Here is a 57,671-nt window from a genome sequence, read left to right as displayed (position 1 = left end):
CGAAAATTGATGCTGAAGACCTTGTTCTCGTCGTCGTTGATGACCGAGAGCATCCGCGCTCCGGTGCGTTTGTGTTCGAATAGTTGAACTAGCGAGTTGATCTCGGGGATTTGCTGTTCTTTGATCAGGGTGAAAGATTTGGGCATGGGGGAGTCCTTGGATTGAAGTGTCATAAGTTTACCCCTTTCAAGAAATTACGAACCCTTCTTGTGAGGGATGTTGGAATTACATTGCGACTTGCGCGTAGCCAAACAAGCTCACATATAAGGATTATTACATGTTCACCAACCGTACTTCAGATTCTATCAGCTTTATGGCAGCAGAATAATCCCGCTCGCTTCCGCCATATCGATCACCGTCATATTCTGGAGCAAAATTTCAGGCGTAATGCCTTCGGGATAATAATCCTCCAGCCCGCGCACGAAGTAGGGCGGCAGGTGGCGGAAGTGGAAGACGGCATTGACGACGATCTGCTCGCCGGGGAATTCTGCCGCGTCGAAGACGTAATCGAACGAAGCCGAATCCCGTACCTGACCGTTTACAAGCGTGGTCGGGTTGATTGCGTCCATCGCCTGCCCGTCACTGACGCGCACGCGGGTCTTGACGATGTCCGCGGCGGGGGTCTGGTATGGTCTTTCGAAGAAGGTCTCGCCGATGGGTTCGGTCAAAACTTTTTGGAAATTCGCCAGCCACGGGTCGCAGTCCTCGATGGGCGCAGTTGCATCCTTGTTCAGGACGATCAGTTCGCCGTTCTTGCTCGGCTTGATTCCGAACTTCGCTACCGAAAGCGGATTGCATGTCAGCAGGTCCGCTTGCGGCGTTTCGATCACGCCCGAGGCGCATTGCGCGCCGATCGTGCCGAATTCGGTTTCGATGTCGGTCAGGCAGACCGGTTCGCCGTCAACTGTGACCGCTGAGACTTCGAGCCACATCTGCCGCGCAAAGGCAAAGCCGGTCGGCAGGCTGTGACCGACGAGATTGCTCTGCACCGTCACAGTGGCTGTGATCGTGCCATCTTCGGCGTTGTGTACCAAATCAATGGTCAGACTGGCGGCGGACCTCAACAACGCCTCGCGTTCTTCCTGGACGTGAGCGAACTGCTCGGGCGTGTATCTATCCGGTGCAAGATCGTAATCCACGCCTGCAAAAGTATGCGATTGGCGCTCGCGTTCCTGCGCGATGGGGAAGGGGTAGCCGGACTCCGGCGAGACGACGGGTCCATTTGGCAGTTGCGGCATGTGACAGTCCACACAGCCAAGCGCGGGCTGTCCGCGCGATTCTTGCAGCGCGACGTAATCCTCCCACTCGTCGAAGGTCGTTTGCAAAACCAGGTCTTCCAATTTGCCTTCATCGTCGAATTCCAGTTCATTCTCGTCAAGTTGGTTATCTTCATCCAAATCGCTGAAACTGCCGTCGCTTCCGGGGAACGCGGTGATCTCGCCGTCGCCGTCGATATCCACTTTGACGTTATGGCATGAGCCGCATAAACGGGATGAAGAAATGTTGTCGGTCATGAATCCGGTCTTGGATTCGTGCCAGACGTTCGGCAGTGCCGGAATCTCACCCAAAGAGGGACCGAACATATCCGTGAAGGATTTTGCGCCTCCTACCCCAACCGGGAAGTGGTCCGCCATCCCGCGCCTTTCCTCGGGTGCGGCTTCGAGCGTGTGACAGACGATGCAGGTGACACCATCATCCATCACTGCGCCGTTCGGCTCCGGGCGGAAGACGTTCTCCGCATCCAATGGCAGGATGACCTCCTGCGTGATGGATGTGCCGATGGGCGCATGACAGTTGTTACAGGCGCGCCCGAATTCGGGATGTTTTTCGAGTGCCATGATGGTCTGCGCGACCACCACCGGTCCGCTTTGAGCCTGCGAGTGCATGCTCACGCTCCATTCTTCATAGATATCGGCGTGACAGCGTTTGCATTCCGTGGCGGGCGGCAGGCCGGTCAATGCCCCGTGGACCGGTTTGCTGATGTTGGTAAAGACTTCGAGCACGTGGAACGAGACGATGAATAAAAACAGGATGGCTAGCGGGATGTGCAGCCATTTCCATCCCTGCATGAAGGCGGCGTAGAATTTCTGCGCGCGCTCGCGGCGGGCGTAACGGATAACCCGGTCGGCGAGGCGCTTCCAGTTTTCCCATTCACCGGTTTCCTCCGGCGGCAGTCGCAGGCTGGATTCGATCCGTTTCCACTTGCCGAACTTTACCCCTTCCATTGCTCCACGCCGAAACTCGGAAGATTTCCCCGCCAATAGTTTGTCCATCTCGACCTGCACGAGGTGCGCTTTGGCGTTCGTATCCTTGACCGCAAGGTTGCCGACTGAATCAGCGACCACTGGCGGGAAGGCGACATAGACGATGCGCCAGAAGATCCCGCTAACGACCAGGATCAGGAAGACCGTCAGCGAAAGACTGCCCCCTGAAGGCTCCGCTTTGACGATGGCGATGAACGCATGCACGAGCGCCAGACCGAAGGCAAGCAGGCCGAGATAGATGTGCGACTTGAGCCAGGACATCATCGTACCGGGCAGTTTTTCCTGGAGCAGGCGTTTGCGCGCGCTGTAGAAACCCACGATCAATGAAAGCAGGACGACGGACGCCCCCAAAGCCGAGATAAGGATGAGCATCGAAACGCGCGTTGTTTCGAGCAGATCGCGGATGAAATTCATCGAGAGGAACATGCCGAAAGAACAGAGGCACAGGAACACCAGGCTGATCCCAATCCAGGGAAGAGCCCGCTCGAATATGCCGTATTTGCGTTTTAGTTGAATCCGCTTTTTCATTACCGCCCGCCCTGCTTCTTTATTTCAAGACCGATGTTCAAGTCTTCGCGTTTGAACTGCTCCACCGGGTCGATGCGCATTGCCGCGCCGACAGGGCAGGCGCGCACGCAGGCGTAATCGTCGTAGCCTTCGCACAGGTTGCATTTCACCGCGATGCGGTCGCGCGAGTGGGATTCGTCTTTTTTCAATCCCAGTGATTTCAACATCGGCAGCAGGAATCCGCTTTCCTTGTGCCGGTCGTGCATTTGAATGTTTCCATACGGGCAGCGCTCCGAACATGCGCCGCAGCCGATGCAGTTTTCCGTCACGATGCTTATCTCGCCGTCCGGTTTGCGGACGATGCCGTTGACCGAGCAGAGCAGGCAGACCGGGTCTTCGCAGTGGCGGCAGGCGGTCGGGAAGAGCAGGTTGCCCATCTGCAAGCCGCGCCGTTCGAGCCGTGAATTGCCATGCCGCCGCCCGCAGGCGTCCACGCAGTTGTTGCAGTTCGTGCATGTGGCGGTATCGATCACGAGGATCTCGTGCGCCTGCATCACGCCCTGGTCCATCAGCGCCTTGAGCGAGATGTTCTCCTGGATGGTCTGAATGCCCGCCATGCCCGTCGTCGTCGATTCCTTCGCCTGCGGCTTGGCAAGCCTGAGCAGTTGATCGCTTTTGTACGCCTCTTCCACAAGGCGCGAACGCAGGTCGGGGTATTTCTCCAATAAGGCGAGCACGCTCGCGGCGGGGATGAAGACCACTTCGGCGCGGGTATTGGCGGTCACCGTTGTGGACTGCGGTTGTTTGAAAAGGATCGAGGATGCGCCGAAGATATCCCCCTCGCGGTAGTACTGCATCACAAGTTCCGAGTCGAAGTGTTTGCGCGATACCCGCAGATACCCGGCTTGGACGAGGCACAGGTCGCCGCCCGATTCGCCTTCGCGGTAAATGACCTCGCCCGCACGGAAGATCCGCAATGTGGCGTCGTTCAACAATCCTTCGACGGCTGACTCCGGCACGGACTTGAACAGCGGCGAACGGATCGCGTAGGTCCACAAGGCGCGGCGGCGGTAGAGTTCGTCCATCGTCGCCTTGAACGCCGTCAGTTCCTTCATCATGCGGTGGACGGTGGCTTTGGGCATCTCCAGCGCGATGGATTTTTGCATCGCCACTAGGTTGTAGCCTTCGGCAAGGTTGCTCAGCACGCCCATCTCCCCGTGGAAGGTCCCGGCGGTCAGCACAAGGATGCGCATATTGCTGCCGGTCGCGGTCGAGACCGATTGTTCGATCTCGCCTTCCAAGACGATATACAACCGTTCGTGGAATTCGCCTTCCCGGCATAACGTCTCTCCTTCGGCAAGTTGCCTCAAAGTGCAGCTCAACAACATGCGCCGCAAATGTTCGACCGGGACGCCGTTGAACAATTGATAATTGATCAGTTGACGCGCGAGGCTGTCGAGCGTCCAGTTGGATTGCACGACTTGCGAACCCACCTGCAAAGGCATCGGGCGGTCCGGCGCCACATGCTCCACCTTCATCTTGTTCCACAAGACCATGTCGGCGCGGTGAAGGTTCGCCGGGCAGACCGGTATGCATTGCTGGCATTGCGTGCAGGCGGTAACGAAATTGATCACGTTCACCGAAGTGATTCGGTCCGCCAACACGCCTGCGTTTAATTCCGCGATGGTCACGCGCGCCTTTTCCGGCAGCGGGCAGGCGAGCATGCAGTCGTTGCATCCGATGCACGCCATTACCTCGCGTTCGACTTCGTTCCGCAGTTCTTCGATGTAATCTAAAGTCATGCTACTCTGCCTTTAAAACAGTGCTGCCCAAACGTAATTCGTCGCCTTTATTCAGGACGACAGCCTGGTTGACTTCAAGTTTTATACCGTTATAAAACGTCCCGTTCACGCTGCCGATGTCGCTGACCCCGATCGTCCCGTCCGGGTTCAAAACGATTCGCAGATGCCTGCGCGAGATCAGCGGATCGTCGAGTCCCTGCACATCTTCCGTGGTTGTGCGGCCCACCGTCAGCGGGAGTTTTACCAACAGGATGCTGCGACCAATCCCGGGCCCGGCGAGAACCGTGAGGCGGGTGGGGAAGGAAGTCTGGATGAAATTTGTCGCCTCGCCTCCGACTCTGCCCGGGGCGGAATCTCGAACCGGAACCTGGGATTTCTCTGATTCCTTTGGCGCGGAATCCTGGACTGGGGATTGCGGTTTCGCTGGCGCCTCCGGTGCGGAATCCCGGATTGGAGGTTTCGGCTTTTCCATGATCTGCGCCGCTTCGATTCGTGCTTCTTTCTTTTCTTCCGCTTTGACCGGCGGCGGTTCTTGCACATGCTCTTCGGGTTCCATCACGAAAGTCATCGGCAAGCCGCTAGTCTTCCCGGCGGATGCGGCAGAGGGAACGAAGACTAATTTGACGTCGCCGAATTGAAGTTCGTCGGCGGGAGCGATCGGGCTTTCCTTGTTCGGCGCGAGTTGGGTCCCGTTGATGCGTGTGCCGTTCGCGCTCTGCAAATCTGTGACGAACCATTTCTCGTCGCGCCAGTCGAATCGCGCATGCTCACGGCTGATGGTCTGGTGCTGCAATGTGATGGCGTTCGACCCGGGGTCGCGCCCGAGCGTGACGGACGGCGGCTTGAGCGCGAAACTCAAACCGATGGTCGAGCCGGAGTAGGCGATCAATTGCCCCCAGGATTTTTCGACCTTTACGCTTTGCAGGAATTCGGTCTTTGCATGTTTCGGCGCAGGCGCGGGGCTGGTCATGCCGGAATGGAATGTCAGTTTGACCTTGCCGATGCGGATGATGTCGCCGTCGTTCAATACGCAAGGCGTGACGACGAGCGTATCGTTGACGAAGGTGCCGTTGCGGCTTCCGAGGTCGCGCAGGTAATGATGCTCGCCGTGGTGCGCGATCTGCGCGTGCATGAAGGATACGGTCGGGTCTTCGATGCGGATCGTCGCCTCGGGGTCGCGCCCCAAAGTGATGGTGTCATGCTTGAGTTCGATGCGCTTGCCGTTGTATTCGATCGCGCCCGGTGTGAAGAGTTCCTGCGGCGGCGCTTCGAGCGGAATCTCCTCCGGCAGGACGCTGGTCTTTTGCGCTTCAGCTTCGACTGCAAATTTCAGCGTGGTATGGCCGATCTCGATTACGTCGCCGTCTTTTAGCGCAAGAGGTTCTCCGATCCGGTTCTCGTTGACGAATGTGCCGTTCGTGCTTTTATTATCGACAATGAAGTAGGCGACCCCGCGTTTTTCGATGCGTGCGTGGCGGCTCGAAACGAGCGGCTCCTTGATGACGACGTTGTTTTCCGCGTTGCGCCCGATGGTGAGAATGTCGTCGATGGAATGGGTGGAGCCGTTCATTTTCAAAACAGCATGCGGCGTCTTCAGCGGTTTGACTGCAAAGGTATTGCCCGTGCTGGTCATTTCGCTCTTGCGCAGGCTGGCGGGCGAGGGTAGTGCCGATGTTGCGATCATGCTGCGGACAGCGATGACTTGGCTGCTCATGTTGAGCGAGTCGATCCAGCCAGGCAGGTCGAACTCCGGGTCGAGCATGCGTTCCGCCACCGACGAGACGTTGGTCTTCCTTTCAATCAATTTCTTGAAGAACAATCCGTTCCTGCGCACGTTCTCCTTGCGCTGACCAAGCATGAGCGCGCCGACAAGTATCCCATCGCGGATCACTACTTTCCGATAAGCGATGCGCCCGCTCCCGCGCGGGAAATCCACAAGCACCTGGTCGTCCGGCTTTTCGTTGATGCTGCCCACGCTGGCAAAGTCGAGGTCGTACAGGCGGGTGGCGAAATAATGTTCGCCGGGTTCATAGGTTTCTGTGCCGCCCGCCATGTTGCGCCCGGCGATGCGCCCCTGCAATCGCGCCGGTTCCCACAAACCGAGCGTTCGGTGAATTACATCGCCGCCCGCATAGACGTTCGGGACGTTCGTGCGCATGTGTTTATCCACGGTCACACCGAGGAGCGTTCCGCGCTTTTCGTCTTTTGCCATTTCGATGCCGGAGTCCTGCAGGAATTCGAGGTTCGGGCGGATGCCGATGGCGGTTCCTGCGAGTTGACAGTCGATGGTCTGGTTGGCATTCTTGAGCCGGATGGCTTTCAATTTCCCGTTCCAATCGCCGATGGCGGTGTCGATCTCTTCGTTCAAGCGCACATCCACCCCCTCGGCGCGCAATCGGCTGATGACAAGGTCTGAGCCGGTCCGGTCCAAAGCGCGGTCGAAGAACATGTCGCCGCGTAAAAGATACGTGACGTGGACTTTGTAGCGCATCAAGCCCTGCACCCATTCGATGCCGAGCGGACCGCCCCCGACAACCACCGCACGTTTGACCTTGCCCGAACGGATTCCGTCCAACACGGTTCGGACGTCTTGAAGCGTGCGCATGGTCATCACGCCGGAAAGTTCCGCGCCGGGGAAGGTCGGCGTGTTCGGACGTGAACCGCTGGCTATTAACAGCTGGTCATATTCGATCTCACGGTCATCGGCGAGGGTCACCTTGTTGTTTTTCGTATCCACAGCGCTGACACGGGCAAGGATGCGGTCGATTTCGTTTGTTATGTAAAAATCGGGTGGGACGGCAAATAGTTGAGACTCTTGTAATTCCCCCAGCAGGTAATTCGTGAGCGCCGCGCGGTAATAGGCAGGATTCGGGTCGTCCGAGACGATGGTAATGGACGCATCTTGATCCGCCGCGCGGATGTAATACGCCGCGGTTGTGCCGGTCGCGCCATCGCCGATGATGATATATCTCATCAGGACGGGGATTTTATTGGCTGGGGGGAATTAAGTCAATATGGATGGGATTGGGGATGTTTGAGATTGGGAAATACGGCGCAAACAAGTGAAATTATTTCACCTTCAACACAACCTTCCCAAACTGCTCTCCCTTTTCATACCGTTCGTACGCCTCCCTTGCCTTCTCCAGCGGATAAACCGAATCGACGATGGGCGTCAACTTGCCGTTGAAGACGTGTTCCATCATCTCCTTGAAGTCCTGCAAACTACCCATCGTCGTGCCGATGTGGGTTTGCTCGTTCCAGAACAGGAGCGAGAGGTTGGTGGTGGCTTCGCGCCCTGTGGTTCGCCCGTAGGTAACGATGCGCCCGCCTTTGCGTAAAACTTTCTGGCTGTCGCCCCAGGTCAACGCGCCGACGTTCTCGATCACCGCATCCACACCGCGCCCGCCTGTGAAGTTGAGCGCTTCCTCGAAGGGCTTGCCTTCACTGCGGTCCACGGCAAAGTCCGCGCCTGCAAGTTTCGCCTTCTCCATCTTTTCGGATGAACTGGTGATCGCGATGACTCTCGCCCCGAGCATGTGACAGATCTGGATCGCGGCTACCGCCACGCCGCCGCTTGCTCCGAGCACCAGAACGGTCTCTCCGCTGATGATTTTTCCGCGCGTAACGATCGCTCGCCAGGCGGTCTGGTACGCAAGGGGAGCGGCCGCAGCTGTGACGAAATCGAATCCCGGCGGGAGTTTCATCAGTTTGTCCGCATTCGCTGCAATGTATTCGGCATTGCCGCCGCCCCCGTTCGAGCCGAGAATATCGTAATCATCACATAAAGTGACGCCTCCTCTCTGGCAATGCTCGCATTGTCCACATGAAAGCGACGGGTTGACCACGACCGCATCGCCCGCTTTCCAATCCTTCACATCCGGCGCGACCTTTGAGATCACGCCAGAGATGTCCGATCCCGTCCACATCGGGAAGTGATAACTCTCGTCGGCGGGTCCGTGCAGCGACCACAACTCAAGGTGATTGAACGCGCTGGCATGGACTTGAATCAAGACCTGTCCCGGCTTGATCTCCGGCATCGGGACTTCGGCGATCTGGATCTTCGAAGCATCGCCGCATTCGTAAAAGACAGCGGCTCTCATCGGTAGATATCCTCCTCATCTTCCACCACGGGCGGCGGTGAGCCGAGGTCGTAATTCCAAACCCCGCTCTCCTTCATCGCCGAGGCTACGTCGTAGGGTGTGGGTTTGAATCCGTAGTTCTGTCCCTGCACGAATTCGAGGATGAGTTTATGCGGCGGACGTTCGACCTTGAAACTTTTCTGCACGTGGTTGAGGAAATACTTCGCGCTTTCGTTCGAGATGTCGAAGAGTCGCGCGATCTCTTCGAAGGCTTTGATTTTATTTGTGGGGGTCATTGGAAATTCCCGACCCCGAAGGGGTCAAATGGTTTTAGATTTGCGCTCCGGAAAAGACAACTCCGAAGGGGTGTCATGCCTGTGCGATCTTACGCGATGGACTCCAAACAACGCTTCGCCAGCACAGAAGCGGTGTCCATGCGGTATTCGGCGGATGCCCATTCATCGCTCGCTTCGTGGTAGGCGTTCATGGCGGCTTCTTCGATTCCATTCGCTTCGGTGCCGTCCATGGCAAGCAGTGGGGTTTTGCCATATCCGCCCAGGGTCAGCCGCGTGCGGCCCGAGTTCCATTTCGCCAACGCAGCGCAGACGACAGGTTTATCGGCGGGGGTTTTCGATACGAATTGGAAGGCATTTTTGGTGTTGAGTGGGATGATGATGGAGGTGACAAGCCCGCGCGGGCGGGTAAGGAGATATTCGCCCAGACCGAGGACGGTGGAATTTGGATTGCCTGCGGTCAATGGGCTATAGTCCATTTTTGCATCCATCGCGAGGAGCATGGTAACGAACGGGGAGCGGCCGTCGCTTGCAACGATGGTTCCTGCAACGGTGGCGGCATTCCGAATGTTGAGCGGCGCTTCGAGCTTGAGCGCTGTTTTCAGCGGTTCGGGGGAGTTGCTGTCTTCGTACAGAGATTGAAGCGTGCATGTCGCGCCGATGACGAATTCACTGCCGTTGGCGCGGAGCGAATCCAGCCCAAGGCGTTGGAGGTCGACGACGGAAACAGAATCCGTTGCGGAACGGGAGAGAAGCGTCCCGCCGCCGAGGGGCATGGTGTTCGGTTGATTCAGAAGCGCGAGGGCTTCATCGAGTGTCTGGGGTCTGTGATAGGTTGTGATCATGGTATTGTGTCTCCAGGCTTTGATTATACCCAGCGAGGTGATAAAATGCGTTCCTTATGGAGGCGGGAGAGTCACTTTGAAGCCGACGGCGAAAAGCCGCAGGATGAATACAATTACCGCGCCGGTGAGCGATGCAAATAAGGCATTTATCTCAAATGCGTCAAGAACGATGAAAAGGCTGGTCCCGATGAACGAACAGGTTGCATAGAGTTCAGTGCTTTGGCGGAACACGTTGGGAATGCGGTTGCTGAGAACATCGCGCAGCACGCCGCCAAAGATACCCGTGACTACGCCCATTAGGATCGCCACGATAGGGGAGATATTCAATTGCAGGGCGTAGGTCGCGCCGAGGATGCTGAAAATACTGAGACCGATGGCGTCTGCCACAATGAGCAGTCGTTTCGATAAGGTATCGAGCCGATAGAACGTAATGATCGCGAAGACAAAGGTGGTGACAGTCAGCCAGGGGTCGTCGATCCAGAAGACCGGAGTGCGGCCGAGCATCATATCTCGCAGGGTTCCACCGCCGAAGGCGTTTACATAAGCGATGGTCGTTGCGCCGACAATGTCCATCTGGTGTTTGCGGGCTTCAAGCGCGCCTGATACGGATGAGGCTGTGACAGCAATGTAGGTCAGGATAAAAAGAATCTGGTCCATTTAAAAAATTTTACCGCCATCGGAAAGATGGCGGTAAGGATTTTAACGTCCGGATCGTTATGGCGAAGCAAAGGGCGAGAGGAATTCCCGCTTCAATGCCTGCACAAGGATGTCTGCTTCGCCGCCGTTAGTGTAACGGCCGTGCAGGTGCCATACAGGTTGAACGTATTGCGGGCTGCTCGCTGGTCCCGGCGAATCATATTGCATCAACGGATCCATGGTGTAATACACCAGCTCAACAGTCTCGATAACGAGATCGGGCGGGACGTAATTGTCGTTGTTCCCGAACGGGTCCGGCAGGGGGCGGTCCATGTCAGCCATTGAAGGCAGTTCGAGCGGCTGTCCCGAGCTGGGGTCGATCGCAGGGGAGGAATAGAACACGCGCACCGTGGGGTATCCCGCAAAGGTCTCACCTGGCACGATCAAAGCCTGGATGAGGATCTCGCCGTCCGGATAATAATTCGAATCCGCAGAAGCGCCGCTCGGGACGAGTTGAACATAAGTCTCGCCTTCGTGGTTGAAGAGGACAAGCTGGGTGCCGTTGTAATCTCTCAACTCTTGGATACCTCTCAAGACCTGGAATTCCAAACCGGGGTAAAGTTCCTCGAACTTTTCAAGGCTTAGACGCGGGAATCCGGCGGTATCGTAGCGGATGCTTCCCCAGATCGCGACGGGTAGGTTTTCAACCCGCAGGAGATCGTCGAGGTTCTCACCTTCGAGATGGTAATACTGCCCGTTCTCTTTGAGTATGAAGGTGTACTCTGTTCGTTCGCGTCCGTCCGGTTTTACAAAAACCGTATGCTCGACCACACCTTCAACGCCGTCGAACCTTGCGGGAGCTGGAACGCCCGGCAGAACAAGCACCCATCCCGCGCCGATTTCATGATCGGTCAGGTAGTTGGCGCTCATGATGTCTTCGGCAGAAATGTTGAACTCGGCAGCGATGCTTTCCAATGTATCGCCATCTTTGACAGTGTATTGCAAAAAGGCGGCAAGCTCTTCGGGAGTGTACCTCTCTTCAGTTGCGGCAAGCGTGGGGAAGGGAATCGGGGTTCCGCTTAAGTTGAGCGGATAGAAGCCGTAACCGCCCCCGCCTCCGCCTCCGCCCATGCTGTTGATGTCGGCATAGAATTGGATCGACGACCAATCCAATTTTCCATCCGTGAGGATACCGCCAATGTTAAGGTAGGATTTTTCAGTGTCTGTGTTCAGCGGCAGGTCTGTGGGCGGGTCGAGAACGATGTATTCATCGCCGCCATCGCCCCGGATGATGATCTCACCGCTCTCATTGCGAAGGGAGCCCGCGATATTCATCTGCGGTATGCTGGTCTCCAATTCTTCCACGCTGAATTTGCGGACACCATTCTCGAACACGAACTGGCCCGTGACTACGACAAACATATAATTGTTCAGGGTTTCCAACTCGGCTGTCTCGCCAATGGCTTGGATGCCATCCAGGAGCAGCAGGGAGCGTCCGTCATTCTGGGTGGAGTCGTATTTTGTTAGGCTGGCTGAAATGGTGACGTGCTCGTTATCGGGATATTCCCTGTGCCAAACCAGCGGCGGCTCGGTGCTCGGTCCGTAGCCCGTCTCCAACGTGCCTGTCTGTGCGTCTCCCGAAAGCACCGCGTCGAGGGCGTCCTGGGCGTTGATGATGCCGTAGCTTCCGATCGGGGTCGGGTCGTAGTTCATAAGGTTGAATTCCGCATAGGCGACTTCGCCGTCCTTGCCGAGCGTGATGCGTGAGACCCACATGGTGAATGTGTCGAACATCATCGGCATGCCATCCGGCGAAAGCTGATGAACGGAGTACATTCCATTTCCGTCCTCTGAGACTCGATAGGCGAAGTCGAAGCCGTGCTTTGTCAGGAAGTCTCTGATGATGGATTCGGCGTTTGCATTGGACGCGCCATAGAAGCCGCGGCTCGTTGTTTGAACGTCTGCAGAGTAGGTAAAATAATTCGCGGTATAGATCGTCAGCAGGCGTTTCCCATCCGAGATCACATACCCGGTCCGATCCGGTAACTGGGGGAACGGAGTTGTATAAAGATCGCCTTGCAGCCCGAACTGATCTGCCAGCGCGCGCGCCTGCTCGGCGGTGGCTGGCGCATCTGTGATGTAAGCGTATACATTTGCACTGGTAGGTGACTCGGGCAGTGGCTGTGCAAGGAACAACTTCCCGCCGCGGAAGTCGTAGCCGCCTGCTGAGGTGTTGCTGGGTGTGGCGTTCGGGTCGATGATCACGCCAGGCGTTGCTTCAGCGACCGGGGTCGCATCGATCTGGTAGACCACCTCGGTCACAAAGGTCAGCGAAGCTTCGCCGACACGACCGGTCACCTCCCAACAGCCTGTAGTGGGGAAGATCAAGGCAAGGATTTGCAGCCCGGTGTCGCCGTAGCCGTCCGTGATGAAGGCGCGTAAAGGTTCGGCTTCGGCGTCGAGCCGCCGCCCTTCGACGGTCAACGCGCCCGAAACGTCATCCCCACGCACGAAACTCCACTTCATCGCAAACGAGCCGTCTGGCTCCACGTTGTGTGACTGCATGATGATCTTTCCATCAGGCCAGAGCGTCGTCCATAATTCGCCGTTACCGAGATAATATTGCGACTCGACCGTCTCGCCGGGAGGCAGGCTGCCGTTCGGGGGTGTGACCGGGCAAACGAAGCCTTCGCTGCTGCCGAAATTTTCATGCGGGCGCAGTTCCTGGAAGATCCACACCATGAACACGATCACCGCGGCAAGGGCGACGATTCCAGTCAGGGCCGAAAAGAGGTTTGCCGTCGTTCTTCCCATTCCTTGGGCTTGAATCCCCCTGAAAAGCGATTGAAGATTTTTCTTCGGTCTGTGCGCCGCGCGGAGTTTTTCCTCCAGTTCCGCTTTGAAGACGAGGTTTGGTCGTATCTGATCCGCGCTTTCCTCGAGGTATTTTTCGATCTCGTTATTCTTGTCGAATTCGTTCATTCTTCCACCTCCATTCTGAGGGAGGTTCTCTCGCGCAGGTCATGCAATCCGCGAGAGACAAGCATTTTGACGGCTGCTTCGTTCTTGTTCATCACGCGCGAAGCTTCCGCGTAATTCAATCCTCCGAAATAGATCAGTGTTATGGCTTCAGCCCGTTCATGCGTGATCTGGCGGAGCGCCTGGGCGATGGCTTCGAGCCGGATGCGCGCCATGGCGGCTTTGTCCGTCGGTAGGTTCGGGGTTGGATATTGCTCCGCCGCCTCCAACGGAACCTCGTGCATGTTTCCGCGAAAGAACATCGATCGCTTCTTTGAGGCGATTCCCATGATCCATGCCGCGAACGAGCCTTCGCCCCGAAACGAGCGTATCCCCTCCATTGCCGCAATAAACGTTTGTGAGGTCAGGTCTTCGGCGTCCTTGATATTGCCGATGTGCGCCATGTGATAACGATAGACCCTGGTCACGTGCTGGCGGTACAGCTCCGCGAAAGCGTCCACATCCGTGATCGCTTTGCGCGCCAGGTCGTCTTCATCACGGTCCTTGATTTTCATGTTCATTAGGGTGGTCATATACCTCCTGTAATGTGTGTACACATCTATATGTTGCAGGAGGTCGAAAAAAGTAACAGGCAGAATAGCGTAGGTCACGCTTCAGGCGTGAGCTACGCTATTTACTCTGGATAAACTCTCCAGCCCAGTTCTTCCAGCTTGCTCATATCGAATTGGTCTTTTGACACATTGATGTGCATCCCTGTGCCTTCTGCAAGCAATTCCTCTGTTTCGGCATCGTAGATTCCCGCCCACGCTTCGGCGACCCTGCCCTTGTCTTTCCCGGTCTTTCCAATGATCTTCAATAACTTTTCCACGGGAACGTTTTTGCGATACTTCACTTCGAGCTTTCCCGTGAACATAAAGCGCGGTTTTTGCGGGTCGCTCCCCAAGTAGGCCCGCCCGGTGACCTCATCGATGATGGCGGCAACGATCCCGCCGTGTAAGACGCCGGGATAACCTTGAAAATGGCTTGGCGCGACGTATTGGGTTTCCACCTCGCCGGGCCCGGTTTCGTAGAAATGCAGATGCAATCCCACCGGGTTTTCCAGCCCGCAGACGAAGCAATGTCGTGAATTGGCTTGTTTTATTTTTGGCATGAGCCGGATTATACTCTGGGTATGATTCGTCTCAATCCATCGGCGATCGGTTCAGGTATCGAAGACAACAAGGAATTGGTTGACCTGTGCAACGTGGTGAAAACGTACCGTAGTTCGGCAGGCACGTTCACAGCCTTGAAGGGGATCGATCTGAAGGTCGAGCCGGGGGCGTTCGTTTCCATTATCGGGAAATCCGGCAGCGGAAAATCCACGCTGATCAACGTCATTACCGGGATCGACAAACCCACCTCCGGCGAGGTCTTTGTGGATAACCATCCCATTCACGAATTTAGTGAAGAGGAGATCGCGCTCTGGCGCGGGCGCTCCATTGGCGTGATATTCCAGTTCTTTCAGCTCCTCCCAACCCTCACCGCAGTCGAAAATATTTTGCTGGCAATGGATTACGGTTCGCGATATCCCCGCCCTGATCGTGCCGATCAGGCCATGCGCCTGCTTGAACTGGTTGGCATGGCGGATCATGCCCATCATCTGCCGAGCGCGTTATCCGGCGGCGGACAACAATGTGTGGCGATCGCCCGCGCGCTGGCAAATGACCCCGTCCTGCTCACAGCGGACGAGCCCACTGGCAACCTTGATTCCAAATCCACCGAGATGATCTTCCGTTTGTTCGAAACCCTTGTCGAGTCGGGTAAGACGATATTGATGGTCACACACGACAGCGATCTCGCCCGGCGCGCCCGGCGAACGATACGCCTGGTGGATGGAAGGATTCAGGATGAATTCGTCAACCGATAGCCCATTAATCGAATTGCGTTCTGCGGTCAAGGTCTATGAAAGCCTTGCCGGTTCCGTTACCGCGCTCGATCACATCGATCTGGCAGTTCTCCCCGGGGAATTCTTGATCGTCACGGGAAAATCCGGCAGCGGCAAGACCACGCTGGTTAATATTATGACCGGCCTGGACCGCGCCACTTCAGGCGAGATATGGGTGAATGGAGAACCGATTCACAAGTACGGTCCTGAACGAGCCGCGAAGGTTCGCGGCAGGACGCTGGGTGTCGTTTTTCAATCTTTCGAATTGCTTCCAACCCTCACCGTTCTCCAAAACGTCATGCTGCCCATGGATTTTGCGAAACGATACCCGATCTGGGAGCAGCGCAGGCGTGCCATGTCCCTCCTTGAAGAGGTGGATATTGCCGATCATGCGAAAAAACTTCCAACCGCGCTTTCGGGCGGCCAGCAGCAAAGGCTTGCCATTGCGCGCGCCATGGCGAACGATCCCGCCATTCTCGTCGCAGATGAACCTACGGGTAGTCTCGATTCAGCCACCGCGGCGGTGATCATGGATATATTTGAACGTCTCGTACAGGAGAGGCATACTGTCTTCATGGTCACTCATGACGAAGATATCGCCAGACGCGGCTCGCGAATCATCACGTTATCCGACGGGCAGATCATTGGCATGAAGGAATCCGTCCATGCTTAAAGCGCGCTGGTTCAAGGTTATCAACGACCTGTTTGGCAACAAGACCCGCACGTTGTTGATCGTGCTTTCGATGTCCGTCGGTTTGTTCGCGCTGGGGATCATCTTGAGCGCACGGACGATCCTCGCCGATGGGCTTGCGGAAAGTTTTGCCGCCATTCATCCCTCCAGCGGCACGGTGCGGACGATCCAATTGTTCGACGAGGATTTTCTTGAATCCATTCGCAAAATGAAGGATGTGCAGGAGGCGGATGCGCGCAGGAACATCTCGGCGCGGCTCCTGACAAAATCCGGCGAGTGGAAGAACCTTACGGTGTTTGTCATTGCCGATTACGACGATATTCGCGTGAATAAGGTCACTTCGCAGAGCGGAGCCTGGCCCCCGCCCGAGCGCGAGATATTGATCGAGCGGGCGGCATTGCCTGTAATCGAGGCGGAAGTAGGCGATGTGGTCTTGATCAAATTTCCGAACGACGTCGAGCGCAGGGTCCGCATTGCCGGGGCGGCGTATGATCCCGCCCAGTTGCCCGCTCAGATCGACGGGACGCCGTACGGATACGTTACCTTCGATACGTTGGAATGGTTTGGCGAGCCGTATGGTTTCAATGAACTGCATGTGATTGCCGTCAATGCGCAGGATAAAGCATGGGCTCAAAGAGTCGTCAACCGCGTGAAAGACAAGGTCGAAAAATCCGGCTACACAATTCCGTTGAGCATGATCGCCGAACCAGGACAACTCCCCATGAACGATGTGCTGAACGGCATCCTTTTATTGATGGGACTGCTCGGTGTGTTGTCCTTGTTCCTCAGCGTTTTTCTCGTGGTCAACACGGTGTCCGCCATACTTACGCAGCAAAAACGTCAGATCGGTGTGATGAAAGCGGTGGGCGGGAGCTCGGCTCAGATCTTGGGCATGTATCTCGTCATGGTCCTGGCTTATGGCGCACTGGCTTTGTTGATAGCGCTTCCGCTTGGCGTTTATGGCGCGCAGGCATTGAGCGCCGCGCTGGCTGGATTTTTCAATTTCGACCTTTACTCGATGGAATCGCCGCCGGAAACATTTGCCGTTCAAATTGCGATCGGGCTGATCCTGCCGGTTCTGGCTTCGCTTGTTCCGTTCGTTACCAGTTTGCGCATCAGCGCCGCAGAGGCGATGAGCAATTACTCGATGGGCCGTGGTCGGTTCGGCGGGAATGTGATCGACAGGCTGCTTTCTGGCGCGAATTTATGGTTTGCGCGCGGTTTTTCGATCAGGTCGGTCTTGTTGTCCATCCGGAATACGTTTAGGAATAAGGGCCGGCTGATTCTGACATTGATCACGCTCACGCTCGGGTCCGCGACGTTCATCAGCGTGTTCAATGTGCGCGCATCCCTTTCGAGCACCGTCGAGGATATGATCAAATGGTTCAACTGCGATTCGATGCTCGCCCTTGACCGTTCCTACCGCGCGGATCGGATTCAAAGCGAGGCGGAATCCATTCCGGGAGTGGTCGGGACCGATGTGTGGATTCAGCTTCCGGCGCGTTTGATCCGGGACGATGGGAGCGAAAGCGGCTTGATCTACATGTTCGCTCCGACGGTTCATCCCGATAGTTTGATCGTTTCCCCGTCCCTTGCCGAAGGAAGATGGCTTGCCTCGGGTGATGAGAATGCAGTGGTCGTTCCCTCCGCCATGCTCCTGGATGAACCTGAGATGAAACTTGGCGGGGATATCCTCCTGAAGGTCGACGGCGAGGAACATACATTCAAGATTGTCGGAACGTTCAAGGGAATGGCGTTTCTTCCCATCATGTACGTCAATTACGAGTACATGACGAAGATCACAAACCGCATCGGTGAAACGGACGCACTGATGATCGCACTGGAACGGCATGACCCTGCCTATGTCGATTCCGTGACGCGCCTTGTCGAAGAACGGCTGGAATTTGTGGGCGTCAAGATCGGGCTTGCGACCACCATCAATACGGAACGGCGCGATGCAGAGGCATCCTTCGATGCCATTGTCTCTCTTCTTCTGACCATGGCGGTTTTGCTGGCGCTGGTCGGCGGACTCGGTTTGATGGGGACGATGAGCATCAACGTTTTAGAGCGGACGCGCGAGATCGGGGTCCTCAGGGCGATCGGCGCATCGAACCGGAGCGTGGCACTGGTCTTTATCCGCGAAGGGGTTGTCATCGGTTTGATGAGTTGGGCGATGGGTGCGGTTTTTGCTATCCCCATGACTCAAGGACTCAACCAGGCGCTCGGGCAGGCAGTGATGGGAACCGCTTTGACGTACACCTATTCCATGCCGGGGTTTTGGATGTGGCTGGGAATCGTGATATTCCTGAGCATGCTTGCCAGTTTCATTCCCGCGCGCAACGCGTCTCGTTTGACAGTCCGTGAAGTGTTGGCCTACGAATAAAAAAACTCCCGTCAGGCTTGAAGCCGGCGGGAGGGTTCGATAGATTCGGGACTTTCTACTTTTGTGCGAATGTATCGATTAGTAGTTTGAAATTGCCGCCGACGGGATAGAGAATGGGGCAGGTGCAGCCGCGCTTTTTGTACTCTTCCACCTTGGATTTGGCTTCTTCGGGTGTGCCGGAGGCAGTGATCTTATAAACCAACTCATTCGGCACCAGGTCTTTCGCCTTCATGATCTGTTCCTTGGTGGCGGGCCACCCAAGGATGGATTGAATCTCTTGCACCACGCCATCGGAGACATTCGAGGCTTTCGCAATGTGCGGCTGCTGGGCGATGTATTGGCATAGGAGCATCTTGGTGTAGTCGATGGCTTTGTCGTGATCCTCGTCCACCGAGCAGACGATCAGCTGCGGACGGTCGAAGCCCTCCATTTTCCGTCCGGATTTTTTCAATCCTTTTTCGAGAAGCTCCATGGCTTTGTCGTTGTACTCGGGGGCGACGCAATAGTTGAGCACCGCTCCGTCCGCCACTTCACCTGTCAGTTCCATCATTTGGTCGCCGGTTGCGCCGATCATGATCGGCACATTGCGCGGCTCCCGCCTGCCGTATACCACGTCAAGTTCGATGCTGTTCACACGGACAAATTCACCGTCGAAGGTAACGCGCTCCATGTTGAGGAGTTTTCTCATCACTGTCACTGTTTCTTTCATGGCGGTCAGCGGTTTCTTGCGGTCGATGCCGACATTTTTTGCCAGTGGATCCCACCATGCGCCAAGTCCGCAGATGACCCGATTCGGCGCGAGGTCGTCGAGAGTCAGAAAGGTGGCGGCGAGCAGACCGATATTCCGCGTCCAGTTGTTGATCACGCCTGAACCGACCTTGAGGTGCTCGGTCACTGCTGCATAGGCAGCCATGGGGACGATGGCATCGCGCACAAGGCGCGACTCGGCCTGCCAGACAGCTTCAAAACCGCGTTGTTCCGCGTAACGGGCGTAGTCCAATCCATCGCGCAGGTTATGGGAATCTTGCAGGTATAAAGCGACACGTTCCATGTTTTTATCCTTATGATCGAAATGGATTGAATTCTGTCACATTATAGCGCACGGCGGATGGATTCACCCCGATTTGTATAGATAAAAACACAGTGACAGTCACGCCAGCGGGACTGTCACTGTGAAAAAGGAGGATTAAGGGTTACAGCTCTTGTAATCGTTGCCACATTACAGGAGCGAGTTCGCGTGATCGTGCCGCAATTCGCTCTTCATCCATGGTGAGAATCTTCTTGTTTTGCATCAAGATCTTCCCCCGGCAGACCGTGGTGTCCACCGTTGCATCCACAAGCCCGAAGATGAGGTGACCGAGGAAATTGGCTTCGGTCAACGGCGTGGGCGGGTGATAATCCAGGATTGCCAGATCGGCGGGCCGTCCTGCGGCGATCTCTCCAACGCGGATCCCGAATTGACGCTCCACGATATCCGCGTTGTTTTGGAGGAGCAGTTGCGGTGCTTCCATGAAGGCTACGCGCGGGTCTTGGTTATCGAGTCGATGGAGCAGGTAGGCGCAGCGCATTTGTGTGAGCATGTCCGAGTTCATGCCGTCTGTGCCGAGCCCGACCAGGATTCCCCTGGCAAGCAGTTTAAGTAATTTCGTCACACCGACCGCATTGTTCATGTTCGATTCAGGATTGTGGACCACGATTGTGTTTGTAGTTGCGATGGTGTCCATTTCAGATTCGTCAATGTGGACGCAATGGACAAAGATGGACTTTTCGCCAGTCATGCCCAGCCTGTGGAGCCGCTCCACGGTTGGGATGCCGTACTTATCGAGCGAATCTTTTCGATCTGCAGCATCTTCCGCGACATGGATGTGACAGCCGACACCCGCATCCTTTGCAATACCGACGCATCGCTCGGCCGTCTCATCGTCCACTGTGAAAGAGGCATGCAGCCCCATCATGGCTGCGATCTGGCCATCGCCCTTGCCAACCTTTTTGATGAACCGTTCGTTCTCTTTGATTCCTTCTCCGTGCTGGTTGCGATCTGAAACTTCATAGCACAGCGAGGCACGCACGCCAGCCTGTCTTACAGCTGACTCGATCATGTCGAGCGAACCGTCGCCTGCCGATGGTGAGGCATGGTGGTCGATGATGGTGGTTGTCCCATTGCGGATGCACTCGATGAGCGGGATTTGCGCCGAGAGCAGGATATCATCACCGACAATGGCGCGGTCCACTTTCCACCACAATCGCTCGAGAACTTCCACAAAGTTGGACGCGGGATCGCCGGGGATGAACATGCCGCGCGCGAAGGTGGAGTAAAAGTGGTGGTGAGCACAGATGAAGGCTGGGAGGATGACCTTGTTCGTGCAGTCCACTGATTTGGCGTTTGGATATTTCTTTTTCATCTCTGACGTGGTGCCAACGGCGACGATGTTCTCGCCGTCCGTTATTACCGAGCCGTTCCAAATGACGCGGTTGTTCTTACCAAGGGTCACAACAATACCGTTTTCGAATCGAGTTTCCATGTGCCATTCCTTTCCAGATTGTTGCAAGGAATCCAGAGGTTCTGCTTCCGGGATGCGATCCTGAAATAGAACATCAGGATATCAAATACATTTTAGCCATAAACCTCACGGATACCGCGGAGTTACTTACTGTGTAAATCCGTGACAATGACCCGCAGGGTTATTCTGTGGTAAAAGGATTAATTTTCCACCAGCACAGCCAGTTCCTCTGCTGTGCGCTCCCGCATCGTGATAGCGCCCGTGAAACACTTCTGTGCGCAGATGGAACAGCCGATGCATTTGGTTGGGTCGGTCCACGGACGGAACTTTTCATCGAGCGAAATGGCAAGATACCCGCAGCGTGTGCAGTTTCCGCACGAGACACACAAATCATGATTGAATTCGGAGATCTTCTTGGTCGGCGATAGCGCCATGAAATCAGTTACCGGTTTCGGCTGCGCGATGCCGGTCAATTCCTTCACAGATTTGATGCCGCGTTCCTGCATCAGGAAGGCGGTGCCGGATTCAAGCTCGTTCACGATGCCCACACCGTATTTCATCGCGATCGTACAGAATTGGACGGTCTTGACTCCCAGCGCCAAAAAATTCATGGCGGCTTTGTAGGTCATTGGTCCGCCGTTACCTGATATCTCGATTCCCTCCGGCACTGCATTCGCCAGTGTCAGGTATGAGATGGGGGTGACGCCGTCGCCGCTCATGCCGACGATCACGCCTTCATCCCATCGCCGTGTTGCCGAAGCGCGGAAAGCCAGCGTAGGGAATGAGTTTGCCAGCGTGATACCCGCCTTCTTGTTTGGGTACTTGGCAAGCACGGCCTTGATGGCGCGCAAAATCGGAATGATCGAAGTGACTGCGGCGGTTAATTTAAACAACTTCGGCACATTCGCATCGCCGACTTTCAGTATCCAGTCGACGATTTTTGCGGTAAGCGCTGCATTTTGTGAGACGATATCGCCCTCAGTGCCGTCGCCGCCTTGGGGACAGGACAACGAATATTCGATAGCCATTGCGCCTGCGGCTTCAAGTTTCTTCGTGTTCGATTGCCAGCCTGCGCAATCACTCTCGTCATGACCAGTGACGGGTCCGCCTGTGGAGCCGACAGTTAGCCTGTCGGGCCATCGTTTGACGAGAATCTCGATCTCGCGGCAGACACGATCGAGCGGATGCCCTGACACGTTATCCGAGTTTCCATATGTTAGGGGGTTGAACGTGAACATGTACTCGTTGGGGATGTGGATGGGGACTTTGTCGAACGCGGTCTTCATAATGCCGCCCGCCCAGCCCGCTTTGTAGGCTTTTTCCATTTGAGCAAGTCCATCCGTGATTGGAGAGGCGGATAAGAGGTACGGGGAGTGAATTGTCCGCCCGAAGAAATCGGCTTCGAGTGAGATGGGTTTGGGGTTGTAGCCTGGCAGGATGAAATAGGATTTTGTCGCCTTTTGGATCACGGGTTTTTCCTCCCCCTTCAGGTATGCATCGATCTCGAGCGCGGCATTTTTGCCTGAGGCCGTTGCTTCCACAACCGTTTTCGGACCGTTGGCCATATCGCCCGCATGGAAAATGCCCTCTGCCTGCTCGCGCGGCAGGGTGGATCGCATCCCGATCGATACGATAACCGCTTCGAAATCGGAACTCAGGCAGTCAGTGCCTTCCACGTCCACAACTTTTGTGGGGTGAAATTTTTCTCCTATTGGGAGGTGTACTTTCATCACTTTGATGCCCCATAAGCCTTGCGTGTCCTTGAGGATGCGCGTAACGCGGGTCCGCCCTGTCACTTCGATATCATACGTCAGCAAATCCTGCCGTTCGCGTTTCGTCAGCGGCATCTCGGAGAGTTTCTCGAGCATGAACATTTCCACGTGGCGCGCGCCGTGTTCGCGTGCGGTTAGCGCGCAGTCCACGGCGGTCGCGCCTCCGCCGACAATGGCAACCCGTCCTTTAAAGTGATAACTAGCCGGATCGGAGAGGAAGTCCGTCATCTTGATCGCCAGGTCTTCGTTTTCGATTCCCAGTTCGATTGGCTTCCACAAACCGATGGTGACCAGGACCGCGTCGTAACCTTGTTTGAGCAGGGACTTTGGCTCCTCGATTTTCATCCCCGTTTTGACATTGATTTCGCCGAGCGTGAGCAGGAACTCGATATCTGTTTCGATCACGCGCCTGTCGATCCGGTCATCAGGAATCAGATTCATCATGCCGCCGAGTCTGTCGCGGGCTTCGAAAATATCAACAGCGTACCCCATCTGCCCGAGAGTTGCCGCCGCCCCCAATCCTGCGGGACCGCCACCGACGATAGCGATCCGTTTCCCATTGAGCGCTGGCTTATCGAGTTTCGGGATCCCGCCTAACCGCTTTGCCATCTCGACAATGGTCGCCTGCGCCTTCGGGATGTTGATCGAGCCGTCGAAATTTTTTCGCGTGCAAGCCGCCATGCAGAGTGTGTCGGGGCAAACCAGTCCACAAACGCCACCGAGCGGATTGGCGCGCATAACCTCACCCGCTGCCCGTCGCAAATCCGATGCGTTTCCGCTGCGCGCCGCCATGAGGAAATCACAGGGTGAACAATAGACGGGGCAGGCTTCGCGGCACGGTTTTTCTTCGCAATACTCACAACGCAGCGCTTCGGTTTCGAGTTGATGGTTCGTCATGAAGAGGGCGTCAAAGGTTTCTTTCGTTCGCATGGGGCACCTCGGGTTAATTGTGAAATAGAGGACAATTTCATTATAGCACCCCCGTTTTCGTATTAACCATGACAAAAGAACCTTTCAGGTGGAGCAATCTGTCACCAAATCTTGAGTCCCCATTACCAGTCGCTGAGATGCACAGACACTCAATTTCATTAATCCCTGAGACACCAGCCCTATGGCGTTCCTGCCTTATTCTTCTAATGGGATTCTCGTTTTACAGAGAAATTGATTTGCCCGATGAATCTGTCAAATGATTCACGTATTGAATGTCTATACTTTTTGCGCTTCCAATTTCCGGATGAGTTCCAAATCCTCCGGATCATCGAGATCGAGCCCAAGGGAAGGTAATTCCACCACTTCGAGTCTTGCTCCCGATTGGATCGCGCGTTCGCAGTGCCGCTGGAAGGAACCTTCTCCGAATTCGTATTCGATCTGCCCGGCGGGCACCATCAACAATGCATTCGTCCCGCGGTGATGCCTGTCCGGCGCGATGACCACCACGGGCGGCTTTGCTGCGCGGTCGATCAAGGCCAGAACATCATCTGCGGTAAGCAGGGGCAGGTCGACCGGCAGTACCAAAACTCCCTGCGTTGCATGGACTTGTGCCACGACGGAGGCGCGTGTAAGCGCGGTATTCAAATGCGGCTGTCCGTCTTCCTGCACGGTCTTCGCGCCGTGATTGCGGGCGATGGTCAGCGCATGAGTATCCCGGCTGACCACAAGGACTTCATCCAATTCTTTTAATTCCGAAAGAATGCGAAGCGTGCGCTCCAGCAGTTCCTGGTTCAACGCCGCGCGTTCCTCTTCCGTCAGGGCTCCGGCGAGGCGGGACTTGCCGCGCCTAAGGGGTTTAACAGGCAGGATCGCCCAAAGTGACATGGTTATAGACTCCCGATAAAGTGTAGCACATCCTTCGCCAGCCGCACACGGTCTTCAGCGGTTTTCATGAGCGTATCTGTGACGAGTGTTTTCATTATTATATTTTTGATCCCGGCATCCAACTCCCGGTCCATATTATCTAACACAAAGCCCGAAGCGATGTTGCGATAATGGCTTGCGACAGCCAGCGCCGAAGGTTCGATTCCCATTTCAGCGTACATTTTGGCGGCGGGTCCTTTTACCGCGGTCCCGCCGATGATGGGGGAGATGGCGACGACTGGTTTATTTATTTCCTTGACGACCTTGAGGATCGGATCGATGCTCACCCAGGGATTCGACGGGCAGATAATGACCGCGTCCGCCGAATCGAGCGCTTCTTTCGCGCCCGATGAGGGGCCCGCTCCGTAGACTCCGTCAAACCTGAAACCTTTGACCCTGGGTTCGCACCGTCTGTGGACAAAGTACTCCTGAAAAGCCAATTCGCCCTCATCGGTATTAACCATCGTCCGCACTGGCGAGTCTGACATCGGTAGAACTTTGAGTTTTATACCCCATGCGGCGCAAAAATCTTCCGTGATTTGCGAAAGAGATTCGCCTTCTTTTAGTTTGCGTGAACGCTCGAGGTGGGTCGCCATGTCCTTATCGCCCAGGCGAAACCAGGATGCTCCGCCTAGTTTTTCGAGATTCTCCATGAAATTCCAGGTTTCACCGGCGCGCCCCCATCCTGTTTCTGGGTTTGCCAGCCCTGCCAGCGTATAACAAACCGTGTCGAGATCCGGGCAGATATACAAACCCAGGTGTTCGAAATCGTCGCCGGTGTTGACGATTATGGTTAATTCCTCCGCTTTAAGGGATTGCGCCAGCCCGTGCGCGAGTTTCGCGCCGCCGACTCCGCCTGCAAGTGCGACGATATTCATGGTATTTTCGCTTCGATGTCAGTTATGAATTTGGTAATTTCATCCAATGGCTTTCTATCTCGCGCTGCCGGGATTTCAAGCGGATAGCCCAGCAGGATCATCGCTTGAGGTTCCCAGGCTAAGGAAATATTCAAAGCCTCTTGGACCGTTTTCTGCGCAAACATCGGACTGCACACCCAGACCCCGCCAAGCCCCTCTGCATGAGCCGCAAGGAGCAGCTGCATCCCTGCATTCGCCGCAGATTGCGTTGCGATGATGTATTCGGCTTTCCTGCGGTTGGAATCGGGGTAGACATCCATTTCGGTCATGTCCACGCAAAGCAGGATGACAACTGGGGCGTTTGTCATCCTTTCACGGGAACGATCGAGTCGTTTTTTTATTGTTTCGCTGGAAAGACCGTCTTTTTCGAGGTCTCGTGCGAATTCCGCTTCCATGGCGCGGGCGAGGCTGGTTTTCATCCTCTGATCGGTCAAAACGACGAAGCGCCAGGGTTGGCGGTTGTGGGCGGAGGGAGCGAAGGTTGCAGCGTGGAGAATCTCGCGGATGACCGAATCGGGTACCGGGTCCGGTTTGAAGCGGCGGACGGAGCGGCGGGTCCGCAAAAAAGTGAGCAGGTCAATCGTGTTCGTCAAAGGAAACCGGTTCGATCTTGAATATGATCCGCTTCTGTCCTTCGCGGTATTTCCAGGGCTTGTTGTGGTAACGCATCGAGAGCTTGTGGATGTGTTCGTCGGCGCCTTCGCGTGTGAAGGATACGACCCTGCCGCGAATCCCAAGATACCGATAGGGATCGTTCGGGTCCTGGATCGCCATGGCGACATCGGGCTGGTTTTTCATGTTGCGGTCTTTTACGCGCCCTTCATTTGTGTTGATAAGGATGTGTTCGCCATCGTGGTCGAACCAGACCGGGGTGACTTGTGGAATACCTTCCGAGTTGACGGTGGCGAGAAATAATATGGCTTTGGACTTTGGGTCGAAAAGATCGAGGAATTTTTCGGGGAAAGGCATGAGACTCCGTTGATGCGTTGATGCTTTTTTCTTATATCAATCCCGAATTAGATTTGCGTTAGCAATACCATACGATTTGCCTATGATTGCGGGGATGTGCCGGCAGCCCGTCTAGCTTTATTCAACGGAACATATCCATTTTTTTGGGACGGATGAGTTCCTTGAGTGAGCCGTCACCAAGGGGATAGGGAAAGCCCCGCGCATGAATGACGGGTGTGCCTTCGGCGGCTTGACCCATCACGAGGGAAGCGGCGGCGGCGAGTTCATCCGCCACCCCGACGACGGTGGCTTTGAGGGTGTACCCAAAAAGGTCCTTCCAGCCTCTTTCGTCCACAAGGGCGGGGATTCCGCTCAAACCGATGCAAATCCCGACTGTCCCGTTGCGCCATGCACGCCCGTGCGAGTCGATGATCATTACGCCGACATCCTTATTCGCTAATTGTTTGATCTCGTACCTTAATTTCTGTGCGGATGCATCCGGGTCCTGCGGCAGGAGCAGGACGTATTCCTCATCGACATTCCCTTCGCCTTTTACATTGGAATGGTCGATTCCCGCGTTTGCGCACACAAACCCAAGGCGATGTTCGACAACGATGACATCCTTGCGCACCCGCATCACTTCTTTGCTTTCCCTCAGGATCAATTCGATGAGGCGCGGATCCTTTTCAACCTGCGGCACGAGTTCCATTGCGCGGGAAGAAGGGGTGATGTCTGCAAGGTTGACCATCCGCCCCTCGGATTTGCTGATGATCTTCTGGGCAACGACAAAAATATCATTATTTCTTAATTCCAGATCCGTATCTGGCAGGGCATTAACAAGAATATCCGCCAGGTTGTCGCCTTGGCGGATGAGCGGGATATTCTTCAGGGGGGTGAGAACGAGTTGCGACACTTTATTTTTTATTCTGTTCGGATGATTCGCTCTCTTTGTTTATTCCGCTGACGCGAATCCCGCCTACCTTGGATTTATAGCGTTTGTTCATGGCGATGATGAGCGCGGTGAGCCCTTCGACAATAATGCCGTTATCCAGCCCTCCCGCTTCGTACGCCTGCATCCCCGCCGCCTCGGCAAGTTTCACCACTTGTGCGCGCGCATCAGGGTCATCGCCGCAGACCATGACGTCGCTCGCCAGTTCTGAATCCAGTTTTTTCAGGGCATGGGCGGGCACATTTTGGAAAGCAGCCACGACGCGCACTTCGGAACCGAGCAGGTCTTGCGCCTCACGCGCAGCTGAACGCCCCGCGGGCGGTTTGGGGTCTTTTGCGTCCACCCGGGCTGTGGCATCCACCAGGATTTTTCCCGCGAGCACGTCTTTCACTTTTTCAAGTGTATGGATTTGCGCCTCAGGCGGGACGGTAAGAACGACAATGTCCGCCGCGCGGCAGGCGGACTCATTATCCATTCCCTGGGTGTTCAGCATCCCTAATTGTTGGTTGATCTCATAAGCAGACTGGTCGGCGCGTTCGGCGGATCGGGAACCGATGATGACGAAATATCCGGCGCGCGCCCAACGCAACGCCAACCCTGAACCTTCCTTTCCGGTTCCGCCGAGGATGGCAATTTTTAATAGCAACTGGGTTTCTTCCATAACGATCTCCGATTGTCAGGATACTCTGGCTACTTCTTCTTCGTATTTCTTCCAAATGCGCGGGGCGATCTCCCTTGCGCGAGCGGCGATCTCTGCCTCATCAAGGGTGATGAGTTCGCGGTCTTTCATCAGGAACTTTCCATCGACCATGGTGGATGTCACCATGCTTTGCTGGAAACCGAAGATGATATGCCAGGGGAGGTTTCCGTCTGTGAGCGGTGTAAAAGGGTGGTAGTCCACGAAGATTAGGTCGGCAGCTGCGCCGGGTTTGATCTGCCCGATCGGCGCGTCTGGAAAGAAGACTTGAGCGAGAGCTGCGTTGTTATACGCTGCCATTTGCTGGACGTCGAATCCGCCCATGCGGCGCGGGTCGCGGTGTTCGATTTTATGGAGAAGGTACGCCGCTTTCCAGTCGTCCCATATGGAATTCGAGAAACCGTCGTTCCCGAGGCATACCTTAATTCCAAGCCTGAGCATGGATTCGATCTGCGCCGTTCCCACGCCGTTGTTCATGTTCGATCGTGGTTGGTGGGATAGCCAGGTCCCGGTTTCTTTCAGAATCTCCATTTCACGCGCATCGAAATGAACGCCGTGAGCGGCGATGGTGTTCGGTCCAAGGATGCCGTGTTTTTGCAGGCGGTCGATCACGCGCATGCCTGATTTTTGCAGGCTGTCGTATTCGTCCGATTCGTGCTCGGCAGTGTGGATGTGAAAACCGGTTCCTTCCGGTATGGAGGAGGCGCAGGCTTGCAAGGTCGTACCGGAAAGCGTCAGACTGGCATGGAGCCCGAAAGCGGCAGACAACCTCGGGTGCGGGTTCGAGGCGAGGCGCTTTATGAATCGCACATTCTCTTCGATCCCGGCATTTGCTTTTTCATTTCCGTCGCGGTCTGTCACTTCATAACAAAGCACGCTGCGTAAACCGCTTTTGTCCACAGCGTCTGCAATGACATCCAACGAACCGTCGATGAAATTGGGGGAGGCGTGATGGTCGATCAGCGTCGTCGACCCGTGCTTGATCGCGTCCACTAGGCAGACCAGGGCAGAATACCGGACTCCCTCTGCATCGAGGGAACGGTCGAGCGGCCACCATAATTTTCTCAGGATATCGGGAAAGTCCCTCGGCGCGGGACCGGGAATCGCCATGCCGCGGGCGAATGCGCCGTAGTAATGTGTATGGGCGCAAATACCCCCGGGCATCACATATTGATCCTTCGCGTCGAATTGCTTTACCTTGGGGTGTTTGGTCGCGAGCGAGCGTGTAGTGCCGACCTCTTTGATCCGCCCGCCTTCGATCAATATGGCATGATTGGCAAACACACGGTTGGGAGATTCCCAGGTGATGAGATTCGCATTTGTGATCAACATATCAACCTAATCCATAATCGGAGGGAATTGGGAGTTTAATCCCCGCAGACTCCAACTCCCAGAGGACTTTGAATGTGTATTCTCTCAACTCGGGGTCGTCAGTGTACATGGCTTCATAGAGCTGCTTCAAAACATTCTCCTGAGGAGTGAACTTGAGGAATTGCAACGATGCGAGACGCACATCCGGATTTTCATCCTTCAATGCCACCAAAAGTATTTCTGTGGCAGGAACACCGGGTGAAACGCCGACCCCTTTTTTCGCTGCAAATTCCACCAGCCACGGTGTGTCGGAAGGCGGCTTGAGTTTTACAGGCGAATAAGAATCGCCTTTCAACCGCATATCGAGAACTTCGGTGGCGGCATTACGGACCACCCATTGGTCGTCGTCGATTTGGACCTTCTTCAGTAGCTCGGTTGCCCAGTCTTCCTTGACACGGCCGAGGCCGTACACTACTGCGCGCCTCAGAAGAATATCGTTGAGAGTGACGCCGTCTTTCAACATCTCGTGGCCTTCAGACGGCTCGTTGGCAAGCGCCTCACCTGCCGCACGGCGGACGTCTTCTTCTCCATTGAGAAGGGCTTGCGCCACGATCTCCAGAGCTTCGTTGGTTCCAAGGGCGACAAGCGCCATGCATGCCGCGCGTTTTACTGAAACACTCGGAGCCTGCAATGCGCCTTGCAAAATTTTTACGGCTTTGCCATCCCGAACTGCGCCGAGCCCAAGAACGGCAAGATGCACGAGTTCGAATGAAGTGGATGTTGCGAATTGCCTGAACAAAGCTGCGGCACTGGGGTCGTTGCTGTAGACGAACGCAGCCATGGCCTGTCCTCGCAACCCAAGAGGGATTCCATCGGTTTGCAGGATGGAGGCAAGCATTCCAAACATCTTTCCACGCCAGGGTGCGTTGCGGGGCGCATCCCTCAACCAGCGCGCGGCTTCGAACAGCGGCCGGTGCATGGGCAGGCGGGAGAATCCCAACAGGTATTGTACAAACCGGCTGGCGTCGCCGTGCGCTGCGAGATATCTCATGGCCATGAATTTTCCCGGCCAATCCTTCTGGTTGATCAGGGTATCATCTGCGGCATAAGTGGTCAGGGCATGTCCGGCAAGATACCCTGCAAAAACCAGGTGAACGAATCTCATTCGATTGTTTGGGTGGGATACCAGTAAGCCGCTGCCGGACATTCTTGACAACAACCCGGATGTCGGTGTCGTTATTCTCTCGACCTTCGTGCGCGATACGGTATTTGGATTCACCCCTTGCGCCTCATCTTCCGGACTTTGGGCTGGTGCGCTTTCAGGGACCTCTTCCACCACTTCGAATGACTTCACCCACACCCGCGCCTTGCGCGAATCGAACACCGGATTCGCGCTAAGGATCGATTGCATTGCGAGAGTTTCCAGGGCGGCGATCGGTGTATTTGCGGGGGCGATGCGGCGAATATGCGTGGCGATGGCTTCGAGCACATGCGGCCCAAGACTGTCACCGGCATAAGCGCCCCAGACCTTCAAGGTCAACTCGAGGGGAGAAAGGTTGATGGATTCAGAACCCAACCAGGAGTTGACGAGAAGCGGATCCACTTGTTCCGGTCCCGTTTGCGCCCAGGCTTCGAGTGCGACGGTTCGCATCCACAACTCACCCCACTGGGCGATGAAATTTTGATTCGATTTCTCGTTCCAGGCGCACAAGGCCAGGGGCACGAACTCGAGCATGATCAGTCCGTCCAAATGTTCGGGAGCGCCCGTTGTTACGATGCGGAGGTTCGGGTTTTCCTTGAGGAGAGCCTTGAAGAATTCGGAAACGAGGTTCTGTTCGTCAGAAGTGATTTCGTCGAATCCGTCTACAAGAAGAATGGCATTTCCGCTTTTGAACGTGTTTTGGACGAAGGCGGGAATTTTCCCCGCATCGAACACCGGGGCATTTTCAGAGACCGCTTCGATGATTGGTTCGAGAATTTTTTTGGGATCCTTCGGCGGGAGGGTCAAGTCTGCGACGTGAAAGTGGAAGGGGACCTTGTCCTGCAGATGTCCCAATTTTTCGCTTCGATTAGCGGCGAGGCTCGCCAGGTATGCCAAGGCGACGGTCTTTCCCATTCCGGGTTGGCCGATGATCGCGAGGTTTGCGCCGCCTGCTAGCGCTTGCGGGAGTGTCAGTGTATGAGGTTGATAGGCAGCGGCAATTTCAGGCCAGGCCGGCAGATAGGGGAGGGTTTGCGTAACGACATCTTCGAAGCGGGAGGCTCCACCGCGTTCAACAGGCGCCGGCGGGGTAAGGACAGCGGGCTCCTGGAGGATTTCGTCCAACGGGAAGAGTTGGGCGGCAAGGTGCAATCCCTGCGCGCGTCGCAAAGTGACCCTGCGGTGATTTTCCTCGACCGAGCTCGTCTTGCGTGATTTTGCAATTTCACGTTGTTCCTTCAGATTTTGGCGCAGTTCGAGGATCAGCGGTCGCGACCGGCTGATGACAAACCACAGGACGGTTGCGGTCAGGAAACCGGTCAGGAAGGAGATGGGGTCGATGATATCGAAAATCATTTCTCTGGTTTATCTTGCGAACAGAATGCGACCGCAGGACGGACAGTGTGCCAGTTGCTTTTGCGAACGTGCAGTCTGCTGAAGCGCTGCATTGATTGTCGTACCGCAGGCGGCGCAGGCTCCATCATCCACTTCAGCCACAGCCACGCCGCGTTTTTGTTTGCGGAGGTCTTCGTACACGGTCAGAAGCGGACTTTCGATCGGGGCGAGCGCTGCCTCGCGCTCCTGGCCAAGGCTTTCCATCTGCCTAATCAGGTCGGTCTGTTCCTCGATCAGCTTTTTGTGATCGTTCCCCAGCCTTGCCTGGACAAGATCAAGGTCATTCTTTGCCTTTTCCAAATTCGTGGTTGCCGTTTCGGATAAAAGCATCGATTCCAATTGTCGTTCTTCAAGGGTCGCCAGATGTTTTTTTAGAGAGGCAACATCCTTTTGAAGGTCCTGAAGTTCCTTGGGGTTTTTGATGGAGCCGCTGTAAAGACTTGCTTCGGCCTGTTCGATCTTTATCCTCAAGTTATCTACATCGAGTTCAGCGTTTTTGAGCCCATGCTGGGCTTGCAGATAATCGCCGTTGGCATTTTCGTAAAGTTGCCGGGCTGATTTCATCTCCGCATCATCGTCGAGGGTCTTTTGGATATTATCAAGCCGCGTGCGGACGCGATCGATATGCTTGTCCACCTCTCCAAGTCGGTAAAGTCCCAGTGCGGCGCTCATGGTTGAATTATATACGAAGTGGGAAAAACCCGCCCGTTTTCAAGTGAAATCGGGCGGGTTGGTCATGGGCTTGCAATATTGAAATAATTATAGACAGCCTGCGTCAGGTTAACCACAAGGGGATTGGTGATGTCCCAGATGTTTTGAACGGGATGATAAGTATAAATGGAGAGGACGAAATTTCCACCGGGGGAATAGACAATGCCGACATCGCTGATGTCGTGCATGACGCCATCCCTCGAAAGCACGAAGCCATGCTTGTGAGGGACCAGGGTCCCATCGGGCACGCCGCCTTGAATCAATGCTCCAAATTTATCGAGAGCGAGGAAATCAATAATGGCTTGACAGGTGGACGGCGTGATTCGATTTGGAAATGCCGCAATAAGCGCGCCGCCTCCCGTTTGAACGCACTGGTAGATATCCGCGACCAGGATGCCCATTTCAGATGGCGTGGTCTGAGAGTAGGGATCGGGGTCGGTAAAGACATCCGTGCGGGAGTTGCCTGGGGTTATCCGCCCAGGCAGGAGATTTGGCGCCCCTAGAAAGAACATGCCGCTGATGTACGTGCTGGTCAGCCCAATGGCTTCCATATTTTGTGTCACGATGACGGGACCATTGTTCGGGTCGATGCGCTCGAGGATCAAGTCAGTTGCGGAATTGTCGGAAATTTGAAAGACGCGGGTGATGACGTCGATGGTTTGCGCGTCAAGTTCGGTGCCGCGGTTGATCAGATACGAGGTCAGGATGGGGAGTTTAATGGTGCTCGAGGCAGTGAAGGCAATATCCGGTTCGACGGAAATTTCCTGTTTGTTATTGATTGCAAAATGAATCTCCTGCCCGTTTTGCAGGTCCATCAAGTAAAAACCGATCAACCCGTCGAAATCGGATGTGGTCACGATCTGTTTTAGCAGGATTTCGAGGTTGTCGAAAGTGGGTCGGGTCGAGGTCGTTTGATTGTAGGTGAGGGCGACGGAACGATTTGCCGGGGACCGCAAAGCATTTGTGATGATGAGGACAGCCCGGTCAAGGTCGAGAGTCTGCCCGGGAGCGCCGGGAAGGAACGAGGTCCCGCCTGGAACTGGCTGGGCGGGGGAGGGTGGTTTGTCGTATCGCGAGGCGATCTCGTTCTGCAGAAATTCGCGCAGGCGTTCCTCCGAGACTGAAGCGCTCAGCGGAATTTGAGTTGGAAGTGTCTCGCGATTCCAAAGGTAATCCCAAAAACCGCCCCAGAAGGAACCTCCTGTGCGGGTAAGGTCTGCTGCGGCGAGCATGGTATCGATATCTATGCTGAATCCGACTGCCCCGGGATCGATGTGGAAAACAGCTTCGTCGTATCTGACTTCAATGGGGGATGTATATACTTCCAGTAGTCGTTGGGAGGTTTCAGCCGGCGAGAGACCTCCGACTGGAACGCCTGCAATCGTCATCCCGTTGGGGTAGCCTGTCCGTTGCCGGCTGTAGGCGATCAGGGACACGACTGTGAGAACGAATGCCCCTATCAGGAAAAGTATGGACAATCCCCGCAGGATTGTGTTGGTATTGCGTTTTCTCACTCTTGGATCCTGCCTTTAAGGCTATGACTCATGACAAATATCACGGAAAAAGTATAACATACCGAAACTGGAGTGCTGTGCTAGAATATGCAAGCAGTCAAATCGAAAACCGAGGATGGATATGCTCCGTTCATTTTTCATCTATCTTTCCAAAGCGGCTTGGGCGCAGAGATTGATCACCGGCTGGAGCTTCGCATGGCGGACCGCATCCCGGTTTGTGGCGGGGACAAATCTTGCAGACGCTTTACGTGTGGTGCGTGAATTGAACGCAAAAGGTATCAATGCGACCCTCGACCATCTTGGCGAACATACAAGCACACCCGAAGAAGCCCAGCTAGCTGCGGAGGATATCTTTGCCACGTTGGATGCCATCGGTGCGGAACCCGGGTTGCGGAGCAATGTATCGATCAAGTTGACACAGATCGGCATGGGGTTGGACGAGAGCATCTGTGCGGAGAATTTGGAACGCACGCTTGCCCGCGCAAAAGCCGCAAAAACGTTCATCCGCGTGGATATGGAAGATACGCCCTACACTGATAAAACGATCAACCTTCATTATGGTATGCGCGAAAAGGGGTATGAAAATCACGGAATGGTGATCCAGGCATATTTGTTTCGTTCTGAAGCGGACACTCGTCGGCTGCTGCAGGATGGCGTTCGCATCCGGAACGTCAAGGGCGCCTACAACGAACCGCCTGACAAGGCTTTTCCCAAAAAAGCGGATGTCGACGCGAATTTCGATCTGATAACCAAGATCTTACTCGATGCGTCCCTTGCAAATCGTTCCACGGTGAGCGAGGATGGGCGCATCCCCCCGATCCCTGCCATCGCCACTCACGATGAAAAGAGAATTCTCTTCGCGAAGAATTATGCCGCCAAGATCGGTTTGCCTAAGACGGGAATGGAATTTCAGATGCTCTACGGAATTCGTCGCGACCTGCAAGACTCCCTTGCCCGGGATGGCTACCCTGTCCGCGTGTATGTGCCGTTTGGAACTCATTGGTATCCGTATTTCATGCGTCGCCTAGCCGAACGACCGGCAAACATTTGGTTCTTCATCTCCAATTTTTTTAAGGGGTAGATGACCTTACCGGCATAAATCGTTGGTTAATTAAAACTTTGTAAAGCCCGATTCTTGGGGGTGATTATTGACTGCATCCTCTCACTGCAATACAATTGCGGTCTCCATTTTGAATCCCGATTAACAGAAAGAAGTTCATATGATTTTCTCCTCCTTTCCCCTTTCCCCCAGCCTATATCTCGATCCCGGTTCCGGCAGTATCGTCCTGCAGATGATCATTGCAGCCATTTTGGGCGCTGGCGTTCTTGTCCGCTCGCAATGGGCGCGGATCAAACGCTGGTTTGGCGGCAAGCCCGCAGACGAAGACGACGCAGAGGACGGTGAGGACGACGGTGGGCGCTGAACGGATCGCCGCCTCGTTTCGTGACCCGAGCGGATTCCTGTTTACCCGCAACGGAGTCTTATACCGCCAGATAAACAAGACTTACGCACAGGATTATTCCCTGTTCATGGGATCGGGGCTTTATGAAAACCTTGTAAAAAACGGGCTTCTTGTTCCGCACGAAGAGGTCGACGAGAGTCCCGAGGAACCATCCAATTGCTATAAAGTGATCCGGCCGCAAAAAGTAGGTTTTATATCCTACCCTTATGAATGGTCTTTTTCACAATTGAAAGATGCCGCTCTTGCGACCCTGACTGTACAACGCCGGGCGATGAAACACGGCTTGTCCCTTAAAGATGCCAGCGCGTTTAACATTCAGTTTCACGAAGGAAAGGCGATATTGATCGATACCCTTTCTTTTAAAGCGTACAAAGAAGGCGAACCCTGGGTTGCGTACAGGCAGTTTTGCCAGCATTTCCTTGCGCCGCTTGCGCTGATGGCAAATGTGGATGTCCGCCTCTCCGAGCTGTTTCGAAATCATATCGATGGAATTCCTCTCGACCTTGCCAGCCGCCTGCTTCCGCTCCGTACCCGATTAAATTTTGGACTATTGACCCACATCCACCTGCATGCCGGGGCGCAGGCGCGGTATGCAGGCAGGGTAATCGCATCATCCAAAGCAGGAATGAACAGGCAGGCATTCATTGGTTTGCTGGACAGTTTGAAGAATACAGTTCAAGCCCTGGACTGGAAACCGGTCGGCACCGATTGGGCTGATTATTACACCTTTACCAATTACACCGAATCGGCATTCGAGGAGAAGAGACGAATTATAGATGGTTGGGTGGACCGTATCCAGCCTTCCTCGGTTTGGGATCTGGGAGCAAATACAGGCCTCTTTACCCGCATTGCCTCAGAAAAAGGGATTCCCTCCATTTCTTTCGATATTGACCCGGCAGCGGTCGAGAAAAATTATAGGCGGGTCAAGGCGGAGAAGGAAAAGAAAATCCTGCCGCTCGTCATGGATCTGACCAACCCCAGCCCGTCTCTGGGCTGGAACAACCATGAGCGCGATTCCCTGGCCGCACGCGGCCCAGCGGACATGGTGTTTGCTTTGGCGGTCATTCACCACCTTGCGATTTCAAACAATGTGCCCCTGCCTGAACTTGCTGATTTCTTTAGCGACCTGGGCAAATGGCTGGTGATCGAATTCGTTCCGAAGTCCGATTCGCAGACGCAAAAACTGCTTGCTTCGCGTCTTGATATTTTTGATCAATATGTTCTTGCTGAATTTGAACGCTATTTTGAAAAAAGGTTTCTTATCCGTGAAAAGGTGGCGATTACAGGATCAGAGAGATATTTGTACCTATTGGAACGCCGGTAGGGGCGCGTCTGGAACGTAGATGGCTCGCAATCCACATGTGATAGTGAGTCTTAGTCCCTCCATGAAAGGAATATGTCAAATTATTCGCTTTTTTGATAACTTTCTGGCCGGGTTGGATTCCATTGGGGTGAAAAAACGCGACGAAAACCCATGTCCTAACAAGATGCTTTTTATTAAGTGAATCGCTGCGAATGGGAGATAGTTTTTAATCCATATTGCCATCCTCATCTTGCTCTTTGCCTTTTGGGTAGTCGCGCCGGTTTGCTCCCCGATTTCACTTCCATTGCTCCACATAGCTACATAATCACTTTGCTGTGGTGTGGAATTGAAAATTTTCACGGCTGTTATTTTCTTTGCGAGTACAAGCAGGTAGACAGGCTGTGAATTGACCAATGTGACCCGGCTTTTGACATCTTCGGGGTTTTTGACCACATACCAGGTGGAACCGGGTCTATCTTCGAAGGCAATCAAATTGACCATTTCGAAGCCGTTTTTTGGCGTGAATATATTGAAATACAGTTCGGGACTGAATTGATAGAAACCATGCCCCATGAAATTATTTGCAGGAGTTATTCCCAAATAGTGCCCGCCAACTTGCAGCATTTCCATGCAATTCTTGATCGCGATGGGGAAGTTAAATACATGTTCGAGCGAGCCTCCGTCAAGCACTACGGAATAACGTCCCTTAAGTTCTGGAAGGATCTCCTCGTTCATATCGTGCAAATGGGTCGCGCCTTCATAAGAAGATACATCGAACGAGTGGACGTTCTCTGCGCCAATATGTTTTAGAAAAGCTTCAGCGTATCCCTCGTTCTCGGAAAAAATGGATTTTAACGGCCCGGCATCAATTGTGTAACCGTGGGACATGAGAAGTTTTTTTAATTCTAGGCGTGAGAGATCCAGGCGCTGTCTGCCGATCATTGCAGTATTCTCAAATTCGACGCCTGAGTTTTGGGCAAAAAGCAGGAAACGTATTCCATTAAGGTCAAGTCCCATGGTCAATCCTTTTTTTTAATCAATTATTGAGTTGAATTCAATATCCAAATCCCATTATCGTTTTTCTGGCAGGAAATTTCCGGTTGGAATGGCGGTGATTTCGCGTCCAGGCGATAGGACACATTCACTTGATCAGAAGAGATCGTAACGATATTAAGCCAGGAAGGCGCGACTCCGGGATCTGCGACAGCCCCAAAGCGCGAGTGATTAAGCGAAAAATTCCCTTCGAAGGCGACATAGCGATACCCTCTACGATATAACTCCACCCAAAACTCGGCAGAGTTTTGGGTGGCCAGGTTTTTCAAGTCAATATATTCGTGTGCCCGGGTCGAACAGTCAAAAAGATCGTTGCGAAAATAATAACGGTATGCATTCAGGGCAAAAACCCTATCCCCGGGCGCTGCTTGCTCATTGATCGGATCAAAGAAATCGCAGAATGCAATACCCGAACAATGCGCCTGTCCATTCGAGTCGATGGGCGAATAAGCCGCAATGGAGATGTAAGCTATCCGCAGGGCAATAAAGCTCATAAGGGATCCGATCATGACCTTTGAGATCGACAAAAAGAGCTTTGGTTGAGTTTCAAAGATATGATCCATGAGCTGTCCGAGGGGTAATAATAACAAAACCCAAATGAATAGCACATAACGAATCTCCACGATTGTGTAGAAGAATAAGATCCATGCCGCCAGGGTAATAATCGAAGTCAGCAATAATTGAAGGAATTCTTCATTAATATCCAGCCTGGAACGAACTTCTTTAAACATTACAAATGGAAGGAAGCCGATGAAAAGCGGAGTGACGGTTCCCAAACTTTGCGCCGAGTTTAGAAATGTTACCGTCAGTGGATAGAGTGCTCGTAGCATATTCAACAAGCCAGGGTCGAATTTCCACTCCCAGTTGCTTGATCGGAGATTATCTGCAAATTCGAGGGGGGCAAGGGGGGATCCCAGCCAGACCCAGTTTTGCCAAATGTGGAAAAAGCCAATGCCAAAAAATGTTGGGAATAACCAGATGACCTTGGCTGCAAATGTTTTCAGCTCTTCCAGTACCGGGCGTGCCTGCTCTGTTTTTGCCGGATAATGTGATTTTGCAAGAGCGATAAGGTAATAGATAGCCACAAATACGCTGACTATAAAAATGTTGTACAACCTCGAGATGATCGAAAAGCCTGCCAGTGCTCCGATAAGTAGAAACAGATTTCTCGATGGTGATTTCATGCTGATCGGCAGCCAGTAAATAGCGACCAAGATTGGCGCAGTACTGATTAATTCCACCTTGCCATCACCAAGAAGGTCTGTAAAGGCTGTCGTGGTAAGCATCAGGACTAGGAAATTGAGCCTCGCATTGGTCGGGAAACCGTTTCTCCTCGCAATTTCGCAACCTGTTATTAAGATCGCCAAACCGTTGACCCAGGATAGCATTCTTGCTGCTTGATCTCCAAACATTTGGATCAGTATCGTAAAGAGGATATCAAGATGAAGCGAACTGACGATCATATGGTTATCCGGAAAGAACGATGAAGCCTCCCATACGGATGCCATAAGTTTCGCCTGGGAAAAATAATCTGAAACCGCATCGTATCCCAATCTTGCTGATGTAAGCAAAAGGCTTAGCGTCATTATGACAGTTATTGCTCCAAGTATGCCTTTCTGCCCGGGCGTCCATTCGTTGTCGGTTAACCTGCGAGTTCGATCTGCAATAAAACGATACAACGGCTTGGTACAGATTATTCCGCTGAGCACAAATATGATACCTGTCAAGGTCGGGCTCAATGCGGTAACGCTGATGATTGAGAGAAAGAGCACCGAAAATAAGATCTCGCCTGCTACGAATGCGGTTACCCCTTTCGCAAGGCTTGATGTTTCAGGGATTTCGGCATACCTTAATATAACCAAGCCAACGCCCATGCAAAGCAGAGAGAATATTGTCACCCCTGCGAACGAAAAGAGGATGTCAAAAATGAAGCTTGCGAGCGGAATATACGGCGACTTGCTTACGAATGCTTCCCAATTGGTGAACGAAAGCTGATGTAAATAACTTGTACGGTTTGCATCCATGAAAATAAGAACAGCCGCGACAAGCCAGCAAACCAAAAAATTGATCAGGATCAATCGATTTCGTTTTATCTTCATGGGCTTATGCGCCTTCTCCATAAATTACCATTGGATGCCTTATTGAATGACGTCCGAAAACTGTTTCTCGTAAAGCCCTGCGATATTATCCCAGTCCCATTGTTTTGCGTATTCGATGGACTGGATGCTGATTTGTTTCAAACGATGCGGATTATCGACAAGCTCGTCCAGGGTTTTTAGAGATTCGGCTAAAGAAGAAATGTTCAGGCAGATGAGCGGGGCATCCGGGAGGGAGGCGGCTGTTTCTTCAGACACGGCGGCTGGAACGCCGCAGGACATCGATTCTTGCACCGTCAGCGGGAAACCCTCTCCATGAGAGGGCAGAACAAATAGATTTGCCGCGATATAAAATTCGCGGAGCATTTCTTGAGGTTGATGTGAAAAGATATATACGTTTTTCAACCCCCAATTTGCGACATTGATCTCCCCGCTGCCCAATATCATCCATTTGTAGTTTGGGCGTGCTTTTGCGATATCTCGAATGATGTGTAGTCCTTTTTTATGGGTGAACCGCCCAATAAACAGGAGCACCTTTTCGTTTGGGGAAATTCCCAATTTGATCCTTGTAGTCTGAACCTCTTCGGTGGTGGGCGGAAAGAATATTGTGTGATCCACTCCGTTTTGTATAATGACCGTTCTCTCAACTTTTACCTTTTCTTTGAACCAGAGTTCGACCTTTTCGTTTATGAAAGTAACCCTGTCTGCGTTTCGGAGGACCAGCCTTCCAATTGTCTGATAGGCGAAGTGCTGCAATAGATTCTTGTATGCCTCCTTGTAGCGGACCGGGCCTACATGCTGGGTGATGATGACGGGCTTGGAAAGATACCATGCTGCAATGAAGGCGATAATATTTGCCAGATAAAGACAGTCGTGGATATGAACGATTTCAGACCAATTGACCTGGTCGATGATCATTCGATATGACCTTAACGATGGGATGGGGTATGGAAAACCCAGGAAATTTTCAGTAAAGTTATTGGATTCCAATGGGATGTTATCAACCTCAGGTTCATTTTTATCCGGCACAGGATTGCAGGCGACCCAATGAACTTCATTATTTTTTCTCCAAAGCGTGACCAGATTCTTTGCGACGATCTCAATACCACCGGGATGGCTCGGAAAAAAGTTGCTGATTGTTAGGATCTTCATCGATGGATTTTAAGTCGTTTATACCTTTGCCAGGATGAAGATGACATCCCCTTTGTCGCTTCGATTGAGCATGAATACGAAGTACAGAAAATGTGAGATCGCCTTCTTGACCAGGTTGTATTTGCCGTAGGTGTATTTTTCAGAACTTGGGAAGAGGCTGATAATGTCGCGGAACAGCGGGGAATAGAGAGGGTATCCCCATTCGACCACTTGCAGGACCTCGAACCCGGCAGACTCGATCTTTTGCCTTAACTCGCCATATGCATAATTCCTAACATGTCCGATCGATGTTTCGTTCCGCCTCATACGTCCTTGAACGGTGGCGATCAATGCATATTTCTTCGTGCAGAGCTTCATGTTCTCCAATGCGGCATTGTCATTTTCAAGGTGCTCCACTACATCGGAGCAGAAAACCAGGTCGAATTTTTTATCGGGGATTTCCGTTTGTATATCAAGAACGGAAAAATCGATATCGAGATTGGTTTTGGCAGACTCCAACGCGGTGTTGGAAAGATCAAAGCCGAATAACTTCGCTTTTGGGAACTGTGTGCGTAAAAAGTACAGATTTGACCCTTCTCCACAACCGATATCTGCAATGGATTGGATCTCCTCTTTTGGCAAATGCTCAAACATTATTGAAAATATCCGCCTGTGATGACGGTGGACGGGACCATATTTCTGCATATCCCCCCAAACGCCTCTCCAAATGTCTTCATAGTTGAAGGTATTCATTTTGGATCCCTTTTGCTTTCATCTTTTGAGTATGCTATTAAGGCATGGAATTATTTATTGGCTTGCTATGCGTTATTATGCGGAACGGGGTTGTACTGGAGGTGGCATCGCATTAAAAGATGAAATTATTGCTTGTACACCTTCAGCCCAAGTATACTAAGTACAAAGCTGGTGAAGAGTATTTGGAAGCCGCTTGTAAACGCGAGCACCCCACCAAAAACGAGCCGTATGCTATTGTTGTACCCTATCTGGGCAAAGTTCGAGGAGAGCGCCAATGCCCGTGTTATAAGAATTAATCCTAATAGAATGATGACCGCGCCTGCGAAAATTCCTCGTTCTAGGTTTATGTATTTGAATAATGAGAAAAAGCGTGGTGTGCGTGGCAACAGACCCGTCTGAAAAGCGAAAATTCGGGTGATTGCGGCGAAAGAGAGTGAGTTTAGCCCAAGATATACCATTGCTCCCGCTGCAATGAAGGTGTGGAAGTCTATATAACGAAAACCTATATTGACAGGACCAAAGAAGAGTGCCACGCTCATTATCCCGCCAAGTGTGACCAGGAGCGAGCCCGGATACAGGAACAACCACGAGGGACTGTATAAGAATAAAAACCTCAAATGCCGCCACCCATCCTGGAAGCTGCGGAGATGAGGCGGGCGATCCCTTCCATCAGGCGAGAGTGTGGTGGGCACTTCGCAAACTTTCATGCCGAGGATGGAGGCTTTGATGACGATTTCGCTTGCCAGTTCCATGCCGGTGGTCTGTAAGTTCATTTTCATAATGGCGTCTTTCGTGAATCCTCGCAAACCGCAATGAAAATCGTTCGCCGGACTTTTGAAGAACAATTTCCCAATGAAGGATAGGATGGGATTCCCGATATAACGATGATGCCAGGGCATGGCGCCTTTCTTGATTCCCCCCTTGAAGCGGTTCCCCATGACGAGATCGTAGCCTTCGCGCAATTTCTCGATGAAAGGCATCAAATTCGTCAGGTCGTAACTTTCATCCGCGTCCGCCATCAGGATGTATTTTCCCCGTGATGCTTCAAATCCTCCGCGCAGGGCGCTGCCGTATCCCTTGTTTTCGATATGAACAACCCTTGCCCCGCTTCTCTGCGCAAGTTCCACAGACCGGTCCATGCTGCCGTTGTCTGCCACGATCACTTCGCCGGGAATGCCCTGAGACTTCAGGAAATGGATCGATTTTTCAACGCATGACCCCACGGTCCGCTCTTCGTTCAAACACGGTAATACAACACTGATTTCCAATGATTGGGAAGTCATTGATTTTGCCTGTTAGAAAATTGCTGTGTGAACTTTTTCTGCCACTCGAATAGTTTGTTCAACGCCTCGATGGGGGACAGGGCGTTCACGTCGATGTCTTTCAATTCATTCAGCAACGGGTTAGTCTCCGGGAAGAGCGCAGCTTGTTGCGCCGCGTTCGGGTCGACTTTCACGCCGCGCGCCGCCGATTTTTCCAATTCCATCATGATCTCGTTGGCGCGCCCAATGACAGGCGCGGGCAATCCGGCAAGTTGTGCTACATGGATCCCATAAGAGCGATCCGCTCCGCCGGGGATGATCTTGTGCAGGAAAACAACCCTGCCATCCGCTTCGCTGACAGCCACATTGTAGTTTCTCACGCCTGGCAAAAGTTCTGCGAGTTGTGTCAATTCGTGGTAGTGGGTCGCAAACAAGGTCTTAGCCCGTAGTTGCGGATGGTTGTGGATATATTCGATCATACCCCACGCAATGGATAAACCGTCATACGTCGAAGTGCCGCGTCCGATTTCATCCAAGATCAACAAGCTGCGCGGCGTGGCGTGATGCAAGATATTCGCCGCCTCGACCATCTCGACCATGAACGTGGACTGCCCGGCGTGGATTTCATCCTGAGCGCCGATACGGGTAAAAATGCGATCGACGAGACCGATTTTTGCCGAGGATGCCGGCACGAACGAACCCATTTGTGCCATCAGCACGATCAGGGCGGTTTGACGAAGATAGGTCGATTTGCCGCTCATGTTCGGTCCGGTGATGACGCGCACCACTTCGCCTTTTTCAAAGATGACATCATTCGGAATGTATCGTTCAGATTTCAATAATTGCTCGACGACCGGATGCCGGCCTTCATGAATCTCCAGATCGCTTCCTTCGTGGACCTCGGGCTTGGCGTAGCCGTTCAAAGCGGATACTTCGCCGAGAGCGGATAGAACATCCAGCGTGGCGATGGCGCGCGCCGTGGCGAGAACCTTATTTGCCGTCTTTGACAGATCGGCGCATACTTCCTTGAACAGGCGGGTTTCGATCTCTTTGATGCGTTCTTCCGCGTTCAGGACCAGCGTTTCGTACTCCTTCATCTCCGGGGTGATGAAACGCTCAGCATTTACCAGCGTCTGCTTGCGGATGTAATGTTCCGGGGCTTTCTCCGCCGCACCGCGCGAGATTTCGATGTAATACCCGAAGACCTTGTTGTATCCTACCTTGAGAGTCTTGATGCCTGTCTTTTCTCTTTCGACAGATTCAAGAGTGGCGATCCACTCTCGGGCATGCTTTGAGGCATCCATCACGCCGTCGAGTTCCGCCGAATATCCGGGGCGAATCACGCCGGTGTTTTGCAGCGTCGCGGGCGGATCGTCGTCCAAAGCGTTTTGAAGCAACGATAATTGCTCGCCTAACAAATCCACTTTGGGCAATTCGACTTCTTTCCTCTCTCCTCTTTCCCCTTGCGCTTCATCTACTTTCCACTTTCCACTACCATTCAATGTCTTGACAACATTAGGCAGGACTCCCAGCGTCCCCCTCATCGCGACCAGATCCCTCGGCTGCGCCTGCCCGGCAATGACCCGGTTTATCAGCCGTTCCAGATCGGCGATGGGTTTCAATGCCTCCCTCAGTTCCGCCCGCGCCATACCGTTCTGTACGAAATGTTCCACGCCATTTTGACGCTTGTTGATCCTTTCAACATTCAATAATGGCTGGCTGACCCACTGGTGGATCAAGCGTTTGCCCATCGGCGTGATGGCGGCATCGAGAATGCCGAGCAGGGAACCTTTTCTTTCTCCGCGAAGGGTTTCATCTAATTCCAAATTGCGGCGGGTGGATGCGTCAATCGTCATGAACTCGTTTAGGCTATAAGAGCGAAGGGAGTTCAATAAATTGAGCGCGTCGGGTTGGGTCTCTTTGAGATATTGAATGATCGCCCCCGCCGCGCGGACGGAGAGGCTGTTCGCTTTCAGTCCAAAGCCATCCAGTGTGGATGCATTGAATTGAGTCAAAAGCGTCTCGTGGCATTTTCCCGGTTCGAATTTCCAGGCGGGCACGGGGGTGGTGTGACCGATAATACCCTCGGGTAATTTTTGATTATCCGGGTGGAGGATTTCAGCCGGGTGCAGGCGGGTCAGCTCGGCGCGCAAAGCCTCGAGCGGAAGTTCGGTCACGGCGAACTCTCCGGTCGTGACATCGGTAAAGGAAACAGAAGCAGCTGTCCCTGAGGATGAGGCGCCAGAGTCCAAGATCACAGCAGCGAGATAGTTATTCGCATCACCCGGCAGGAGACCAGGTTCCGTCACTGTCCCCGGAGTCACAACCCGCACCACTTTGCGTTCGACCAACCCCTTTGCAGGCACTTCTCCGATCTGTTCACAGATTGCGACGTGATAGCCTTTTTCGATCAGGCGTGAGAGATAATTTTCGACGGCATGATACGGAATGCCCGCCAACGGGACGCGCACGCCGCCGCCGACGGGACGCGAGGTGAGGACGATATCTAGTTCGCGAGCGGTGATCTCGGCGTCTTCATCGAAGGTCTCGTAAAAATCTCCGAGGCGGAAGAAGACGATCGCATCTGGATGTTGTTTCTTCGTTTCGAGGTATTGCCTTCGGACAGGGGTGATGTCTTCGTTGGACATTGCCTGATTTTACTATGAGCGAAAGAGTTGGACTATAATTTGCGCGATCACATTTCGAGGAGTAATCGATGTATAAACTCGTTCTGGTCCGTCACGGACAAAGCACCTGGAATCTCGAAAACCGCTTCACCGGCTGGACGGATGTCGACCTGACCGAACGCGGTAAAGCCGAAGCCGCCGAAGCGGCAAGACTCCTGCTCGATGGAAAGTATGATTTCGACATCGCCTACACCTCGGTCTTGAAGCGCGCTGTCAAAACCTTGAACATCATCCAGGATCTGATGGATCTCGATTGGCTGCCCGTCGTCCGCGCGTGGCAGTTGAACGAACGTCATTACGGCTCCCTGCAGGGATTGAACAAGGCTGAGATGGCGGAAAAATTCGGTGAGGCGCAGGTGAAGATCTGGAGGCGGTCATATGATGTTCCTCCGCCCGCATTGAAGTTGACCGATGAGCGTCATCCGCGTTTTGACCGACGTTACGCCTCTTTGACTCCCGGGCAGTTGCCGGCCACCGAGTCGCTTAAGATTACGCTGGAACGTGTGCTGCCATATTGGAATTCAACCCTTGCGCCGGAGATCAGATCTGGCAGGCGCGTTCTTGTTGTTGCGCACGGAAATTCCATCCGCGCCATGGTGAAATATCTCGACAATATCTCTGAATCTGAGATCACCGAATTGAACATTCCCACTGGCTTGCCATTGGTCTATGAACTTGATAAAGACTTGAAGCCCATCAGGAATTATTATCTCGGCGACCCTGCAGAAGCCGCCAAAAAAGCGGCTGCCGTCGCCAACCAGGGTAAGGCGAAATAGCGTAACCGACGTTCTCTAACGTCGGCGGGCGCGTAAGAGAACGCGCCCTATGCAGCGCTCCAATCGTAAATCGAGGTTCCCATGTCCCTCACATCCCGCGAACGTGTAATTGCAACGATCAACCACGAAGTTCCCGACCGTGTGCCGATTGTCATCGGCGCGAGCAATGCCACCGGTATTAACATGGTTGCCTACCGCAGGTTGAAAAAACTCCTCAGCGTTGATTCTCCGGACAGATATATTTACGATTTCCCCGAATTAGGCGCATCGCTCGTTGATGAAGAGGTGCTCGAAAGACTCCACGCCGACATCCGCGGAGTGTGGGACCGCGAGCCGCAGCACATCATCGAAAAGAATGCCAACCGCGAGCCGGGTTCGATGTATTACAACTCCTGGGGTTCCGGTGTTGTCAAGGCCGCAGAGGATTCCTGGTTCCCGCATTACCATCCTCTGGCGGAAACCCATTCCATCGAAGACCTCGAGAAATATCCCTGGCCTGATATGGACGACCCCACCCGCGTGGCGCATGTCCGTGAGCGGGCGCTGAAACTTCACGGGGAAAATAGATACGCCATCATGGGCACTCCTTGGCTGGCGTTTCCCGTCGAACGCGGTTATGAAATGCAGCGAATGGATCACTTCTATTACAACATGGGCAGGTATCCCGACTTCACCGTTGCCCTCCTGCAAAAGACAGCCGAGCTCTGCAAAACCCTGATGGGACATTTCCTCGACGAATGCGGTGACGTGATCGACATCATCAAGATCGGCGACGACCTTGGGATGAAGACCAGTCTCATGCTCTCGCCAAAGATGTACCGAAAACTGGTCAAGCCCATCCACGCGGACTATATTTCCTTCATCAAGGCGCGCACCAAGGCAAAGGTCTTCTTCCATACTGACGGCGACGTTTTCGACCTGCTGCCGGATTTCATCGAAATGGGCATCGACATTCTCAACCCCATCCAATCCTCCGCCGGGAAGATGTCCAACCTCGAAGAGCTTAAAAAACAATACGGCAAACAACTTGTCTTCTGCGGCGCCATCGACACCTCGAATACCCTCCCGTTCGGCACGCCGGAAGATGTCCGCGCAGAGGTGAAGCGCAATATCGGCATCCTTGGAGAGGGAGGCGGGTACATGGTCGCCGCCGTCCACACCGTCATGGCAGACGTCCCTCCGGAGAACATCCTTGCCATGGTGGATGCGGTCGAGGAATTTGGCTGGTACAAGCGGTAGAGCTGCGCAGCGGGCGTTCTATTACGTCTGCACGTAAAATCGATATGAGCCAAAAATGATTTGGGCGAAAAAAGCGATCCAATATAAATACCAGATAGTCTTCATAGCCGGGCTGTTCTTCCCGGCTTTTGTTATCTTCGTCTATCCGACCTGGTTCCAGCCGGACGACCTGGATGCATTTCTCCGCTGGTCACAGGATTGGGCGAAAGGCGCACGAGGCATTTACATTAACTGCATGTATTGCAACTATCCGTTCCTGGGTATGATGTTTTCAGCCGGGGCAGTGGACTCGCTGGGCATCCGCGACTTTGACGGGATGATGGGTCTATTTCGCTACTATCTTGCCTTCATCGACCTGTTGAACGTCGTGGTCATTTATTACCTGCTCAAAACGCTGAAGGTCAAAGACGCGCCGTTCTGGGCGGGCGTTGTCGGTTTATTGCCGTCGTCATGGATCGGCACATCCTATTGGGGGCAGATCGATAACGTCGGGCAGCTTCTGATTTTGTTCTTCCTTCTACTGGCGGCAAGACTCAACGAAATCCCTGATTCGAAACCCTGGCGGAACTATGTCCTTGCGCTAACGCTCGGGTTTTTGCTCTCCTGCCTTTTGATGACCAAGCAGCTGGTCTATTTCAGCGTGATTTCCCTTGGTTCGATGGCGGTTGCAAACATCATTCATATCTCGCGCAGGTGGACAGGCGCGCTTCTTTCCCTTGTTGTGCTCGTGCTTTCATTCATAACTCCGATTCTGCTTGTTGATTCGCTTCTCGAATTCGACCCCCAATATCTCTCCCACTTTCATTACGTCCTTGCGACCGGCAGTAGTCATGGCGACACGATCTCTTCGTTCGGCTTCAATATCTGGTCGGTCTTTACAGACGACCCGTTTGGCTCCTCTCGCGAGCCGATGTCTGTTTTTGGCCTGAGTTTGATTCCTTACAAAGTGGGAATTGCCTTGTTCCTGCTGAGCGTCCTGCTTTTGTCGGCTGCGGCGATCTATTTTCACGTCGGGGAATACAAAACCGGGAATCGCGCATTTACCTCTAGGCACCTTTGCTTCTGGCTTGTCCATCTCGCGTTGGTCAACCTGGGTTTCAATCTTCTCCTAACGGGCACGCACGAACGCTATCTGTATCATTTTTATCCGTTCGCCATAGCCGCTGTTCTCTTCCTTCAAAAAATGGAAGGGTTGAATCGGGCTGTCCTACTCGGCGGCGCAGTATTCTACGGCGTATTTCTTTACGGTTACCTTACCGGCTACAACCTGGATTTCGATCAACTTCCATATCGCATCATGACGCTGCTTCATTTGTATTTGCTGGTGTTCATTACCGGCTTGCTGTTCGAGACCTTTTTGTTTCAAAAAGATATCTCGATCCGAAACCCCTCAGGGACGAGGTAAGGTTTTGTGGATATTCTCGAGGAATTAAGACCACGCTTCAAAGGCGACCTTCGTCTTGATCCTGCCTCCAGGCTTTTATATTCCACGGATGCCTCGTCGTATCAGATCGAGCCGCTTGGGGTGGCGATTCCCAAAACACAGGACGACCTTCATACCGCGGTCGAGTTTGCGGCAAAACACAAAATCCCTATCCTCCCGCGCGGATCGGGCTCCTCGCTTGCAGGTCAGGCCATCGGCGAATCGTTGATCCTGGATTGTTCCCGCCATCTCGATTCGATCCTTGAAATAGATCACGAAGGACAATTTGCCGTCGTCGAGCCCGGCGTCATCCTTGCGGACTTGAACCGTGCCGCCGGAAAACATGGATTGATATTTGGTCCCGACCCCGCTTCCGCCGAACGCGCCACCATGGGCGGAGTGATCGGCAACAATGCCACCGGAGCACATTCCATTTTGTACGGCATGAGCGCTGATCACTTGTTGGAAGCGGAAGTAATTTTAAGCGATGGAAGTTTAAGCTCGTGGGGTATAGTGAAAAGCACAAATGGTAACGGGGATCGGGAACTGAAGATTATTTCCGCCGTGAATGAAATCAAAGCGAATTATGCCGAAGCCATCAAGAAAACCTTTCCCAAGTCCTGGCGGAACTCGGCTGGTTATAGACTTAATTATTTGCTGCCTTGGTCCGCCGCAGAGCCGCCTCAATGGAGAGGTGACTCGTATCCCGCCGACCTGGCGCCTGATACCTGGAACCTGGCACATCTATTGGCGGGCAGTGAAGGTACTCTTGCTGTAATCCGAAAACTCAAGGTCAGGCTCGTCCCCAAACCGAAACATACCATTCTCGGAGTATTGTCTTATTCGAGCATTGCATCAGCATGTGATGACGTTCCGCGATTATTGGGAATGGACCCGAGCGCGATCGAATTAATACCGCGATTGATTCTTCGCAACGCAAGGAGCATTCCACACTACGCGCGTCAAATGGGCTGGGTGATGGGAGATCCTGCCGCTATTCTCGTTGTCGAGTTTAGCGGGGATGATCCGTCTGCGTTGATGAATTCAGCTCGGAAATTGGGCGGGATATCGGCGATAGCCGAAACAACGGCGGACCAGGCTCAGATCTGGAATATCCGCAAAGTGGGGTTGGGGATTTTGGATTCACAACCAAAATCCGCCCGGCCGGTTGCTTTTATCGAGGATTGTGCGATTCCTGTGGAAAGACTTGGCGGTTTCGTCCGCGAAGTGGAGCGGATTCTCGAAGCACATGCCACATTTGGAGGGATCTACGCCCACGCCTCCGCGGGTTGTTTGCACATCCGCCCGGTGTTGGATTTGCAAAAGGGCGAAGGCGTGCGCTTCATGCGCGAGATTGCAGAACAGGTCTTTGCGCTGACGATGGGTCTCGGCGGTGCGATGAGCAGCGAGCACGGAGACGGTATCGCTCGCGGTGAATTCATAGAGCGCACCTACGGACCTGAAGTGACGAAGGCAATGCGCCTGTTGAAACAAGCCGCCGATCCCGATAATATCCTGAACCCGAAAAAGTTATTCGACGCGCCGCCAATGGACATGAATCTACGATACGGCGCGGGTTACCGGGCGAAAGCATGGGAACCCGTTATGCATTTCACTCATGAACGAGGGCTGGAAGGCGCCATCGAATCCTGCAACGGGCAGGGAGTTTGTAGAAAAACAACCGGCGTGATGTGCCCGTCCTTCCAGGCAACAAGAGAGGAAGCCAACTCCACCCGTGGCAGGGCGAATTTATTGCGGGGATTAATGTCTTTGCGAGCCGGAGGCGAAGCGATCTCCGACTTGAAGAGTGGATTGCTTCGTAGGGAAGAACTCCCCCCTCGCAATGACATCATCGAAGCTACCTTTCAGGCTCTCGATCTCTGCCTCGCCTGCAAAGGCTGCACCTCCGAATGTCCCAGCGGCGTGGACATGCCGAAGTTGAAATACGAATTCATGAACCAGTACTACAAATCGCACCGCCGCCCGCTGCGCGATTATCTCTTTGGTTATTTCCACATTGCCGCCCGCCTTCTCAGTCCCATTGCCCCTTTGGCGAATTTTTTCACGCAGCGGCATTGGTCTCGCAAAGCCATTGCCAGTGCTCTGGGAATAGCCCGTCAAAGACAATTCCCGAAATTCACCCGCAGGTCACGCTTCAAGCGTGACGTGGTATCGGGCGAAAGCGTCATACTTTTATCCGATGTCTTCTCTCATTACATCGAACCGGAAGTGGAAGAAGCCGCCATCGCGATTCTCAACAGGCTTGGGTATGAAGTCAAAGTTCTCCCGGTCATCGGAGCCGGGGCATCCCTGCTCTCGAAGGGATTCCTCGATGCAGCGCGGAGTCATGCCGGGAAAGTTTTGGGCGAAATCCACAGGCTGGATGGGGGAGCAGGTTTGAGCGTCGTCGGATGCGAACCTCCCGAAGTGTATTGCCTCAAACATGAGTATCGGGCATTGTTGCCGAATCGTAGTGAGGAGATCGAGTCACTCACAAGGCGTGTGTGGCTGGTTGACGAATTTATATTGCGTGTAGTCAACACGGGGAAATTGGGGATCGTTCGACTGAGTTTTGAAGAGGAAAAAAAGCATATCACTTTTCATCCTCACTGCCATCAGCGTGCAGAAGCCCCTGCGGAAGACGGACTGCCAACAGGCGTTGCTGCCACCGTTGAGATGTTGAACTTCTTTGGATATGATGCAAGTGTGATCAATGCGGGTTGCTGCGGCATGGCAGGCACGTTCGGATTCGATGCTGAGCATTACGAACTTTCGATACAGGTGGGGGAATTGAGCGTGCTGCCGAAGATCAGGGAGAAGGGAATGGGGAATAGTGAACTGGTTTCCAGCGGCGCGGCGTGCCGGATGCAGATCGAGCATGGGGCGGGAGTCGAGGCGCGGCATCCGCTGTTGTTGGTCCGTGAGAGGTTGGAGATATAATCTTCGCATGGCTTTTGAATCTTTCAAGGTCAGGGAAGTTATGCTCAACGGTTGGAAATATTTTGCTCTGCCCGTTTTGTTTTTTACGATTTCATTCATCGTTCTTACTTATCCCCTCATACTGAGTTTTGAGACGCATTTCTTCACTGATGACGGCGATGGATTGATGGGTGTCTGGAACTTGTGGTGGGTTGAGCGGGTTGTTACACATCCCATTGAGTACTCGACATTCTGGCATACGGATATGCTTCACCAGCCGTTTGGGATCACTTTATTGGGGCATACACTTACGCCATTCAATGGGCTTCTCGCCTCTCTTCTGACCCGATTCATGCCCCTGCTCGAAGCGCATAATCTCATCGTTATTTTTTCCTTCGTCATGAGCGGACTGACCGCCTACTGGCTGGGGTATTATTTCTCAAGATCTGCCTTTGGAAGCCTTATTGCAGGCTGGCTATTCACCTTTTCAGCGTACCACTTTACGCATTTTGACGGACACTTGAACCTGATCACCCTCGAATGGATTCCGCTTTTTGTTTTGTGTTTTTATGTCCTGACGAATAAACCCGGGAGCTTTGTAGGCGTTGCTGCGGCAGTCTCGTTGTGGCTCGTCCTTCTAAGCGATTTTTATTATCTGTTCTATTGTTTACTGCTGGGTGGGTTGATCGTCCTTGGACGGATGATTCAAATGAAGGATATTTTCTTTCCGTTCAGAAATAACCATGCAATTCCGTTTGGGATATTTGGCGTGCTTAGCGTTATTCTCCTTGCGCCCGTGGTCTTCCCTCTGGTGCTGGCTGCCATTCGCAGTCCCTTCCTGGGTGGGCACGACCCTGCTGAGTTTTCCCTGGACCTGCTTTCGGTCTTAATCCCCGGTGAACGTTGGCGTTTCGGTGAGTGGACTCGGTTCTTATGGACGAACCTTCCGGGCGATCCGGCGGAGATTAGCGTCTTTCCCGGTTGGTCGCTCCTGCTGTTTGTTGTTTACCTTTTTATGTCTCGTAAGTCGTTCGATGACGAGACTCGCTGGCGGGTAAAAATCTGGTTCGCTTGCTGGTTAGTTTTCCTGATCATGGCGTTCGGTCCAGTTTTGCATGTCGGCGGGATGAATACAGGGATTCCCATGCCCTATGCCCTCCTGGAGAGATTCGTTCCCTTTATTGAAATGTCCGGCGTTCCAGTGCGGATGATCATCATGTCTGTCCTGGCAGGGTCTGTCCTGTTCGCGATGGGGATTCGCAAATTGACCTCCGCTGAACCGTCGCGAAAGGTATTGATTGCCCTCATCTTTCTTTTGGTGATCTTCGAAACCCTTCCAGCGCCTTTACCCGCAACTTCGGTCGAAGCGCCGGGCTATGTGAAATTTTTAGCCGGATTGCCGGAAGGCGAAATTGTCCTCGACCGGGCAGCGTCGAATCAATACTTGCATTTGTTTTACCAGACCTACCATGAAAAGCCGCTTGTCTTCGGGTACACCGCGCGGATACCTTCCAGCCTGTATAAGCGCGAGAAGGACATCAGGGATGCCATTGGCGCGGGTGATTACCGCATCTTATGGCAGGAATATCGAATAAGGTATATAGCCACGCAAGAGAGGATCGAGGTATTTGATCCTGTTATGGATGTCCAACTGATCTACGATGAAGACGGGGTAAGAATCTACAGACTGGGGACACGCTGAAAAAACCGATTTAAATCCTCGGTTTTGAATGAAAACTGGGTACGTATTGAAGTGCGCATGGGCGCCCAGATTGGTTGTTTCATGGCGATTCGAGGAAATCATGCTTCTCCGGATGTCAGGATTGACGTTCCAACAGGCAAACGTGTAGAATCCCTGCGCATGAAGCACATTGGTAATTCGACATACATACGGGAAGCGGTGATCATTTTTTTTATCGCGCTTGTTGCCTATGGATACATCTCGAGCGAACGTGACGTCAATATCAATTCGCGGCTGGCGTTGGTAAAAGCTGTTGTTGATGAGGGGAGGCTGGAGATCGATTCCTATCACAACGCGGAACTATACACAAATGATAAAGCTTACTATGATGGGCATTATTATTCCGATAAAGCGATCGGCGCTTCGGTGTTGGGGACGGCGGTTTATTATCCTTTGCGTTGGATTTACTATAAATCGGACATCCGCCTTACCCCTCGGCTATTTCGCGAGTGGATCACGTTTTGGGCGATTGGTTTTCCGTCGGCTCTCCTTGCGCCAGTATTGTATCTACTGGTGAGACGCCTTAATGGTGGAAAGTGGGTTGCCTTCCTTGTCACCATGGGCATATGTTTGGGGACGCCCCTGTTCAAATACGCAACAGCCTTCTATGGGCACACGCTTGCCGCAGTATTGTATTTTCTTGCCTTTGCGATCTGGTTCAGCATCCGGGGAGCAGCGGCTGCCCGACCCGCATTGGTGTTTCTCTCCGGCTTTCTGATGGGTTTCGCCGTTATTACCGAATATCCCACGCTTATCCTCATTCTCACCCTGATTGTTTACATTATTTTTACGCTTTATTCCATCGGCCAGCATTGGAATATGGGGATCTACGCATCCCTCCTGTCAGGCATTGCGATTCCCGTGGTGCTTCTTGCGCTTTACAACCTGAGCATATATGGGACCCCTCTTGCTCTCGGTTATCTCCATGAAGCAGACGAAACTTTCAAGGAGGCGCATGCCGCGAACTTGATGGGCATTGGCGCGCCGGATCTGCTGGTGTTCTATTATCAAACCCTGCATCCCACGTTCGGCATTTTTTGGCAATGCCCGATCCTGCTACTGGGTGTGGTGGGTTATTATTTTATGGCTCGGCAAACACGGTTCCTGCCCGAACTGGCATTCAGCCTGGTTTCGATCCTGGTCTACTTGTTGGTGATTTCAGGCTATTACATGTGGTGGGGAGGTGTCTCTTTCACGCCTCGTCATATCATACCGATCCTTCCGTTGTTTGCGCTCCCGCTGGCGTTCCTTCCCATTCGCTTGGCTCCAGTCTTATTCGCATCAGCCGCTGTCTCTCTATTTCAAAACCTGCTCATCGCCGCCAGCGCCGAGACGGGGCTGGCGGCCTACCTCGAAATGGTCTTCGAAGGGAAGATGATTCCAATTTATAACGGGTCTGTTATTTACGATATCTGCCTGCCCAATGTGTTGGGCGGCGAACTGATGAACAACCGCGGCTTGGATATTTTTTCGCTAACCGGGGCGAAAAGCCTTCTCCCGCTTTTCGGCATTGAGATTTTAATGGTGGCCTTGTTTTTTCGGATGAGATCATCTGCGCCATAGTGTGGATCGGGAAAGGATGGCCATGCAGCGCGATTTTTCCATATTCGGCATATCGCTGCAACGGAAGCGATTGAAGTCTATGACCCTTACTTGGATCTCCGCTTGATTTTCGATGAGGAAGGCGTGAGGGTGTACCGGTTGGAGGTCAGGTGAAGAATATGCGTACAAATAAATTTGAAGCGGATTCCATGCGTGGTTTCGGAATTTGTTGCTCTCTGGCTGTTTTCCTGGCTATTTGGGTGATACTCAAGTGATCGCGCTTGCAGGGCAGGCGGACGATTCATTAACATGGTAGATTCGTTCTTACAGCGCAGCGTTGTAAATGGTAATTTATAAATTGGTAAGGAGAATATGACTCAAAAAAACGAACCTGATGAAATTAAACCTGCCTGGCAGAAAAGCCGGCTTAATAACCCGCTCTGGCGTTTGATCAGCGCGCTGATTGCAGTTTCCGCAGTCGGCGTTTTTCTCTACATTATCGTCGCAGGCTACACCACCATCCCAATTATGACAGTGGTCTTTTTCCTGATGTTGCTGCTCATGCCGCAGATCTGGAGGTGGATCGAATTCGTCTTCAGCAAACGGCCGTCGAACGTATGGTGGCGGCTTGCTCTCGATCTGGTTCTTGCCATCCTGATGGCATCCTTATTCGAGGATGTATGGGAGATAGTAGTCAGGTTGTCACGGCTGATTTTCAGGATGCTTATGGGGCTGTAGGGAGGAATAGGATGCCTTTCGCTGCATCGGCATGAGGGTGGTGTGTGCAGGCGCGCACCCGCGATTCATGGTTTTATTGCGCAATGGGATGGATAATTTCAACTTATAATCGATACAACGATTGTCGCTAGGCGGGCATTTGTCCCGTCCTAAACTGGCACTCATCGCCCGCGGCTGGAACGGGAGGGTTGATGGTTGCGTGACCAATCCAAGGTGACCGACCATGCAAAATAATTCCCCCGAGACCGATTGGAAAATTCTCTCCAGGATGAAACCGCTGGCGCACGTAAGATCAGTGAAGACCCGACCCGCAGCTGGAACGTGCGGGATGGCATTTGCATGACCATGACGACATAGGAGGCGCATCGTGCAGGTGAAACAGATTCATCCCTGGTTTCGAAATTCCTTCCGTTTGGGGAGTCTTCTCAGCCTCGTGGCAGGCATCCAGTTGTTTGTATTTTCCGGCCAGACCGATGTATATTTCGCCTGGACGATCCAATCTTCACTCACGGCTGCCACCCTGGGCGGATTTTATTTTGGGACGATGGTCTTCGGATACTTGTCCGCGCGCGAAACGGATTGGGCCCGCGTGCGCGGTCCCGCAGTGGGGTTGCTGGTTTTCATGTTCGTTACGCTTGCGGCTACGCTTCTGCATCTCGATAAATTCCATCTTGCCAGCCAGAATTGGCTGACCCGGGCCGCAGCCTGGAGTTGGCTGGGGATCTATGTTCTTTTTCCCGTCGAGCTGGTGGCGGCCGCCTGGCTTCAACAACGCCTTCCCGGAGCGGACTCCGAGCATACAGCGAGCCTGCCAGCCTGGTTTCGCTTGGTTCTGACCGTTCATGGCGCAGTTGGAATTGTGATCGCGCTGGGACTCTTCTTCGCGCCGCAAGCCCTGATTCCATTCTGGCCCTGGGCGTTGACTCCGCTCACTGCCCGCGCCCTCTCCGCGTGGTTTTTGTCCTTTGGGGCGCTAAACCTGCAATCTATGCGGGAGAATGACTGGAGCCGGGTGCGGGTAATGTCCATCTCCTATATCGTTTCAGGATTGTTCGCGCTCGTTGCTCTGTTGCGGTATGCCAGCCAGGCGGACTTGTCGGGCATCGGCGGGGTTGCTTATCTGATTCACCTGCTAGTCTTGCTCGGGATGGGCGTGTATGGCTGGCGGATCACGAAGGGAATTTGATCAAACGACACGGTTGATATGCTCCGCAAACTCTCCGAAGAACGCACGCGCAAGGAAATGATTGATCCGCAACTGGAAGCCGCGGGATGGTATTTGCGCGACCATTCCAAAGTCAAGATCGAAAATATTTTATTGATATCGTGCCTGCAAGAAGAGTTTGCGGGCATGGTGGCGCGGGAGTCGTGT

At 53.5% G+C, this 57,671-nt stretch carries 45 protein-coding genes (2 of these 45 cut by a window edge); 15 read left to right on the top strand and 30 right to left on the bottom strand.

The window, feature by feature from the left end; translation table 11 throughout:
- The 11 genes from HS100_17945 to HS100_17895 form a co-directional block, all read right to left on the bottom strand.
- Positions 1–146, bottom strand: the 5' end (the start) of a protein-coding gene (locus tag HS100_17945; GenBank protein ID MBE7435804.1) for an insulinase family protein. The gene continues 2,758 nt to the left of window position 1, outside the view; 146 of the gene's 2,904 nt are visible here — the first part of the coding sequence; the start codon lies at positions 144–146; its stop codon lies beyond the left edge, outside the window.
- Between the two features lie 165 nt (positions 147–311).
- A complete protein-coding gene (locus HS100_17940; protein ID MBE7435803.1) occupies positions 312–2,792 on the bottom strand; it encodes a hypothetical protein in 2,481 nt (826 codons plus the stop codon).
- Entirely contained in the window at positions 2,792–4,573 is a 1,782-nt protein-coding gene (locus tag HS100_17935) for a cyclic nucleotide-binding domain-containing protein (GenBank protein MBE7435802.1), read from the bottom strand. Before HS100_17935 ends, HS100_17940 begins: the two co-directional genes overlap by 1 nt.
- Before the next feature lies 1 nt (position 4,574).
- Positions 4,575–7,547 (bottom strand): FHA domain-containing protein, encoded by a 2,973-nt coding sequence (locus HS100_17930; GenBank protein ID MBE7435801.1) that lies wholly within the window; start codon positions 7,545–7,547, stop codon positions 4,575–4,577.
- Positions 7,548–7,641: 94 nt separating this feature from the next.
- Complete coding sequence (locus HS100_17925; protein MBE7435800.1) at positions 7,642–8,673, bottom strand: zinc-binding dehydrogenase; 1,032 nt, start codon at positions 8,671–8,673, stop codon at positions 7,642–7,644.
- Complete coding sequence (locus HS100_17920) at positions 8,670–8,948, bottom strand: hypothetical protein (protein ID MBE7435799.1); 279 nt, start codon at positions 8,946–8,948, stop codon at positions 8,670–8,672. Before HS100_17920 ends, HS100_17925 begins: the two co-directional genes overlap by 4 nt.
- Positions 8,949–9,037: 89 nt before the next feature.
- Positions 9,038–9,790: an FAD binding domain-containing protein gene (locus HS100_17915; protein ID MBE7435798.1), complete on the bottom strand. Its 753-nt coding sequence runs from the start codon at positions 9,788–9,790 to the stop codon at positions 9,038–9,040.
- A 54-nt stretch (positions 9,791–9,844) separates the two neighbouring features.
- Complete coding sequence (locus HS100_17910) at positions 9,845–10,447, bottom strand: trimeric intracellular cation channel family protein (GenBank protein ID MBE7435797.1); 603 nt, start codon at positions 10,445–10,447, stop codon at positions 9,845–9,847.
- 57 nt (positions 10,448–10,504) lie between these two features.
- Positions 10,505–13,408: a LysM peptidoglycan-binding domain-containing protein gene (locus HS100_17905; GenBank protein MBE7435796.1), complete on the bottom strand. Its 2,904-nt coding sequence runs from the start codon at positions 13,406–13,408 to the stop codon at positions 10,505–10,507.
- The gene (locus HS100_17900; protein MBE7435795.1) at positions 13,405–13,977 is read right to left on the bottom strand and encodes an RNA polymerase sigma factor; all 573 of its coding nucleotides are present in this window, start codon (positions 13,975–13,977) and stop codon (positions 13,405–13,407) included. The genes HS100_17905 and HS100_17900 overlap by 4 nt, the downstream gene beginning before the upstream one ends.
- 101 nt (positions 13,978–14,078) lie before the next feature.
- The gene (locus HS100_17895; GenBank protein MBE7435794.1) at positions 14,079–14,555 is read right to left on the bottom strand and encodes a PaaI family thioesterase; all 477 of its coding nucleotides are present in this window, start codon (positions 14,553–14,555) and stop codon (positions 14,079–14,081) included.
- Between the two features lie 21 nt (positions 14,556–14,576).
- On the opposite strand from HS100_17895, the gene HS100_17890 reads away from it, so the two are divergent.
- The 3 genes from HS100_17890 to HS100_17880 are packed head-to-tail and all read left to right on the top strand — an operon-like array spanning position 14,577 to position 18,403.
- Positions 14,577–15,311 carry an ABC transporter ATP-binding protein gene (locus HS100_17890; GenBank protein ID MBE7435793.1) on the top strand — a complete coding sequence of 245 codons (735 nt, stop codon included), beginning with the start codon at positions 14,577–14,579 and terminating at the stop codon, positions 15,309–15,311.
- On the top strand, positions 15,292–16,002 hold the full coding sequence (locus HS100_17885) for an ABC transporter ATP-binding protein (protein ID MBE7435792.1): 711 nt from the start codon (positions 15,292–15,294) through the stop codon (positions 16,000–16,002). The genes HS100_17890 and HS100_17885 overlap by 20 nt, the downstream gene beginning before the upstream one ends.
- On the top strand, positions 15,995–18,403 hold the full coding sequence (locus HS100_17880; protein ID MBE7435791.1) for an FtsX-like permease family protein: 2,409 nt from the start codon (positions 15,995–15,997) through the stop codon (positions 18,401–18,403). Before HS100_17885 ends, HS100_17880 begins: the two co-directional genes overlap by 8 nt.
- A gap of 55 nt (positions 18,404–18,458) precedes the next feature.
- Here HS100_17880 and HS100_17875 read toward each other — a convergent pair whose 3' ends face one another.
- The 13 genes from HS100_17875 to HS100_17815 all read right to left on the bottom strand — a co-directional run bounded on the left by HS100_17875 (position 18,459) and on the right by HS100_17815 (position 34,173).
- Positions 18,459–19,454: an LLM class flavin-dependent oxidoreductase gene (locus HS100_17875; GenBank protein MBE7435790.1), complete on the bottom strand. Its 996-nt coding sequence runs from the start codon at positions 19,452–19,454 to the stop codon at positions 18,459–18,461.
- Between the two features lie 142 nt (positions 19,455–19,596).
- Positions 19,597–20,925, bottom strand: coding sequence for a putative aminohydrolase SsnA (ssnA, locus tag HS100_17870; protein MBE7435789.1), 1,329 nt, complete (start codon positions 20,923–20,925; stop codon positions 19,597–19,599).
- Positions 20,926–21,104: 179 nt separating this feature from the next.
- On the bottom strand, positions 21,105–23,606 hold the full coding sequence (locus tag HS100_17865; GenBank protein ID MBE7435788.1) for an FAD-dependent oxidoreductase: 2,502 nt from the start codon (positions 23,604–23,606) through the stop codon (positions 21,105–21,107).
- 276 nt (positions 23,607–23,882) lie between these two features.
- Complete coding sequence (gene cofC, locus HS100_17860; GenBank protein ID MBE7435787.1) at positions 23,883–24,491, bottom strand: 2-phospho-L-lactate guanylyltransferase; 609 nt, start codon at positions 24,489–24,491, stop codon at positions 23,883–23,885.
- Positions 24,492–24,493: 2 nt separating this feature from the next.
- On the bottom strand, positions 24,494–25,408 hold the full coding sequence (locus HS100_17855; GenBank protein MBE7435786.1) for a 2-phospho-L-lactate transferase: 915 nt from the start codon (positions 25,406–25,408) through the stop codon (positions 24,494–24,496).
- Entirely contained in the window at positions 25,405–26,040 is a 636-nt protein-coding gene (locus HS100_17850; protein MBE7435785.1) for a nitroreductase family protein, read from the bottom strand. The genes HS100_17855 and HS100_17850 overlap by 4 nt, the downstream gene beginning before the upstream one ends.
- Positions 26,024–26,416 carry a TIGR03618 family F420-dependent PPOX class oxidoreductase gene (locus tag HS100_17845; protein ID MBE7435784.1) on the bottom strand — a complete coding sequence of 131 codons (393 nt, stop codon included), beginning with the start codon at positions 26,414–26,416 and terminating at the stop codon, positions 26,024–26,026. Before HS100_17845 ends, HS100_17850 begins: the two co-directional genes overlap by 17 nt.
- Before the next feature lie 121 nt (positions 26,417–26,537).
- Positions 26,538–27,308, bottom strand: coding sequence for a coenzyme F420-0:L-glutamate ligase (gene cofE, locus HS100_17840; protein ID MBE7435783.1), 771 nt, complete (start codon positions 27,306–27,308; stop codon positions 26,538–26,540).
- A 1-nt stretch (position 27,309) separates the two neighbouring features.
- Entirely contained in the window at positions 27,310–28,005 is a 696-nt protein-coding gene (gene npdG / locus HS100_17835; GenBank protein ID MBE7435782.1) for an NADPH-dependent F420 reductase, read from the bottom strand.
- Positions 28,006–28,020: 15 nt separating this feature from the next.
- Positions 28,021–29,373 carry a putative aminohydrolase SsnA gene (gene ssnA / locus HS100_17830; protein ID MBE7435781.1) on the bottom strand — a complete coding sequence of 451 codons (1,353 nt, stop codon included), beginning with the start codon at positions 29,371–29,373 and terminating at the stop codon, positions 28,021–28,023.
- A 1-nt stretch (position 29,374) separates the two neighbouring features.
- Positions 29,375–31,909, bottom strand: a complete 2,535-nt coding sequence (locus tag HS100_17825; protein ID MBE7435780.1) for a HEAT repeat domain-containing protein — start codon at positions 31,907–31,909, stop codon at positions 29,375–29,377.
- A 9-nt stretch (positions 31,910–31,918) separates the two neighbouring features.
- Positions 31,919–32,620 (bottom strand): hypothetical protein, encoded by a 702-nt coding sequence (locus HS100_17820; GenBank protein MBE7435779.1) that lies wholly within the window; start codon positions 32,618–32,620, stop codon positions 31,919–31,921.
- 62 nt (positions 32,621–32,682) lie between these two features.
- Entirely contained in the window at positions 32,683–34,173 is a 1,491-nt protein-coding gene (locus HS100_17815) for a serine hydrolase (GenBank protein ID MBE7435778.1), read from the bottom strand.
- 121 nt (positions 34,174–34,294) lie between these two features.
- Here HS100_17815 and HS100_17810 point away from each other — a divergent pair, with 121 nt between their 5' ends.
- The 3 genes from HS100_17810 (at position 34,295) to HS100_17800 (ending at position 36,960) form a co-directional block, all read left to right on the top strand.
- A complete protein-coding gene (locus tag HS100_17810) occupies positions 34,295–35,254 on the top strand; it encodes a proline dehydrogenase family protein (GenBank protein MBE7435777.1) in 960 nt (319 codons plus the stop codon).
- A gap of 139 nt (positions 35,255–35,393) precedes the next feature.
- On the top strand, positions 35,394–35,597 hold the full coding sequence (locus HS100_17805; GenBank protein MBE7435776.1) for a hypothetical protein: 204 nt from the start codon (positions 35,394–35,396) through the stop codon (positions 35,595–35,597).
- Positions 35,575–36,960: a class I SAM-dependent methyltransferase gene (locus tag HS100_17800; protein MBE7435775.1), complete on the top strand. Its 1,386-nt coding sequence runs from the start codon at positions 35,575–35,577 to the stop codon at positions 36,958–36,960. The genes HS100_17805 and HS100_17800 overlap by 23 nt, the downstream gene beginning before the upstream one ends.
- A 75-nt stretch (positions 36,961–37,035) precedes the next feature.
- Here HS100_17800 and HS100_17795 read toward each other — a convergent pair whose 3' ends face one another.
- From HS100_17795 to mutS, 6 genes are all read right to left on the bottom strand, one after another.
- The gene (locus tag HS100_17795) at positions 37,036–37,956 is read right to left on the bottom strand and encodes a hypothetical protein (GenBank protein MBE7435774.1); all 921 of its coding nucleotides are present in this window, start codon (positions 37,954–37,956) and stop codon (positions 37,036–37,038) included.
- Between the two features lie 23 nt (positions 37,957–37,979).
- The gene (locus HS100_17790; protein ID MBE7435773.1) at positions 37,980–40,091 is read right to left on the bottom strand and encodes a hypothetical protein; all 2,112 of its coding nucleotides are present in this window, start codon (positions 40,089–40,091) and stop codon (positions 37,980–37,982) included.
- Between the two features lie 39 nt (positions 40,092–40,130).
- On the bottom strand, positions 40,131–41,240 hold the full coding sequence (locus HS100_17785) for a glycosyltransferase family 4 protein (GenBank protein ID MBE7435772.1): 1,110 nt from the start codon (positions 41,238–41,240) through the stop codon (positions 40,131–40,133).
- Positions 41,241–41,258: 18 nt separating this feature from the next.
- Positions 41,259–41,972: a class I SAM-dependent methyltransferase gene (locus HS100_17780; protein ID MBE7435771.1), complete on the bottom strand. Its 714-nt coding sequence runs from the start codon at positions 41,970–41,972 to the stop codon at positions 41,259–41,261.
- 125 nt (positions 41,973–42,097) lie between these two features.
- Positions 42,098–43,255, bottom strand: coding sequence for a glycosyltransferase family 2 protein (locus tag HS100_17775; GenBank protein ID MBE7435770.1), 1,158 nt, complete (start codon positions 43,253–43,255; stop codon positions 42,098–42,100).
- Positions 43,252–45,882 (bottom strand): DNA mismatch repair protein MutS, encoded by a 2,631-nt coding sequence (gene mutS, locus HS100_17770; protein MBE7435769.1) that lies wholly within the window; start codon positions 45,880–45,882, stop codon positions 43,252–43,254. Before mutS ends, HS100_17775 begins: the two co-directional genes overlap by 4 nt.
- A gap of 68 nt (positions 45,883–45,950) precedes the next feature.
- On the opposite strand from mutS, the gene gpmA reads away from it, so the two are divergent.
- From gpmA to HS100_17725, 9 genes are all read left to right on the top strand, one after another.
- The gene (gpmA, locus tag HS100_17765; GenBank protein MBE7435768.1) at positions 45,951–46,697 is read left to right on the top strand and encodes a 2,3-diphosphoglycerate-dependent phosphoglycerate mutase; all 747 of its coding nucleotides are present in this window, start codon (positions 45,951–45,953) and stop codon (positions 46,695–46,697) included.
- Positions 46,698–46,778: 81 nt separating this feature from the next.
- On the top strand, positions 46,779–47,936 hold the full coding sequence (locus HS100_17760) for a hypothetical protein (GenBank protein MBE7435767.1): 1,158 nt from the start codon (positions 46,779–46,781) through the stop codon (positions 47,934–47,936).
- A gap of 55 nt (positions 47,937–47,991) precedes the next feature.
- Entirely contained in the window at positions 47,992–49,341 is a 1,350-nt protein-coding gene (locus tag HS100_17755) for a hypothetical protein (protein ID MBE7435766.1), read from the top strand.
- Between the two features lie 6 nt (positions 49,342–49,347).
- Positions 49,348–52,299, top strand: a complete 2,952-nt coding sequence (locus HS100_17750; GenBank protein ID MBE7435765.1) for an FAD-binding protein — start codon at positions 49,348–49,350, stop codon at positions 52,297–52,299.
- A 7-nt stretch (positions 52,300–52,306) separates the two neighbouring features.
- Positions 52,307–53,980 (top strand): hypothetical protein, encoded by a 1,674-nt coding sequence (locus HS100_17745; protein MBE7435764.1) that lies wholly within the window; start codon positions 52,307–52,309, stop codon positions 53,978–53,980.
- Between the two features lie 57 nt (positions 53,981–54,037).
- The gene (locus tag HS100_17740; protein ID MBE7435763.1) at positions 54,038–55,582 is read left to right on the top strand and encodes a glycosyltransferase family 39 protein; all 1,545 of its coding nucleotides are present in this window, start codon (positions 54,038–54,040) and stop codon (positions 55,580–55,582) included.
- A 351-nt stretch (positions 55,583–55,933) separates the two neighbouring features.
- Positions 55,934–56,299, top strand: a complete 366-nt coding sequence (locus HS100_17735; protein MBE7435762.1) for a hypothetical protein — start codon at positions 55,934–55,936, stop codon at positions 56,297–56,299.
- Between the two features lie 367 nt (positions 56,300–56,666).
- Positions 56,667–57,485, top strand: a complete 819-nt coding sequence (locus HS100_17730) for a hypothetical protein (GenBank protein MBE7435761.1) — start codon at positions 56,667–56,669, stop codon at positions 57,483–57,485.
- A gap of 18 nt (positions 57,486–57,503) precedes the next feature.
- Positions 57,504–57,671: the 5' portion of a hypothetical protein gene (locus HS100_17725; GenBank protein ID MBE7435760.1), read on the top strand. The gene runs 150 nt beyond the window's last position; 168 of the gene's 318 nt are visible here — the first part of the coding sequence; the start codon lies at positions 57,504–57,506; its stop codon lies beyond the right edge, outside the window.

The organism is Anaerolineales bacterium (assembly GCA_015075725.1).
GTDB lineage: Bacteria > Chloroflexota > Anaerolineae > Anaerolineales > Villigracilaceae > Villigracilis.
Note: the sequence above shows the minus strand (reverse complement) of the source record. Positions and strands in the feature narration are given on the sequence as shown.

Bases quoted from the DNA above. Each gene is read 5' to 3' on its own strand.
- HS100_17940 (MBE7435803.1), bottom strand. From the start codon at position 2,792: ATGAAAAAGCGGATTCAACTAAAACGCAAATACGGCATATTCGAGCGG.
- HS100_17935 (MBE7435802.1), bottom strand. From the start codon at position 4,573: ATGACTTTAGATTACATCGAAGAACTGCGGAACGAAGTCGAACGCGAG.
- HS100_17930 (MBE7435801.1), bottom strand. From the start codon at position 7,547: ATGAGATATATCATCATCGGCGATGGCGCGACCGGCACAACCGCGGCG.
- HS100_17925 (MBE7435800.1), bottom strand. From the start codon at position 8,673: ATGAGAGCCGCTGTCTTTTACGAATGCGGCGATGCTTCGAAGATCCAG.
- HS100_17920 (MBE7435799.1), bottom strand. From the start codon at position 8,948: ATGACCCCCACAAATAAAATCAAAGCCTTCGAAGAGATCGCGCGACTC.
- HS100_17915 (MBE7435798.1), bottom strand. From the start codon at position 9,790: ATGATCACAACCTATCACAGACCCCAGACACTCGATGAAGCCCTCGCG.
- HS100_17910 (MBE7435797.1), bottom strand. From the start codon at position 10,447: ATGGACCAGATTCTTTTTATCCTGACCTACATTGCTGTCACAGCCTCA.
- HS100_17905 (MBE7435796.1), bottom strand. From the start codon at position 13,408: ATGAACGAATTCGACAAGAATAACGAGATCGAAAAATACCTCGAGGAA.
- HS100_17900 (MBE7435795.1), bottom strand. From the start codon at position 13,977: ATGACCACCCTAATGAACATGAAAATCAAGGACCGTGATGAAGACGAC.
- HS100_17895 (MBE7435794.1), bottom strand. From the start codon at position 14,555: ATGCCAAAAATAAAACAAGCCAATTCACGACATTGCTTCGTCTGCGGG.
- HS100_17890 (MBE7435793.1), top strand. From the start codon at position 14,577: ATGATTCGTCTCAATCCATCGGCGATCGGTTCAGGTATCGAAGACAAC.
- HS100_17885 (MBE7435792.1), top strand. From the start codon at position 15,292: ATGAATTCGTCAACCGATAGCCCATTAATCGAATTGCGTTCTGCGGTC.
- HS100_17880 (MBE7435791.1), top strand. From the start codon at position 15,995: ATGCTTAAAGCGCGCTGGTTCAAGGTTATCAACGACCTGTTTGGCAAC.
- HS100_17875 (MBE7435790.1), bottom strand. From the start codon at position 19,454: ATGGAACGTGTCGCTTTATACCTGCAAGATTCCCATAACCTGCGCGAT.
- ssnA (MBE7435789.1), bottom strand. From the start codon at position 20,925: ATGGAAACTCGATTCGAAAACGGTATTGTTGTGACCCTTGGTAAGAAC.
- HS100_17865 (MBE7435788.1), bottom strand. From the start codon at position 23,606: ATGCGAACGAAAGAAACCTTTGACGCCCTCTTCATGACGAACCATCAA.
- cofC (MBE7435787.1), bottom strand. From the start codon at position 24,491: ATGTCACTTTGGGCGATCCTGCCTGTTAAACCCCTTAGGCGCGGCAAG.
- HS100_17855 (MBE7435786.1), bottom strand. From the start codon at position 25,408: ATGAATATCGTCGCACTTGCAGGCGGAGTCGGCGGCGCGAAACTCGCG.
- HS100_17845 (MBE7435784.1), bottom strand. From the start codon at position 26,416: ATGCCTTTCCCCGAAAAATTCCTCGATCTTTTCGACCCAAAGTCCAAA.
- npdG (MBE7435782.1), bottom strand. From the start codon at position 28,005: ATGGAAGAAACCCAGTTGCTATTAAAAATTGCCATCCTCGGCGGAACC.
- ssnA (MBE7435781.1), bottom strand. From the start codon at position 29,373: ATGTTGATCACAAATGCGAATCTCATCACCTGGGAATCTCCCAACCGT.
- HS100_17825 (MBE7435780.1), bottom strand. From the start codon at position 31,909: ATGATTTTCGATATCATCGACCCCATCTCCTTCCTGACCGGTTTCCTG.
- HS100_17820 (MBE7435779.1), bottom strand. From the start codon at position 32,620: ATGAGCGCCGCACTGGGACTTTACCGACTTGGAGAGGTGGACAAGCAT.
- HS100_17810 (MBE7435777.1), top strand. From the start codon at position 34,295: ATGCTCCGTTCATTTTTCATCTATCTTTCCAAAGCGGCTTGGGCGCAG.
- HS100_17805 (MBE7435776.1), top strand. From the start codon at position 35,394: ATGATTTTCTCCTCCTTTCCCCTTTCCCCCAGCCTATATCTCGATCCC.
- HS100_17795 (MBE7435774.1), bottom strand. From the start codon at position 37,956: ATGGGACTTGACCTTAATGGAATACGTTTCCTGCTTTTTGCCCAAAAC.
- HS100_17790 (MBE7435773.1), bottom strand. From the start codon at position 40,091: ATGAAGATAAAACGAAATCGATTGATCCTGATCAATTTTTTGGTTTGC.
- HS100_17785 (MBE7435772.1), bottom strand. From the start codon at position 41,240: ATGAAGATCCTAACAATCAGCAACTTTTTTCCGAGCCATCCCGGTGGT.
- HS100_17780 (MBE7435771.1), bottom strand. From the start codon at position 41,972: ATGAATACCTTCAACTATGAAGACATTTGGAGAGGCGTTTGGGGGGAT.
- HS100_17775 (MBE7435770.1), bottom strand. From the start codon at position 43,255: ATGACTTCCCAATCATTGGAAATCAGTGTTGTATTACCGTGTTTGAAC.
- mutS (MBE7435769.1), bottom strand. From the start codon at position 45,882: ATGTCCAACGAAGACATCACCCCTGTCCGAAGGCAATACCTCGAAACG.
- gpmA (MBE7435768.1), top strand. From the start codon at position 45,951: ATGTATAAACTCGTTCTGGTCCGTCACGGACAAAGCACCTGGAATCTC.
- HS100_17760 (MBE7435767.1), top strand. From the start codon at position 46,779: ATGTCCCTCACATCCCGCGAACGTGTAATTGCAACGATCAACCACGAA.
- HS100_17755 (MBE7435766.1), top strand. From the start codon at position 47,992: ATGATTTGGGCGAAAAAAGCGATCCAATATAAATACCAGATAGTCTTC.
- HS100_17745 (MBE7435764.1), top strand. From the start codon at position 52,307: ATGGCTTTTGAATCTTTCAAGGTCAGGGAAGTTATGCTCAACGGTTGG.
- HS100_17740 (MBE7435763.1), top strand. From the start codon at position 54,038: ATGGGCGCCCAGATTGGTTGTTTCATGGCGATTCGAGGAAATCATGCT.
- HS100_17735 (MBE7435762.1), top strand. From the start codon at position 55,934: ATGACTCAAAAAAACGAACCTGATGAAATTAAACCTGCCTGGCAGAAA.